The sequence below is a fragment of the Acidobacteriaceae bacterium genome (assembly GCA_035944135.1).
Taxonomy (GTDB): domain Bacteria; phylum Acidobacteriota; class Terriglobia; order Terriglobales; family Acidobacteriaceae; genus Granulicella.
This window is the reverse complement of sequence record DASZBM010000003.1, coordinates 1-56866: the sequence shown is the minus strand read 5'-3', so window position 1 is coordinate 56866 and position 56866 is coordinate 1. Positions and strand designations below refer to the sequence as shown.

Genomic DNA, 56866 nt, shown 5'->3' with positions numbered 1-56866 from the left:
AGTCCATAATGGCCGATCTCCTGGGTGATACGTCTGTCAAACAATTTGCTGCCGATGGGCCTCTGCTGCCAAACCCCGCACTGCCCAAAGTGCAACCACTACCCTACAGTCTTCGGCGACCTCCCGCAACAAGCCGTCCCGCTGCCCTGCGCCGGGAGAACCACAGGCGGCAGCGTAGGATTAAAGCAATGTCAGAGACGACCTCGAAAGGCACCCGCCAAACCGTTCAGATGCTTGATTTCCGGCGCGAGTTCTCCGCGATCCGGAATGAAGTGCTTTCGGCCATCGAAGACGTCTGCGATTCGCAGCGATTCATCCTAGGCCCCCAGGTCGAGCGGTTCGAACGGGCGGCCGCGGAGGCGTGCGGTGTGGGGTATGCGGCAGGGTGCGCCAGCGGCACCGATGCCCTCTGGCTGGCGTTGGCGGCCCTGAAACTGGGCCCCGGTGATGCCGTAGTTACGACCCCCTTCAGCTTCTTCGCGACGGTCAGCTCGATCCTCCGGGCCGGGGCGGTCCCGGTGCTGGCAGATATCGACCCCGCGACGTTCAACCTGTCCCCTGCGGCCGTCGAGGAGGGGCTGAAGAGGGCCGCTCCGGTGGGAGCAACACGGATCTCGGCCATCATGCCCGTACATTTATACGGCCAGTGTGCCGAGATGGACGGCCTAGCGGAGCTGGCGAAGAGGTACGACCTGAGGATCGCGGAAGACGCCGCGCAGGCATTTGGGGCATCGTGGAACGGGGTCCGCGCGGGCGGACTGGGGGATGCGGCCGCGTTCAGCTTCTACCCGACCAAGAACCTGAGTGCGATGGGCGACGCCGGCATGGTCACGACGCGGTCCGCCGACACGGACGAGCGCGTGCGCATGCTGCGGACACATGGCATGCGGAGGCGGTACTTCCATGACGAGATTGGCTGGAACGCGCGCATGGATACCATCCAGGCGGCGGTTCTGGAAGTGAAGTTGACGCGGCTGGACGCCGGAAACGCTCGGCGGCGGGAGTTGGCTTCGCTATACGACGCAGAATTCCGCGACGCGGGGCTGGTGGGTTCGAGCGTTGCCGACGGTGTCGTGCTGCCGTGGACCGATCCACGGGCCGAGCACGTGTTCCACCAGTACGTGATTCGCGCGCCGCGACGGGACGCGCTGCGAGCCTTTCTCACCAGCGAGGGCATCGGGTCGGAAATCTACTATCCGCTACCGCTGCACCTGCAGGAGAGTTTGGCATTTCTCGGCTACCGCAAAGGCGACTTCCCCGAGAGCGAGCGCGCGGCAGACGAGGTGCTCGCGCTGCCGATCTATCCGGAGCTGCGCGAGGATGAAGTTGAGACCGTAGTGGATGCGATTCGGCGGTTCTACGCTTAGCGCTTCCGTCCCTTCTTCTCCTTCTTGGGTTCCGGTGCCGGATGCGCTTCCGCAGGAGGCGGCGTGTTCGGCGGCAGGATGCGCCGGCAGATATTGCCCTCGAGCCGATAGGTCTTGGTGATTACCTTCGCAGGCTTGATCTCGCCAGTCTTCGGATCTGGCACGGGCTGCGGCGCATCGGCCGAAAGCACGTTATAGCTGAACGTCGGCAGTTGCTGCATAGCGTCCGGGGCTTTGCCGTAGGGATCCTTCGACTTGAAGAGCTTCACTGGCAGATAGCCCTCGATGTTGTGCTCGCGGAAGCTGGTCTCGTAGCGGTGCTTCTTGATGTTCCATATGAAGACGCGGACCTGGTCGAAGTCGTACGGCAGCCCGGCCTGCCACGAGTTGAGCACCGCAACGTACTCAGGAACGCTGGTGACAGTCTGGCCGTTGTCGAGCATGCCCGACTCGGGGTCGTTGACCGTGGTCAGGAGATAGGAGCCGACCACACGCTGACCTTCGGCATACCGCGCGAGCGTGTCCGGCACGCTCACGTCGATCAGGTGCGAGTAGACCCAGCCGGTCTGGCCGTTGGCTCCGCGGACGAGCCACCAGTCTTCCATGGCAGGAGGAGGTGGCGTGGTTGGCGCGGGCTTCCCTTTCGTCGTAGTCGCCGGTTTCTGCGCGTCCGCGACGAGGCCGCCGGGAGGCAGCGGCTTGGCTACGGTGGCGCGCTCGAGCAGGCTTACAGGATCGTTCTCGGAGAGACGGAAGAAACGGTCAGTCTCGCGTCCCGGGCTGATGTGCAGGTAAACGTCGTCGCGTGCGGTGGCGGAGGCAATTACGGGATCTTTCTGATGCTGCCGCCGTAGAGCATCGAACTGATCCGCAAGAGCCTGGTCCGCCGTCAGGCGGGTCTCGAGCCATCCAACGTTGCCCTCCGGCGTCTTCACCTTGACGAACCGCCGATCGCGTTCGAGCACCTCGAGCTTCTCGCCGTTCGTAACCTCGCCGGTGCGGTTGGAGACGGCAGCAACGCGGTCACGCAGAATGCTGTTTTTGGCGATGACGTAAACATACTGAGTCTCACTGTGCGCACGAAAGCGGCTGCAGCCCGACGGGACGATGAGCCCGCAGATCGCGGCGATGGCCAGCAGCCAGCGTGCCTGCCGAAATTGCCTGCGGCGGACGGAGGTCGAGTGCGAATCAGGAGACATGTATGTGCAAATTCCTCGGCGGTTGAAGTCGGGTGGGCTGGCGGATATGAAAGATGCTAGTGAGTCATGGCAAGTATGGCGGGATAGGCAGTAGACGTTCCGGTGCCCGCGCTGGTAACAAGCGTCAGGCCCCCGGTGCTCCCAATCGTAAAGAGTTGAACCCCGGAACTGCCGTTATAGCCGGCAGCCACCATGTAGGTGCCGGATTTGTCGACGCCGAGGGCAGAGACGTTTGTGGGCCCGGTGAACGGCGAGCCAGACACCTGCGTGAGCGCGGCGGAGCTGTTAATCGAGTAGCTCGAGATGGTCCCCGCGCCTTCGTTCGCGGTGTAGACGTATCCCTGATTCGCGCTGAGCACGATGGAGCGCGGAATAACGCCGGTAGCATAGCTTGCCGTCGACTTGAGGCTCGCATCTCCGGCCGAATCCGTAATCTGATAAACGGCGAGCGCGCTCGTCCGGGCGATATAGACGTAGTTGTTACTGTCGAGCGTAACGGAGTAATCCCCGCTTGGCGATGCCTGCGTCGACCCTGAAGGAATGACCAGTGGACTGGTAGTCGTGATGCCGGAGCTGCTCGAATACGGGTAGATGGCCGTCCCGGCACTGCCAAGCGAAGCAAGTACAAACTCTCCGCTCGGAGCGACCTTGACCGTGCACGTCTGGCTGATCACCGCGCCGCCCAGAGTGCAGTCGGTACCCGGCAGACCGAAGGTTCCCGCCCGCGCAAGGTTTCCGCTGCTGTCGATTGTGTACTCGGTCAGAAGGGTTCCTGTCGTGTCGACGGAGAACAGAAACTTGCCGTCAGGCGAGATGTCCATAGACGAGATAGCGCCACTGATCTGCACCTGTCCGCCGTTGGGACCGGACAGCTGGCCGGTGCTTGAATTGATCGAATAGACGTAAATGCCGGGATTCGCTGCACCCGGCAAGCTGGCCACATAAAGGATGGCGTCATTCGGTGAAACGGTCATCGCCACCGGGATGTAGGTCAGATTGAACGGCGAGCCCGTGATCGCCGCGAGCGAGCCGTTGCCGATGTTATAGCCGGACACATACGTCGAGCCCGCCGTCGCGTTTGAAACATAGACGTAGTCGGTGCTGGTCGACCCGCCGCCGCTCCCGCTCGAAGGACAGCTCGCCTTCTGGCAGACGAAGAAGTTGTGGCAGCCGGCCAACAGAACCGTCGCCGCAAGCGCGAGAGCCGCGCCGCCACGAGCCACAATCCGCCCGGCGGCTTTCCGCGATGGATACACCGTTGTCTCCTCAACACCATTGTCGCAGGTCGGCCCGCAGCTCCCCATCCTTCTTGCTGTCATGCCAGTGGGACGTATCAGGCCCGGAACTGTCTGCGGATCGAACCCGCAAATTTTTCTGCCCCCTTCAGTTATGGGCGAGGCTTTGGCTATCCGCATCGCTGCCCGGTATCATCGTTATCGACATGCCTAGCTTTTCCGACAGCATCTTTTTGTTCGTGCTGGCACTCCTGCTCTTCGGGCCCAAGAAGCTGCCTGCACTGGCGCGCGAGCTGGGCAAATGGGTGGGCGAGTTCCGCCGCGCTTCCAACGAGTTCAAGATGCAGATGGAAGAGGAGCTCCGCCAGTCCGAGCAGGAAGAACGGCAGAAGCAGATTGCCGCCATGGAAGCCGCCGCTCCTGTGGCACTACCGGTTGAGGAGTCGTCGCACCCCCACCTGCCGGAGCCGGTAGCAGAGAGCATTGAACCAGCCGTGACCGCCCCGGAGCCAGTGACTGAGCCACCGACCGAGCCCTTGCCGATTGCCACCTCAGGCGAGTTGAAGATGATGCCGCCATCGACCGGCCTGCCGGCGGCGCGAGGAACCAATGGGTCCGAAGATCCTTTCGGAGGCGGCTTACTGGAAGCCATCCCTTCCTCGGCCGAACAAGAGCACGCGGCCGTAGCCGTGTCAGAAGGCGAGTCCAGTGGCCGCTGACCTTCTCGATCGCGCGCGCAATGCCGCGCAGGAACGCGCTGAACTGCCCGGGATGAGCCTCATGGAGCACCTGGAGGAGCTGCGCACGCGCCTCCTCCGCTCCCTGATGTACCTCGGGCTTGGCATGGTGGTTGCCTGGATCTTCCACGTGCGTCTCGTCAACTTCATCCAGAGGCCGTTGCTCGACATTCACCTCTCGATGACGATGACCCACCCGACGGATGCGATCAATCTGTTCATCAAGACGGCGCTTGTCTTTGGCGCAATCTTCGCCAGCCCGTTCATCCTTTATCAGGTGTGGCTGTTCATTTCTCCGGGAATGTACGCGCACGAGAAGAAGTACGTCTTTCCGTTTCTCTTCATCACCGTCGTTCTGTTCCTTGCAGGAGCGTGGTTCGGCTACCGTTACGTGCTGCCCGGCGCGATGGTGATTCTGATCCAGGACTTCGGAAAGAACTTCACCCACATGATCACGATCGAGGACTACACGGGATTCTTCCTCGCCGTCATCCTCGGACTGGGCATCTGCTTTGAAATGCCCGTGCTGATCTTTTTCCTCTCGCTATTCGGCCTGGTGGATGCAAAGTTTCTGCTGAAGCATTTCCGTTACGCGATCCTCGCGATCTTCCTGGTTGCAGCAATCATCTGCCCATCGCCCGAGCCTACCGCCATGTGCCTCTTCGCTGCGCCAATGCTGGCGTTGTACTTCATAGGAGTGGCCGTGGCGTACTTCGTTCACCCAAGCCGGCGAAAGAAGCAGGCAGAACTAAAAGGAGCAGCCTGATGAAGCGCCGTTTGCTCACCCGTGCAGCGATGCACTCAATGCTGCTGTTCGCCTTGGCGTGGACCCAGACACTCTTCGCTTCGCCGAAAACGCACGCTGCCACGCCAGCCGCGTCCCATGCTATTTCCGGAGCTGAAGTCCTGCGGTTGACGCAGCAATACGTCGATGTCGCGCCGAAACGCTACGTCGGCTCACCCGGCCACGCGGCAGCGGAGAACTTCATCCGCCAGCACTTTCAGCCCGAGGCGGCCAAGGGCGACTTCGTCACCGACGAATTCTACGCACGCACGCCGATCGGCACAGTGCCGATGCGGAACTTCATTGTGAAGTACCCGGGCAAGAAGGACGGCATCATCGTCCTCGCCTCGCATTACGAGACGAACTACTGGCTCAAGGACGTGAACTTCATCGGGGCGGATGACGGCGCCTGCACGACCGCGCTGCTGATCGCAATCGGTCAATACCTGCGCGAGCATCCGCCGCAAGGCTACTCCGTGTGGCTGCTGCTCGACGACGGCGAAGAGTCGATCAATCAGCAGTGGACCGACGCCGACTCGCTCTATGGCGTACGGCACATCGCCGCCAAATGGAGCGCCGACGGCACTCTCGGCAAAATCAAAGCCTTCATCGTCGCGGACATGATTGGTGCGAAGAACATGAACATCGATCGGGAGGCAAACTCCACGCCATGGCTGCTCGATCTGCTCGCTAAGGCCGGCAAGGACACAGGCCATTCGAACATGATGTTCCGGAACTCCGGCCCGATCGACGACGATCACATTCCGTTCAAGCAGCGCGGAGTTCCGGTGCTGGATGTCATCGCGTATGAGTATGGGCCTTTCGATCAACAGCGAGGCGACTACGCGTACCATCACACTGCACAGGACACAATGGACAAGCTGAGCGCACAGAGCCTGCAGGTCTCGGCCGATCTCTTCCTGGATCTGATTCGGCTGATCAACGAGCACTAAGCTGGAGCAGCGCTTCAAGCGCCGGAAGGAGTTCCGCGGGTGGTGACGCCAATCTCCTACTGGATTGCATTCCACGCCGCGCTGATTCTCCTGCTCGCAGCCGAGTACTTGATGGCGCACCGTGTGCGCGAGACGCGCCGCAAAGCACTCTACGCAACCTTCATCTGGGTTGCCGCCGCGCTGGCTCTCGCCGGCTTACTGCTCCCACATTTCGGCTCCCGTGGAACCGTGCAGTATCTCGCGGCCTACGCGATCGAAGAGTCTCTCTCGGTCGATAACCTGTTCGTCTTCCTTCTTCTGTTTCGCATCTTCCGGATTCCAGAGCAGCGCCAGCCAAGGGTGCTCTTCTGGGGAGTCGCGGGCGCCATTGTCATGCGCGGCGCGTTCATCGCAGCCGGCGTCGGCCTGCTGAATCGCTTCCATTGGATCAGCTATGTCTTCGGCGCGCTGCTGCTCATCAGCTCCGTTCGTCTCGTACTGCCCAGCCATGAAAAGGAAAAGACTCCCGCGTGGATCACGTGGATCCGCCGCATTCACCCAGTCAGCGAACGGCAGGACACGTTCTTCGCGTACGAAAACGGCCGGCGAATGATCACCGTTCTGATGCTCGCCCTGCTCGCGATTGAACTCAGCGACATTGTCTTTGCAACCGATTCCATTCCCGCGGTGCTGAGTATTACGCGCGAGCCGTTCCTCGCGTACACGTCGAACATCATGGCCGTCATGGGGCTCAGATCGCTGTACGTACTCCTGGCTGCGATGCTCGCGCGGCTCCGCTTCCTGCACTTCGGACTCGCGGCGGTCCTCGCCTTCGCGGCTATCAAGATGCTTATCTCTCCGCGCATCGAAATTGGCCCGATGCTCTCGCTGGTGGTCATCGCTGTCCTGCTCGCGATTACGATCGCGGCATCGCTGGTGTTCGCTAAACCGCAGCCCCAGCTTGAGGCCCCTGAATCAGAGGCCTAGGGAAACCTTGCAGCCGCGACGCGCTATCCTGATGAGGTGTCCTCCGACTCCAGAATCGTTACAGTACGCACGCCGAATCTTTCGTACGACGTCGAGATCGGCACGAATCTGCTCGCCTCTATCGGTGCGCGTGTAGACGCGCTTCTGCAGGGCGGCCTCCGCGCCGGCAAGCAGCGGGTGTTCGTAGTCAGCTCGCCAGAGATTCTGAAGCTGTGGGGCGATGAACTGCTCGGCGGATTCCCCGCAACACCGTCAACACTCACCGTTCCTAGCGGCGAGTCACACAAGCGACTGGCCACAGTCGAGCGCCTGCTCGAAGAACTCGCCGAGGCCGGCGCTGATCGCGATTCCGTGCTGATCGCGTTTGGCGGCGGTGTGATCGGCGACATGACCGGCTTCCTCGCTGCAATCTATATGCGCGGCATCCGCTACGTGCAGGTGCCGTCAACGCTTCTCGCGCAGGTCGACAGTTCAATCGGCGGCAAGACAGGCGTGAATCTCGCCGCTGGAAAAAACCTGGCCGGATCCTTTCATCATCCGCTCGCCGTCTACGCAGATGTTTCCACGCTGAGCACCCTGCCAGCCGACCAGCTCCGCGCGGGTCTGCAGGAGTCCATCAAAGCCGGCATCATTCGCGATCCCGATCTGTTCGCGCTGCTCGAACGCAAACACGACACAGTGCTTTCCGGAGACGCCGGAGTCCTCACAGACGTCGTCGCGGCCAGCGTGCGCGTAAAGGCGGATGTCGTAAACGCCGACGAGCGCGAATCGGGCCTGCGCATGATCCTCAATCTCGGGCACACGCTCGGGCACGCAATCGAAGCGGCCACGGGTTACAAGCAACTGCTGCATGGTGAAGCCGTGGCGTGGGGCATGCTCGCTGCGATTCGCATTGCAGCATCGCGTGGAACAATCACGACACCCGAAGCCGACCGCATGCAAGCCCTCATCCGCGCATACGGTCCGCTCAAGCCATTCCGCGCCGAGCCAGATCATCTCGTCGCGCTCACCGCCAAGGACAAGAAGAACCGCAGCGGCGCACGTTCTTTCATTCTGCCGACGAGTATCGGTAGCGTCACGATAGTGCGCGACGTGACCGAACACGAGCTGCTTGCTGCCGCACGAGAAATCGTCGAAGAGGCCCGCACCGAGCAGCCGCACCTCGACGGAGCCCTGCGGTGAACACGACGATTCACGGCAACGAAACCACGGAAGGCGCACGGCCCGCAGCAGAGAGCTCTGAGCCGGAAGCCGCAGCGCACGTACGCGAGCTCTTCGGCTCCATTGCGCCAACCTACGATCGACTCAACCATCTGCTTTCCTTCGGTTTGGATCGCCGCTGGTGGCGCCGCACCGCGAGCACATTCAGCGATATCCTCGCCCGGCCCGATGCATGCGTGCTCGACATCTGCTGCGGCACCGGCGACTTAACCGGCGCGCTGCTCGCCCGGCGCCCCACAAATATAGAAGCAGAACCTGTCATCGGCCTCGATTTCTCTCCAGAGATGTTGCGTCAAGCCGAGAGCAAATATGCGCGCCAGAATGCCCGCTGGACAGAGGGCGACGCCATGGCGCTTCCCTTCCCGGACAACTCCTTCGACCTCGTAACCTCCGCGTTCGGCTTCCGCAACCTGACGAACTACGCCGCCGCCCTCGCGGAGATTCATCGCGTGCTGCGACCCGGCGGCAGCATCGGCATCCTCGAGTGCAACCAGCCGGGCGGCCTGAGCGGCGCGTTTTACAACCTCTACTTCCATCGCATTCTGCCCGTAGTCGGCGGCTGGATCTCCGGCGAGCGCGCCGCCTACGAATACCTTCCCGCCTCCGTTCGGCGCTTTCCTCGCCCACCGCGAATGCTCCAACTGATGCAGGATGCCGGATTTAGGCACTGCACTTGGGAAGGCTATCTTCTGCGCGCTGCCGGTTTGTACCGAGGCATCAAAGCCTAAGCGAGCGCATGTATCCTCACGGCATGGCCGGAAGCACGCAGAACGTCGCCAGCACCGATCACCACGCGCGCGCTTATGCAAAGCGCACGGCTGCGCTGACGTCATTCCTTGCCGCCTCCGGAATCACTCTCCTGAAGCTCCTCACAGGGCTGCTGACCGGTTCATTGGGGATGCTGAGCGAGGCTGCGCACTCTGGCATCGATCTGATCGCGTCACTGCTGACTTTTTCTTCTGTGCGCGTATCGGATCGGCCCGCAGACGCCGAACATGCCTTCGGTCACGGCAGAGTTGAGGCCCTCTCGGCAGTAGTGGAAATCGCATTGATGGTTGCCTCCTGCATATGGATTGCGACAGAGGCCATCCTGCGCATTCTGCATCCCGAGCGGCTAGCGTTGCGCTTTTCGATCTGGCCGATCGTTGTTCTTCTCCTCTCCATCGTCGTAGACTCCGCCCGTTCCGCAGCGTTGCATCGTGTCGCAAAGGAACACCGCAGTATCGCGCTGGAGGCAGACGCAGTACACTTCGGCACCGATATTTGGTCTTCGGCTGCAGTCATCGCTGGCCTTCTGTTCTCGTTTGCGGGCCAACGATGGAATCGGCCTGTACTGCTTTACGCCGATCCGATCGCCGCGCTCGTCGTCGCCGGAATTATCCTGCACGTCACCTGGAATCTCGCGCACAAGACACTCGACTCCTTGCTCGACGCCACACCCCCCGAGGTCCGCGACAAAATTCAAGGACAAATTCTCCGGGACCTGAAAACGATCCCTGACATCGTTTCCGTGCAGCGGCTGCGTGTCCGGCGCTCGGGCTCGGATTACTTCGTGGATCTCACCCTTGGCCTTCCGCGCGCCCTCAGCTTTCAGCGTTCTGAGCAGGTTACGATGGCGGCAACAGAAACCGTCCAGAAGCGGCTCACCGGCGCAGATGTCGTTGTAAAAACCGTGCCCACCGCAACGATCGACGAGAGTCCCTTCGATCGCGTCCGTGCCGTGGCCGCGCGTCTCAACCTGAACGTTCATGACGTGAGTTTGCAGCAATACGATGGCACGCTGCATCTCGAACAGCACCTCGAAGTACCCGAGTCGATGCCGCTGCGCAATGCCCACGAGATCGCCACGCAGCTCGAGGCTGACATTCGTCGCGAGGTCCCCGGCATCGCGACGTTGCTCACTCACATCGAAGGTGAGCCCGCAACAATTGCGCATGCTGTGCCGCTCGAGACGGCCGCCAATCTCGAGAAGCAGCTTCGCAAGACCGCTGCAAACTTCCCTGAGATCCTCGATGTGCACGAGATCACCGTTACACGCGGTCACGGCGGCGCCGCCAATGCGATCCAGGTCAACTGCCACTGCACTCTGCCGGACGATCTGCCGATGAGCCGCGTGCATGCGATCATCACCGATTTTGAAAACGAGTTCCGGGTCCAGCATCCGCAGGTCACGCGCGTGCTTATCCACCCGGAACCCGCCTCCGACAATCGCAGATAACACGGCGCCGCGTCGAAGCCTGTATGCTGGACACGAATGCGACGATTCTTCCGAATCTTCCTCGGCGCGCTGGTGGTGCTCATAGTCTTCGTGCTATTCGCGGGGCTGGCGTTGCGGCTCGCGCTGCACGGCCGCGAGGTGGCCATTCCTGATCTTTCCGGCCTCACCGTCGCGCAGGCCAGCGAGGCCGCGCTGCACAGCGGCCTTGATCTGAACATTGAGAACAAGTTCTACTCACGCACTGTCCCTGCGGGACGCATCCTCTCCCAGTCACCCGCCGCTGGCTCCCGAGTCCGCCGCGGCTGGCAGTTGCGCGTCACCGAGAGCCTTGGTCCGCAGCAGGTGACGATCCCCGATGTTGTCGGCGAGCCCGTCCGCGAGGCATCACTGGACCTGCGCAAGTCGTCGCTCGACCTTGGCACACTGGCCCATATGGATGCGCCCGGCGACACGGACATGGTTCTCGCGCAGACGCCGCCTCCCGACGCCGGCGTGGATCAGCCGCGCGTGAATCTATTGCTTAGCCAGCAGGGCGCCGGTGCCTCCGATGCATTCGTCATGCCGTCCTTCGTCGGGATGAGCTGGACCGCAGCAAACCGTGCCGCGATTGCGCTTGGCTTGCGTGTCGCCGCGCTTGGCGAAATGGCGCCCCTCGCGCAACCCGCATCCGCGCCTGCAACGGCCTCAACGCCCGCCGCTGCGCCCCAGCAGCCGCAATCGCCCAACGCGGGCATCAACGGCAGTGGAACGCCACCACAGATACCCGCGCCCGCTCCAGTCCAGATGGTCCCGGTTGGTCCTGTCACGGCTCAATCGCCGGAGCCCGGACATCGCGCCAGCAAAGGTTCAACAGTGAAGCTGACCTTCGGGCATTCATCGACCGACAGCTCGGCTCCTTCACCGCAGCCGCCTTCGCCTGCAGCCACTCCGCAGTAGCTTCTTACTCTTCGCGCGCAAACGCGGCGGCAAAAAATCCATCACCCTGAAAATTGGCTCCGGGCAGCGTGCGCATTGTGTCTCCGCGTGCGAGCTGCGTCAGCTGTCCTGCGTCCTCGCGAACTACACCGTTAGATCGCAGCTTCTCCAGCAACTCCGCAATTGAAAACATACGTACCTTTTGCCGAGCGTTTCCCTCCGCGAGAACTGCTCTCACAACGGCTTCGTTCTCCTCCGGCTCAAGCGAGCAGGTCGAGTACAGCAGACGTCCGCCCGGCCTTAGCCGCCTTAGAGCGCCGCTGAGAATCTTCTGCTGCCGCGCTGCCTGGCGTTCGAATTCAGCAGCCTGCAGCCGATGTCGAATCTCGGGGTTCCGTGCAAGCGTTCCGGTCCCGCTGCAGGGCACGTCGCACAAAATCAAATCGAAGTTTCCCTCCGCCGCAGGAAGTTCAGCAGCATCGGCTTCCAGCGTGCGAATCTTCCGCCCCGGCATCTCCTTCTCGAGCCGCCGTTCCATCGATTGCAATCGCCGCGCGCTGATATCCGTCGCCAGTACCTCCGCAGCCTGATGAAGGCGCGCAAGCACCGCAGTCTTCCCTCCTGGAGCGGCGCACGCATCCCATATCCGCTCCGGTGATGGATGACTCGCCGCCACAAGCTCAGCGACCAGCCGCGACCCATCATCCATCAGATTCGTATCCACATCTTCCGCCGCCTCGTCCGGCAGGAACAGATTGCCGCGGGCGGGCTCGCGCTGGTCGTAGTCGCAGATGGCCGTCGCCGCCTCTCGACCATAGAACGCGTCCCATCGCCTCACCATCCACGCCGGATGTCCAAGACGCGTCGCAAGCGCATCGACCGATTCGACAATCGGCTTGCCCGGCGCCTTTGCCACAGAGAGCTTCCGCAAAACCGCGTTCACCAGCCCTGCCGCGTTTGGATGTCCGGCCGCGCGCGCAAGCTCTACGCTCTCGCTCAGCGCAGCATGCGCAGGCACACGATCCATATGCCTCAGTTGAAACGCGCCCATCCGCAACGCAATTCGCAGCTCATCAGGCAGCGGCTGATCGGGACGCATCAGCACTTTCGCTAGCTCTGCATCCAGCGCAATCTGCCAGCGCAGCACTCCCATCACCAGCGCCGTCGCAAGATTGCGATCAGCCTGCGATAGCTCGCGCAGCTCCACACCATGCAGCAAATCATCGCTGTGGGCGTAGGTCGTGCCCACCTGCATCAGCACCCGAAACGCCGCCCACCGCGCCGGACTCACGCTGTTTGTCTGTGCCGGCGCCGCGTTCCTGCTGCCGCCCTGCCTCGGCTTAGGCAAGACGCTCTCCCTGCCGAAGCTGAAAGTCTTTCGCAAACTGTGCTCCAGGCATTCGCGCCTTGCCTTCCATCTGCACTTCATCGAGCACAAGCTGCGCTCGATCCGCGGCGCCCACGATTAGAGCACCATCGACGAACGCAAGCTCGCCCGGCGCAAGCTCGGCATCGCTCATCGTCAGCGGATGCATCCGATGCACCAGGAACCTCTTGCCGCGAAACTCCGCATGCGCACCTGGCCACGGAGAGAACCCGCGCCACCGGTTGTAAGCCTCGCGCGCTGTCCTGCGCTCGAGCTCCATGCGACCATCTTCGCGCGTCAGAATCGGCGCCAGCGTCGCCTGCGAATCATCCTGTTTGCGCGGCCTCAACGTCCCGCGCTCGAGCCCGTCGAGCGTCTCAATCATTAGCTCGGCACCAATCGCAGCAAGCTGCGGATACAACTCAGCCGCGGTCGCATCCGGCCCAACCGGCACCCGCCGCTCCAACAGAACATCGCCTGTATCCAGTCCTGCATCGAGCTGCATCGTAGTCACGCCCGTCTCGGTCTCGCCATTTGCCACCGCCCACTGAATCGGCGCCGCTCCGCGATACTTCGGCAGCAACGACCCATGCAGATTGATATTGCCGAAGCGTGGCAACTTCAGCATCCACTCCGGAACAATCCGCCCGTACGCAACAACGATGATCGCATCCGGCCGAATCGCTTCCAGCTCCCCGCGCAGCTCTTCATTGTTTTTGATCTTCTCCGGCTGCAGCACGCGAAGACCCCGTCCGAGCGCCGCGCGCTTCACCGCCGACTGCTGCAGTTCCATCCTGCGTCCCGCCGGCCGATCTGGCTGCGTCAGCACAAGCGAAACATCGTGCCCATGCTCAAGCAGCGCCTCAAGCGACGGCACAGCAAACTCTGGTGTTCCGCAAAAAACCAGCCGCATCGGCCGTCACCACTGCCCGTTCTTCTGCAGCTTGCGGATCCGTCGCTTTACCAGGTCGCGCTTCAGCGTGCTCAGCCGGTCGATGAACAGCACGCCATCCAGGTGGTCGATCTCGTGCTGCATCGCTCTCGCAAGAAGCTCCTCGCCTTCAACCTCAAAGAACTCGCCGTTCACATCCTGCGCCCGCACCTTCACACGCGCCGCGCGCTGCACCTTCTCGCGGATCTCCGGCAGACTCAGGCAGCCCTCTTCCTCGAACTGCTTTCCCTCGCGCTCCACGATCTCCGGATTAATCAGCACCAGCTTGTCTTCCGGCTGTTCCTTGAAGCTCACATCGATCACCGTGATGCGCTTCGACACGCCGATCTGCGGAGCCGCAAGGCCGATCCCGTGTGCGGCATACATACTCGCAAACATCTCTTCCACAAACTGCGCGAGCTCCCGCCCGAACTCCGTCACCGCCGCGCCCTTTGTCGCCAGCACAGGGTCTGGATACTTCACGATCGGATGGATCTTCGCACCTTCCTGCTCAGTCGCGGCAACGGCAGTTGCGCTCTCGTTTTCCTTCTTTTCGCTCATATTCAAAACGCTCGAATCTGTTCGCAATATCCGTGGAAGTTGCGCTTCAATTCATTCAGGCTGTCGCCGCCGAACTTCTCCAGCACCAACCGCGCAATCGTCAGCGCAACCATGGCCTCGCCCGCAACTCCCGCCGCCGGCACGACGCAAACATCCGACCGCTCATACGATGCCTTCGTCGCCTCGCGCGTCTCAAACGACACCGAGCCAAGCGGCCGACGCAGCGTCGAGATCGGCTTCAGATAGCCGCGCACCACGACATCCTCGCCGTTCGACATGCCGCCCTCAACCCCACCAGCATTATTTCTCTCGCGGCGGAATCGCGTGAAGCCCTCGCCCGAGCCCTCTCCCTCGCTCGCATACGCAATCGCATCGTGCACCGCGGACCCTGGCGATTCGGCTGCCGTGACTCCGCGTCCAAGCTCAACCGCCTTCACCGCCTGCAGACTCATCAGCGCCTGCGCCAGCAAGCCATCCAGCCGCTCATCCCAATTCACGTGCGTGCCGATGCCCGGCGGCAGCCCGTGCACAATCACCTCAAACACTCCGCCGACCGTATCACCCGTGCGCAGCGCCTTGTCGACCTCGCCCTTCATCGCGGCCTCGGACTCCGCATCCGCACACGCGAGCATCACCTCGTCGCGGCCAGCAATCGCTGCGACCTCATCAAACGAAACCTCGCGCGCAAGCTGCGCTGTTCCCACGCGAACAACGTGGCTCACGACCTGCACTCCAAGCTCCCGCAGCAGCAGCTTCGCCAGCGCGCCACACGCCACTCGCGCCGCCGACTCGCGCGCGCTCGCCCGCTCCAGCACGTAACGCGCATCCTTAAAGTCGTACTTCAGCGCACCCGCAAGATCCGCATGCCCCGGCCGCGGGCTCGCCACAGCCTTATGCTGCGACGCATCGCCACCCTCAACCGGCAGAATCTGTTCCCAGTTCTTCCAGTCGCGATTCGCCAGCGTCATCGCAATCGGTGAGCCAATCGTCTTGCCATGCCGCACGCCGGAGAGAATGTGCGCTTCGTCCTTCTCGATCCGCATGCGGCCGCCGCGCCCATATCCCTGCTGACGCCGCCACAACTCGCGGTTCACGAACTCCTGGTCAACCGGAATACCCGCGGGCAATCCGCTGATCAGTGCAACCAGAGCCTCACCATGGCTCTCACCCGCTGTAGAAAATCGAAGCATAAAAGAAAAAAGACGCGCCGAAACCAAATCAATATGCGCTGATTAAGCGATTATAGCGAGCCGCTTCGCTCGTTGCGCTCAGCGTCGCTCAATGACCTGCACGTCCGCCGGATGCCTCCGCGACGTCACGCGATCCAGCACGAGGTCCCGAGTATTACTGAAGCGAAATGGCACGCCGTTCTCCACATTCAGCTCAACGCCGCTCAACTGCAGGTCCGTCGCATAGGACGCAACCAGTCCGCTCTGCCCCGAACCCACAACATCTATCAGCCGCAGTCCATCGATCGGGCTCTCCGGCAGCCCATCGATCACCACCAGTTCCTTCGCTCCATCCACCGTCACGCCATTGATCGCGATATCGCGAAAGCGCGGCGTGCCTGCATTCACCGGCTCGGCCTCATCCAGATTCGGCTTCTCGCCTTCCATACGATAGAAGTTCGTCACCTCTATCGCGCGCCCCACATTCCGCATCGTCCAGTTACTGAACCGCACATCCGACACCTCGCCTCCGCGCCCGCGCCGGCTCTTGATGCGTATGCCGGCCTCTGTCTCCACCGCCGTGATATTCGCCGCGACAATATTCCGCACAGATCCAGAGGTCTCCGAGCCAATCGTCACCGCTCCATGCGCATGATGCACCGTGCATCCCGTGATCGTGACATCCTCCGCCGGTCGGTTCACGCGCAAGCCGTCCGCGTCCTTGCCGGACTTGATCACAATCCCGTCATCACCTGTATCGATGTAGTCGTCCGTCAAATGCACAAACCGCGAGCTGTCCACAACGATTCCGTCCGTGTGCACGCCCGGATAGGTCTCGATCACCACATTCCTCACCGTCGCCCACTCGGTGTACAGCAGGTGCACCGTCCACATCGGCGAGCCCTCAAAGTGCACATCTTCGATCAGCACACGTTTCGAGTTCATCAGCCGCACAAACGATGGCCGCAGCTCCTCACCCGCAGCCTCATACTCCGCGCGAGGAATCGTCTTGTGCGCCTCCAGATCGCTCAGCAGCCGCTCCCAGTTCGGCCCGTTCGCCGAGCCGACGTCATCCATCTGCTTGCCTGTCGCGTACTCATTACTCACCGCATGATTCGCTTCGCCCAGCTTGCGCGGATGCAGCTTCATCCAATCCGCATTCGAGCTCACCAGCGTTCCCGTGCCCGTGATCGTCACGTCCTCGAGATCATGTCCGCCAATCAGCGGCACCGGCGTCAACGTCTCCACGCCCTGCTGCCGCCCCCACGTCAGCGGCAGTTTCTGCGCCGGAAACTCCACCACTGATCCCGGTCCAAACTCCAGTTTCAAATGCGAGATCAACTCGATCGGCCCGGAGATGTAGTGCCCTGCCGGCACAAAGACCGTCCCTCCGCCCGCCGCTTTCGCCGCAGCAATAGCGCTCGCAAACGCACCCGTTGCCGGCTCGCTTGAGTTCGGCTTCGCTCCGAAGTGAGTGATGTCAAAGACCTGCGCAGAAGCTGCGGCAACCCACAAAAACACGGCGGATATCGAGAAAAGAATCCGCGCCCGCCGCCCCTGCGCCCACTTCATCAGATCTCTCGAAACTCGAAGGGCTGATCCTCAATGGATTTCGGAGTGGAGGCGTGCTCTGCTTGTTGCGGTTCTTCCTCCTGCACCGGCGGGCTGATCACATCCTTCGATGGCGCCTGCGACTCCAGAAATCTGCGCGAATCGAACAGGTTCCGGTCCATCGACCGCACCCACTCCGTCGGCTCATCAGGCCGCCGACCCGCGTCCCGAGCCGCCGCAAACTCCGCGCGCATCGTCTGGAACTTAGCCTCGAGATCGTCCAGCGCACTCAGCAGCATCGCCTCCGGCGTCATAGGCAGCTTCGGCGAACCGAACTCCAGCTTGCCATGATGCGCCAGGATCATGTGCTCCACCAGCACACGCAGCGGCTCCGGAAACACCACAGGCTCTTCGCCATTCACCTGCGCGCGCTCACGCGCCTCCGCATCCATCGCAGAGATTGCCTCTGCCAGCATCCGCTGCGCGATCGTGATGTGCCCGACGAGCTGCCCTTCCAGCGTGTAGTTGAAATTTGACCGCCAGCTCAGCTCCCGCACCTTGCCGATGTCGTGCAGAATCGCTCCGGTCACCAGCAGGTCCGGATCGACCTCCGGATAAAACGGCGCAGTCGCCCGACACACCCGCACCAGCGCCAGCACATGCTCCAGCAACCCGCCCAGCCACGCATGATGCAGCCGCTTCGCCGCCGGCGCCTCCTGAAACGCCGCGCCAATCCCCGGATCATCGAAGAACCTCAGCACCAGCGCGCGCAGATGCGGATTCGCAAACCTCTCCACATACCCGCGCAGCTCCGCCATCATCGCGGGAACCTCGTACTGCGTGGTCGGCACGAAGTCCGCCGATTCGATCTCGCCCTCGGCCGCCGGACGCATCCGCGTCAGCGTGATCTGAAACTTGCCGTTGTACTTCGAAATCTGTCCCTGCACTTTGACGTAGCAGCCCTCCGCGCACGTCTCCACAACGTTCGCGAACTCCTCCCACATCCTTGCCTCGAACTGCCCGGTCTTATCCGACAGCGTCAGCGCAAGATACTGCCCGCCACCGCCCTTGCGGTCCCTCAAACTAATCGACGCCAAACAGAAGAAGGTCGTGACCACCTGGTTCTCAAAGCGCGCCGCATCGGCAACAAAGAAGTCTTTCATCGGTTCGTCTCAGAATATGGCAAGAGCCCCGAATACCGGGGCTCTTCCGTGAGAAAGCAGGTTCACAACCGCTCTACTGGGGCGTAGCCGTTCCCGGAGCCGGAGCCTGCGTTCCTGCCGCCGGAGCCTGGTTTGCCGGCGCATCCTGTGCCGCCGGCGCCGTGCCGCCCAGCGCCGGGTTCACCGTCGGAGCGACGGTCGGGGTTGTATCCACCGGCTTCGGCTTCTCCTGCATCCGCTCCTTCGGCTCGCCCTTCACCCGCTTTACCTTCGCCTTTTTCTTCTTTCCTGTATTCCCGTTCAGGCCCAGCGGAGCCGCGCGCGTCTTCTCGTCAGCTGTCTGCTGGGACGTCGCCGCAACTGGCCGCTTCGACGCTTTCACCTCTGCCTTGCTGACCTTCTGCTCCGCACGTGCCGCTTCCGTCTCTTTTTCCCGATCCGTGAAGCGCGTCTTGCGCTCCGCCACCGGCTTCGGCGCCAACGCGTCGGTGCTGTTCTCGTCGGCACCCGTACCCGTCGTCAGCGTCGTCACCGACTCGGAAGGCGCCATCGCCGCTCCCGCCGTCTGCCCCAGCGGCTGAGCGTCATTCCCCGCCTCCGCCGTCTGCGTCGTGCCGCCCGGCAGCGCCTTCTCCGGCGCCTGCCCGTAGCGAATCTTCTCGCGATGGATCTTCTGTTTCTTCGGCGCTTTTCCACCCGAAGCAACCGCAGCTTTGGCTGCCTGCTTCTGAGCTTCCTTCTCACGCGCTGCCGCCAGATCCGCCTGCGCCCTCGCAGCCTTCTCCTGCTCCACGCGCTGCTTCTTCACCGTCTTCTTCTTCGGCGGAGGAGGAGCATACGCGGTGAACTCAGGCTTGGTCTGCTGCTTGGCCGCGCCCGAATCCACAAACCCCGGCTTGATGTCGATGTACGCATCCTCGCGCGCCTTCGTCAGGTAAGCGCGCAGCGCCGGCTGCAGCTGCTGGAAGTAAATCGCCTCCTCCACCTGCCGCTCCACAGTCTCCAGCGGCGGAATCCCCGCCTGCTGATGGCTGTCCACCTTCAAAATCACGAATCCCTGTCGCGTCCGGATGGGCTGCGTATAGCTCCCTGCCGGCAGCGAGAACGTCGCCTTCTCCAGCACATCGCCCAGCATTCCGCGCTTGAAGTCGCCCAGGTCGCCACCCGCCGCGGCCGTCGGTCCGCCCGAGTCAGCCTTCGCCGTATCCGCGAAGTTCGCGCCGCCCTTCAGCTTCGCCTCTACCGCATCCGCCTTCTGCTGCGCTGCCGCCACCTGCGCATCGGTCGCATTGTCCGGAGTGGGAATCAGGATCTCGCTCAGGTGCACCTGCTCCGGCACCTCAAAATCCTTCCCATGCTCCTTGTAGTACTTCTCTTCCTCCGCTCGCGTCAGGTTCAGATGGCGTCCCACCTCCTGCTGCACCACGTCATTGCTGATTACCTGGTTGCGGATCTGCTGCTTGAAATCCTCAAACGACACACCCTGCTGCTCCGCCGCCTTCTGCAGCGCTTCCATCGAGTCCAGATGATTCTGCTTGCGGATGTCGTCCAGCCGCCGCATCGTCTCCGCATCGCCCGTAACGCCCAGTTCCTTGCCCTTCGACAGCAACAACTGCTGGTCGATCATGTCGCGCAGCAGGTCATGCAGCTTTGCCTGAACATCGGCTTCCGGCACATTCTCCTGCCGCGCCTGCTCCATCAACTGCTGCTCGGCCCGCGCGTATTCGCTCCGCGTGATGATCTGATCATTCACGCGCGCGACCACATCCTCCACGACCGTTCCGTTCGGCGTGATGGGCGTCGCTGCCGGCAGTGGAGGAAGCTGAAGCTGGGGCTGCGGAGCAGGCGTCACGCCGCCGCCCGGAACCGGGTAGTTCGGCTGCTGAGCGCTTACCTGCGCCAGCAAACTCGGGGTGGCAGCCAGCGACGCTGCCAGAACCACGCCGGCAAACCGGCTCATACGCTGAAACTGAAACCGGCTAAAAGCCTGGGAATAATTGCGCTTCCTGATCATCCGTTCCTTCGGGGACCTCTCCTCGCAGCAGACTCTCCGGCCCGCCCGACCCAGGTCATCCCGACCCGGGCTGCCAGCCGCTCTGCAGCGCTGTTAGTTCGACCGCATCGCCTGCCTGAGGTCATCCAGTGCGACCATTCTACCTGCGCGCAAGCCCCTCTGCTTGCCATCGACTCGCCCTATCGTCACCGCCCGATGCTCACCGCCCGAATGCTATACTCGTCCAACGTGCAGCGGCCCGATTTCCGCACTTTCCGGGCCTTGTCTGCTCTCGTTCGAGGTTCCTTCCCCGCCATGACTTCGCGTACCCGCCGCGCCCTCTTTTCCGCAGCCATCTTCCTTACTGCCTGCGGCGTCACCGGCTCCATCATCGGCGGTCGCGTCGCCGCTCAATCCGCCTCCGACGAGTCCACCCTCCGCGACTCCATGAAGCAGTTCACCGACGTCTACGCCCTCGTCGAGCAGAACTACGCGGACAAGCTCAACACCGACCAGGTCGACAAATCCATCTACGACGGCGCCATCCCGGGCATGCTCCACGTGCTCGACCCCCACTCGAACTTCTACGATCCCAAAGCCTTCGCCCAGATGCGCGAAGACCAGCACGGCAAGTACTACGGCGTCGGCATGCAGATCCAGCCGCAGGAAAACAAGATCGTCGTGCTCGCCCCGTTTGAGGGCACCCCCGCCTACAAGGCCGGAATCCGCCCCGGCGACGTCATCCTCGCCGTCGACGGCAAGTCCACGGAGAACATGGACTCCGCCGCCGTCGCCTCCATGCTCAAAGGGCCCCGCGGCACTCACGTCAGCGTCACCATGGCGCGTGAGGGCTCGGCCAAGCCCCTCGTCTTCGACCTGGTTCGCGACGAGATTCCCCGCTACTCCGTCGACATCGCCTTCATGATCAAGCCGAACGTCGGCTATATCCACGTCACCCAGTTCATGGAGACCACCTCCCACGAGGTCCAGGAAGCGCTGGACAAGTTCGGCCCCAATTGCCAGGGTCTGGTCATCGACCTCCGCGAAAACCCCGGCGGCCTGCTCAACGAGGCCGTCAATACCGCCGACAAGTTCCTCCAGAAGGGTCAGATCGTCGTCTCCCAGCGCGGCCGCGCCTTCCCGGATCAGGTCTACCGCGCGCCGACCGGCTCTAACCTCAAGTACCCCGTCGTCGTTCTCGTGAACCGCGACACCGCCTCCGCCGCCGAGATCGTCTCCGGCGCTCTGCAGGATCACGACCGTGCCCTCATCGTCGGCGAAACCACCTTCGGCAAAGGGCTCGTCCAGACCGTCTTCCCGATCTCCGAGAACACCGGTCTCGCCCTGACGACCTTCCATTACTACACGCCGTCCGGCCGCCTCATCCAGCGCAACTACAACAACGTTTCGCTGTATGACTACTACTATGTTCGCAATGACGCGCTGCCCGCCGACAAAACCAATCGCGAAGTCAAACTGACCGACGCCGGCCGTCCGGTCTACGGCGGCGGCGGCATCACCCCCGACGAGAAGATTCCGGAGATCAAGACCACTCACTTCCAGGAGCTGCTTCTCACCCCTCCGCACCGCGCCTTCTTCGACTTCTCGACGCACTATCTGGCCAACCACACCATCTCGCGCGACTTCACCGTCGATGATGCCGTGCTCAGCGAGTTCCAGAACTTCCTGCACTCGCAGAAGATCGACTACACCGAGAAGGACTTCGCCGACAATCTCGACTGGACCAAGGCCATGATCAAAGCCGAGCTCTTCACCTCCCAGTTCGGCCAGGCCGAAGGCCTGAAGGTCCGCGCCGAGTGGGATCCGCAGATCAAGCAGGCCCTCACCTTCATGCCCGAGGCCCTTGCTCTCGAAGAGCACAAGCTTCCCTCCGAGCAGAAGACCACCGAAACCGCCAGCACCGCCCCCGACACCACCACCGCCCACCAATAGCCCGAACCAATCAGCGAACAATCGGGTGCCCCATCTTCGCGACGGCTTCATCGTCGCTAAGGTGGGCATCGCGCGTTAAGACGCGCGAGTGTTTTGCTCTTGCTTTGCTTTTGCCCTTCTTTCTGTCATCCTGACCCTGAGCTTGCCGAAGCGGAAGGACCTGCTTTTGCCGGGTGGCCCATCTTTTCATCGCTCCATCGTGAGGAAAGGAACCGGGTGGCCTACCCTTTCACGGTTTCATCGTGAAAGGGTGGGTTATCGCGCATGGTAGCGCGCGAGTGCTTTTGCCCTTCTTTCTGTCATCCCCCGAAGGGGATCTGCGTTGTTTTTGCCCGTTTGCCGGTCCCGTCCAGATCCGACCAGTGCTGTATGCTGGTGCGCGGATCAACTTAAAGCAGTTTCGTTCACCATTTCTCGCATAACTGTCCAGAGGTTCAGACCGTGGCATGCGTGCGCCCTCTCGTCTCGTTCATCACCGTCTCTGCGGTGGGGCTCTCATGCCGTCCGGGGTTGGCGCAGCAGCCGACGGCCATCCTGCCAACAGATAACTCCGGTATCACTGTTCGCCTGGAGCCACACGAGAATCAGACCCAGTTCAAGCTTGGCGATCCAATCACGCTCGACCTTGTGTTCACCGCCCAGTCCCCCGGATACGCCGTCGCCACGGACACCAACAGGTTCAATGCACCCCAGGACCTCGTGAATGTCACACCGTCTGACGGTTGGTTTTATTCTGTGGGGGCCCAGCCGGGCGGCTCGCCACAGGATCTTGGTCGGGACCCGGTTCGGATTCCGGTCATGTTGAACCGGAGCGTCGTCTTCCAGCAGCCCGGCCATTACGAGATAACGATACAAACCAGCCGCGTGATTCCATCCAGAACAGGCATTCCGCCCGGAACTCAGTGTTGCGTCCCAAGATGGAGCGAGACGACAAATCCTGTCGGAATAGACATCTTGCCGCGCGACGAGCATGAGGAGAGCCTACTGGTCGCTCAGCTTTCGAGTCAGATTGAGAAAAAACCGCAGGCCCCGCCCTCCGATGACCTCAAGAAACAGCAGCAGCCTCTCGCGACTGAACTTGAGCAGATGCAGAAGAACCCACCCGCCGATCCGCAACGCATCATGGAATTAATGCGCGAGTTCGGCGCCGCCCTTGCCGCCGACGAAGCGCGCTTCGACAAACAGACGGAGGCACGTCGCGAGGCGGCGATTCGGCTCTCTTACCTTCAGGGAGATGATGCAGTCCGCGCAAAAGTCCGCTGGATTCTCGCGGATAAGGAAGACGGCAGTGACGACGATACCGGTCTGGTAATGCTCAACGGTCTGGCCCACTCGCGAAATCTTCAGTTGCAATTGGAGCTTCTCCAGGCGGCTTGGCTCGATACGCAACGGATCCCAACGGGCGTGCTTCAGTCCGCGCTGCAACAGACCAAAGCGTTCCTTCAGAACGAGACCTTCGAGCTGTACTACAGTCACGGAGTACCCGGAAGAATGCTTCCGCACAAAGAAGTGGTTGAGGAATATGACCGCGAACTTGGAGAGATCGTTGCTACGCTTCCGCAGCGAACCGGCTCGAATCGTGAGCAGACGGCCTACTACCTAATAATGAGCGGTCACAGCCTAAACCCGATGGACGCAGCAAGCGTCCGTGCGGTCATAGCGGAGCAGTTCGCTGCGATGAGTCCAGGCTTGCAGAGTACGCTGCTACGAATGCGCTGGAAAGAGCTGTGCGATCCTTCGCTGCGTGTCGCGCCGGAACCGCTCAAATCCGCCTGCGCCTCGACTCAACCTCCGCCTGAAACCGAAGTCTTCGCCAAATAGTCCTTCTGGCCGCCCGCAGCGACGGTAGCCGCTTTTGCCTTATTCAATATTCACTACTCACTATTCACTCATCCCTAACTCCTCACTCCCTACGCCTAACTCCCCTTACAATCACCCCCATGCCATCCCCTCTCATCGCCATCGTCGAGGACGAGGAGCACCTCGCTCAGGGACTCCTCTTCAACCTCCAGGCCGAGGGCTACCGCACCCACCACGAGGCTGATGGCAACTCCGCACTGCATTGGCTCCTGAACACTCCCGAGCCGCCTGCCGCCGTCCTTCTCGACGTCATGCTCCCCGGCCAGGACGGCTTCTCCATCCTCCGCGCGCTCCGCGAGTCAGGCCGCTTCATCCCCGTCCTCATGCTCACCGCGCGTGGCCGCACCGAGGACATCGTCGAAGGCTTCTCCGCCGGCGCCGACGATTACCTCCCCAAGCCCTTCGACCTCACCATCCTCCTCGCACGCCTCTCCAGCCTGCTCCGCCGCGTCCACTGGGCGTCGACCCCCAACGCCACACCAGCCCAACCCTCCGCCGCTCAACCCGCCGAACCGCAGCAGCCCGTCTTCACCCTCGGCGACCGCACCATCGACCTCGACACCCTCGAAATCCGCGGCCCTGCCGAAACGATCCACCTCACCGTCATGGAAGCCGATCTCCTCCGCTACCTTCTCGAGCGCCCCAACAAGATCATCGCCCGCAAAGAGCTGCTCGAAAACGTCTGGCGCGTCCACGAAGACACAGATACCCGCGCCATCGACAACTTCCTCGTCCGCCTCCGTCGCTACCTCGAGCCCGACCCCGCCCACCCCAGCCACTTCCTCACGGTCCGCGGCGTCGGCTACCGCTTCGTCCCCGAACCCTGACCGAAGCGAAGCTACCCCGCCTTTGCTCTTGCCTTTGCCTTTGCCTTTGCCTTTCTTTCTGTCATCCACACAGGGGATCTGCTTTAACTGAGAACTGAAAACTGGCAACTGAAAACTGAACCCGACCCGCTCTTGCCTTTGCCCTCGCCCACTCCACTTGACAAACCCCGGGCCCCGGCCACCCCCCGCCTAATAACCGTGCCGTAGCCGCGCACCATTAGGTCCAAGCCTAAATTCTCTCGTTTGAAGATTTTGCGCAAAAACAGGGGGGAGGGGGGGTACCCACCTCCGCCGCTACTTTCAGTCGCCTCTCGCATCGAATCCGCATGCCAACTCTGAATCTGACCATCGAAAACATGCACTGCGGATCCTGCGTCCGCCGCGTGACCCAGACGCTCAACGCGCTGCCCAACACGCACGCCGAAGAGGTCCGCATCGGCGCCGCCCGCGTCCAGACAGAGTCCGACCCAGAGCAGCTCCAGGAGGCCCTCCGCGTCGCAGGCTATCCTGCACACATCCAGAACTGACGTCCCAGAGATGACTCAGCAGACCCTCCAGATCGCCGGGATGAGCTGCGCCGCCTGCCAGCATCACGTCGAGCGCGCCCTGTGCTCCGTCCCCGGTGTCGAGTCCGCCACCGTCAACCTCCTCGCCAACTCCGCCCAGATCACCTCCACCCACCCCCTCCAGCCGCAACCCCTCATCGAAGCCGTACGCCACGCCGGCTACGACGCCTCCCTCCCCTCTGAAAACCAAACAATCGATGCCTCCCAGGCATCCGCAGAGCCACGCGAGCGAGCGCTTGGCCTACGCGTTACCGTGAGCCTCATCGCCGGCGCCGTCGCGATGATCCTCTCGATGCCGTTGATGATGGCGAATCCCAGCGCCGATCCGCTGCTGAACTTCCTCGCGCGCCTGCTCGCGCCCCTTACGCCCGCAGCTCTGATGTCCCTCCCCGCACAACCGCTGCGCTGGTTCCTCTGCCTGCTGTCCGTCGCGGTGATGCTCTTCGCCGCCCCGGAGATATATCTCGCGGCCTGGCGTGCCGCCCGCCATCGCGCGACCAACATGAACACCCTCGTCGCGATCGGCACCCTCAGCGCCTTTGCCGCCTCACTCCTCGCGACAATCCGCGCCCGCACATCCACCGCCGACGTCTACTTCGAGTCCGTCATCCTGATCCTCGGGTTCCTCCTCGCCGGTCGCTGGCTCGAAGCTCGCGCCCGCCGCCAGGCCACTCGCTCCATCCGCGGCTTTGCCCAACTCACCGCTGCAACTGCACGCCTGCTCGACATCGATCCCGCAGCCGAGCACCCCGACTTCGCCTCCGCACCCGAAACGATCCTCCCCACCGACGCCCTCGCGACCGGCGACATCCTCCGCATCCTTCCCGGCGACCGAATCCCCGTCGACGGCGTCATCCTCCTCGGCCGCAGCTCCGTCGACGAATCCATGCTCACCGGCGAACCGCTGCCCGCCACACGCTCCCCCGGCGATCGCCTCATCAGCGGCACACTCAACCTCGACGGCGTTCTCGTCCTCCGCGCCACCGCGGTGGGCAGCGCGTCCACACTCGCGCAGATGCAGCGGATGCTTGCGCAGGCGCAGTCCTCCCGCGCCCCCATGCAGCGCCTCGCCGACCGCGTCAGCGCCATCTTCGTCCCGGCGATCCTCGCGCTCGGCGCGCTCTCGTTCACTGCCTGGGCCATCGCGCTCAACACTGCCGGCCGTCACGACGGCCTCGCACAACCTTCCGCCATAGCCATCGCCGTGCTCATCATTGCCTGCCCTTGCGCGATGGGCCTCGCCGTCCCTGCCGCAATCACCGTCGCCATCGGCCGCGCCGCCCGCACCGGCCTCCTCATTAAAGGCGGCGAAGCCATCGAGCGAATCGCCGTCATCGACACACTCGCGCTCGACAAGACGGGAACCCTCACCGAAGGCAAGCCGCACATCGCGCACTTCGCAACGGTTCCGAATCCGCTGCTGCCGCGCAAAGATCTTCTCGCCCTGGCAGCCGCGGTTGAGCGCTCCTCCACGCACCCGGTCGCCGAAGCCGTCGTCACCTTCGCTTCCTCACACTCACAACTGCTCCCTGCGATCACGGATGTCGAAATCCTCCCCGGCATCGGCATCCGCGCAATTGCCGTCGGCCGCGAGATCCTCCTCGGTAACGCCTCGCTCCTACCCACGCGCATCCTCGATCCCGCGCTTGCCTCACCCGCCGAACTCACCCACGCCACGCCGATCTATCTGCTGATTGACAGCCAGCCACAAGCCGTCTTCTTCGCCACCGACCAGCTCCGCCCCGAAGCCGCAGCCGCCATCAGAAGTCTTACTCAGCTAAAGATCGAAACCCTGATGCTCACCGGCGACACGCAGCTCTCCGCCGAAGCCATCGCCCGCGAAGTCGGCATCGCCGACGTTCGCGCTTCACTCCTCCCCAGCGGCAAGCTCGATACCATCCGGGAGCTCCAATCGCAGCACCGGGGCCCCCAGCGAACTCGTTCGCTGGGGTGGAAGCACCGCCGCGTCGGCATGGCCGGCGACGGCATCAACGACGCCGCCTCCCTCGCTCAATCCGACGCCGGCTTCGCCATGGCCGCCGGCACCGACCTCGCCCGCGAAGCCGGCGACGTGCTCCTTCTCCACTCCGATCTCGCGCTGATCCCCGCCGCGATCCGCCTCAGCCGACGGGCCGTGCGCATCATGCGCCAAAACCTCGGCTGGGCACTCATCTATAACGTCATCGGAATCCCCATTGCCGCCGGCGTCCTCTACCCGCACTTGCACATCCTGCTCAGCCCGGTTCTCGCCAGCATTGCGATGGCGCTCAGCTCTGTCAGCGTTCTCGCCAACTCCCTCCGCCTGCGCCGCTGAAACGTCACAGAATCGCCGCGATACACTTGAATCCAGCAGGCAAATCGTACGTGCGCATCTTCACCCGCTACATTCTTCGTGAGGTCGTCGGCTACGCCCTCCTTGGCGGCGTGCTCTTCACCTTCATGCTGTTCATGCGCTACCTGCTGCCGCTGCTCGAGCTCGCAGTCCGCGGCATCGCCACTCCCCTCGATCTCCTCAAGCTGATTGGCTATCTGCTACCGAACTTTCTCACCCTCACTATCCCGATGGCAGTCCTCATCGGCATTCTGCTCGGCCTCAGCCGCCTGGCGTCAGACAGCGAAGTCACCGCCATGCGCGCCAGCGGACTCGGCGTCGTCTCCTTCATTCGCATCGTCAGCATCGTCGCCGTATTCTCCTGGTTAGCTGGCCTGGCCATTTCGCTCTACGTCGCTCCACGTGCGGCGCGAGCCCTGCTCAACTACGAAGAGCAGAGCAAGACCTCGCAGGCGACGGTCGAAGTCCAGCCGCGCGTCTTCTACGAAGACTTCAAGAATTACGTCCTCTACACGCAGGAAGTCGTGCCCGGCGCCAACGGCACAGCCATCTGGAAGCACGTCTTCCTCGCCGACCTCACGCAGCCCGCGACGCCCCACATCATCTCCGCGCAGGACGCCATTGTGCAGGCCGGCAATGAGCGCCAGACCCTTCGGCTCGACCTCCTCAACGGCAGCCGTCACGACATCGCCGCCAACGATCCCAACCAGTACGACATCGCCACATTCAACTCCACGGTCCTGCCTATCGAAACCACCTCGCAGGAGGACACGCACCTCAGCCGCCGCGATACACCCATGCAGGCGCTCGACACAAGCGAAGTCTGGCGTCGCGCGCATGGTGCTGACAAAACCACCGACACGCGGCCCTACTCGATCGAGTTCCATCGCCGCTTGTCGTTCCCCACCGCCTGCCTCGTGCTCATGCTCGTCGGCGTTCCGGTTGGGCTCTCCTCCAAGCGCGGCGGCAAAGGAACCGGCTTCGCAGTTACGCTTCTGCTCGTCTTCGTCTACTACTTCCTCTCAGAGATCGGAGTTGCGCTCGCGCGGCAACAGAAGTTGCCAGCCTTTGCAGGTGTGTGGGGCGCAAACGTACTCTTCACGATCGCCGGAGTTCTACTCATCCAGCAATTGAGGCGCGGCGGACTTGCGCTCAACCTGCTCTCCAGTTTTGGCAACGCGATTTCAAAGAGGTTTCAACGGCTCTCTCGCGCGCGCCCTTCTGAGCCCGGAGGCGTCGGCGCCGGGGACCGTCTTCGCCGGCTGAGGCGTGTGGTGCGTGCGCGCTTCCCGCTCATCCTTGACGAGTATGCGATGGGCAGTTTCCTGCGCAACTTCGTCCTCGTGCTCTCCGCGCTCACCGTGCTCTTCCTCATCTTCACGTTCTTCGAGCTCATCGGCGACATCATCAAGTACCGCACGCCGCTGGTCACCGTCGGCGACTATCTCATCAATCTCATTCCGTTCATCCTGTACCACGTCACACCGGTATGCTCGCTGGTCGCCGTGCTCGTCACCTTTGGCGCGCTCAGCCGCTCCAGCGAGATCACCGCGATGAAGGCCACAGGCGTCAGCCTGTATCGCATCGTCACGCCGGTTCTGCTGGTCGCCGCAATTCTCTCCGCGCTGCTCTTCGCCTTCGATGAAAGTTATTTGCCCGCGGCGAACCGGCGCCAGGAATCTCTGCTCTCCAGCATCAAGGGCAAACCCGCGCAAACCTTCCTTCGCCCCGATCGCAAGTGGATGTCCGGAGAAGCCTCAGGCTCCGGCGAGCCCACACGCATCTTCTATTACCAGGCCTTCGACCCCGCCCGCGACATGTTCGCCAACATCACGGTCTTCGAGTTTCAGCCCGGTACCTTTACCCTCTCGCGCCGCATCTACGCCGAGAGCGCGCACTGGGATGCGGCCGCAAGCCACTGGGAGTTCGAGAACGGATGGGAGCGCGTCTTCTCTGCCAACGGCGACAGCGTCACCAACTACCAGTCGTTCAAAGAGTCGAGCTTCGGCGAGATCTACGAGACGCCGAGTTACTTCAAGAAGGAAGAGCGACCTTCGCAGGAGATGTCCTACAGCGAGCTCTCGCGGTACATTCGCGACCTGCAGCAGAGCGGCTTCGATACGACGCCGTTACGCGTACAACTGAATGGCAAACTGTCTTATCCGCTGTTGACACTGGTCATGGCCATCCTCGCCGTCCCGTTTTCGCTTTCGGCCGGAAAACGCGGAAGTCTCTCCGGCATCGGCGCAGCGGTTGCACTGGTTATCGTGTACTACGTGCTGGCCGGGATCTCGGAGAACCTCGGCAATGTCAATTCGCTGCCGGCGGTGCTCGCGGCGTGGTCGCCCGACCTGCTCTTCGCGATGGCCGGTTCTTACCTGCTCCTGCGGACACCCACCTAGCTTCCAGGGTCCAGATTCAGTTGCGGGTCTCTCTATGGGCTCGCTACTGGAACCCCCGCGCTAGTACCTGGTACCTGGAACCTCGTACCCCGTACACTGTTGAGAGTATGCGAATTTTACCCATCCTGATCGCCATCACCGCCGCGCCGCTGCTCGCCCAGACGACACCGACCCGGACCACCACAGCACACCCGGCAACCGCGGCACACCACGCAGCAACGGAGTCCGGAGGCTGTGCGAGACTTCCCGAGCTTTCGCCGAAAATTCCGGCGCTCCCCGCCGGCACTTCCTGCGCAAAGCCGCTCTACACCATCACGCATCACCCGCAGATCACGCTCGACTACGCGTCACCGATGCTTAGCCCGGCCCTTCACGACATGCTCGATCAAAAGTCTGAGACCTTCTCGCTGGACTTCATCGATACAAAGGTCGGCACAGGCCCGCTCGCCGAGCCGCACAAGTGGTACACCGTCCACTACACCGGCTATCTGCTGAACGGCACGAAATTTGACTCCTCCGTCGATCGCGGCGAACCGATCAGCTTCCCCTATGGCGCGCATCGCGTGATCGAAGGCTGGGATACTGGCTTTGACGGCATGCGCGTTGGCGGCAAGCGCCGCCTGTTCGTGCCGTACCAGCTCGGCTATGGCGAAACGGCGCACGGTCCGATTCCGCCGCGCTCCTGGCTCGTCTTCGACCTCGAACTGATCGCGCAGAGCGATGCGCAGCCGGCACCCCCGAAGCCGCCCACACCGCCGGCCAGCCCGAACGGCGCGGCTGCACCCACTCCCGGGGCTGCGGCTGCGCCTCCGCCGGTGAACTCGACGACGCCGTCAACCTCCACGCAGCCATCCAGCACGAGCGAGCCAAAGAACTAACCAGGTTGCGGAGTCGATCGGCTCCGCAGCCTCATCCAACATCCGCATGCTTCAGCGACTCAGTCCGCTCTTCCCGTACCTGCGCCGATACTGGCGGAGCTATGTGTGGGGCGGACTGTCGCTGCTGATTTACAACGCGGCCAAATCGGTTATTGCTCTTGTGATCGGGCGATCGATCGACGATATGCGGCTCGGCCTGAGCGCCGCCAAGATCGAGCACTATGGTTTTCTTCTGCTCGGCATCGCTGCGGTGTCTGCGGTCTTTCTCTACCTTATGCGCCAGATTCTCATCGGCGCGTCGAGAGAGATTGAGTTTGACATCCGCAACGATCTGTTCCAGCGCCTCGAAGCGCAGCCGCCCAGCTTCTTTCAGCGCCATCGCACCGGCGACATCATGGCGCGTTCAACCAATGATCTGAACGCGGTTCGCCAATTGCTCGGTCCGGCGATCATGTACTCGGCCAACACGGTCGTGTTCATCGCGTTCGCGCTGCCGTTCATGATCCGCATTAGCCCGCAGCTGACGCTGCTGGCGTTTCTTCCGCTGCCGTTCGTGTCCATCCTGGTTCAGTACTTCGGCGCGCGGATCCATACGCGCTTTGAACGCATCCAGGCTATGTTCTCGGACATCTCGGCGATGGCCGAGGAGAACTTTTCCGGGGCGCGGCTCATTCGCGCCTTCGCGCAGGAGCAGGCGCAGATCGAGAGCTTTGAAGAGGCGAATCGGGAGTACATTCGCCGCAGCCTTCTGCTCGTCCGCCTGATGGCGATGTTGTGGCCGACGCTCGAACTCGTACTGGGCCTCTCGCTGATGATCACGCTGCTGGTCGGCGGCCGCGAAGCCATCCAGCATCGCATTTCGGTCGGCAATTTCACCACGTACTTCGTATACATGGTGCAACTGACCTGGCCAATGATTGCGATTGGCTGGGTAACAAATCTTGTGCAGCGCGGCGCAGCGTCAGTTGTGCGCATTCACGAGCTTATGACAGAGAAGCCTGCAATCGATGACGCCGCCGCATTGCCGGAGCTTGTGGATGCGCCGATTGCCGGGAGCATCGAGTTCCGCAATCTGAGCTTCTCGTATCCAACTGGACCCGAAGTTCTCCACGATCTCTCCCTCGACATTCCTGCGGGCTCGAGCCTTGCGATTACAGGACCTACAGGCTCGGGCAAGTCGACGCTGGTGGCGCTGATTCCGCGGCTGCAGGATGCCTCCCCGGGAACGGTGCTCATCGATGGGCGACCGATTCGCGAGTATCCGCTGGAGACGCTTCGGCGTGCGATCGGCTTCGTGCCGCAGGAGACATTCCTGTTCTCGGAGACGATCCGCGAGAATGTGGCGTTCGGAGTTGATCACTCGACCGATGAGCAGGTTGTGCAAGCTGCGACGACAGCGCACATCGCTGCGGAGATTGAGGAGTTCCCGCGCGGCTTCCAGACCGTTGTCGGCGAGCGCGGAATGACGCTTTCCGGCGGACAGAAGCAGCGTACTGCAATTGCACGCGCGCTGCTGCGCGATCCGCGCATCCTGATCCTCGATGATGCGCTCGCGTCCGTCGACACGCACACCGAGGATCAGATTCTGTCCGGCCTACGCGAAGCGATGCAGGGACGAACAACAATCCTCATCGCGCATCGCGTCTCCACCGCACGCAACGCGGATCGGATCGCGGTGATTGTCGATGGCCGCATCGCCGAGATGGGGACGCACGATGAACTCATCGCGCGTGGCGGATACTATGCCGAACTCGCGGAGAAGCAGAGCCTCGAAGAAGAGATCGTCAACGCCTAGAGGGTTTCTGGTGGAGCGGCAACGATTTACCTTGCGCAGTTGATGTTTCGGACTATACTCGCGCGTTAGGCCATCAAATCAGAGTTTGCCAATCAAGCATCAGGAGGAATTCCTATGCGTGCACTTTTGCGCGTTTTGTGTGTCCTTGCGTTGATCGGAACTGGCAGCGCAACGTTCTCTCAGCAGTACTTCAGCAATGGCGGGGTCAGGCGGGTCATAAAATATCGGATTCTTCCGGGAAAAACGGCAGATTTCTATAAGTGGCTGAGTTTCGCGCCAAAGGTTCTTGGAGCGGAGAAAGATGCGGGACTCATCCAGGACTTCTACTTCCTGCACTCGACCGAATACATCGGGCCGGACAAGTACGACGTGGTTCTCGTGATCAGCTATAAGGACCTGGCGGCCGTCGATGCTGCGGCGCAGGGAGCGGCGGCGGTGACGGACAAGGTGTATGGGAGTCCGGAAAAACGTGCCGAGTGGTCGAAGCTGGGCTCGGAGAGCTCTGAGGTAGTCTCGGCGGAGCTCGTCCGCGAGATTCACCTGAAGTAGTTACTCGTCTCTGCCTTTGCCGAGAACTTTGACGATCACGCGCTTTGAGCGCTGACCGTCGAACTCCGCGTAAAAAATGCGCTGCCAGGTGCCCAGGTCGAGCCGGCCGTTGGTGACTGGCAGCGTTGTCTCGTGGTGGAGCAGAAGGGCTTTGAGGTGGGCGTCGGCGTTGTCTTCGCCGGTCTGGTGGTGCTTGTAATCGGGCTTGCGGGGAGCCAGCTTCTCGAGCCACTTGCCGATGTCCTCGATGAGGCCGGACTCGTTGTCGTTGACGTAGATGGCGGCGGTAATGTGCATGGGCGAGACGAAGCAGAGGCCGTCGTCGACGCCGGATTTGCGGACGATCGCGTCGACCTGCGGAGTAATGTGAACCATCTCGTATCGCTCGCGGGTGTTGAACGTCAGGTACTCGGTGTGGACCTTCATGTTTTCATGCTACGCGGGGTACCGCCTCCCCCTGATATTTGCGCAAAGTCTTCAAAGCAAGGCAGTTAGGCTTGGACTTTAAGGCGAACATCTCGGTAAAGTCTCTGGAATGTGTAGTTTACCGGTAAAGTCTTCAAAGTAGGGTAGTTAACGGGTGGGGGGTCACTTTTTTCGGCGGACATGGGAGGGTGCGTGAGTACGCTCATGAACGCCGCAATCGGCTGGGACGTTGACCATCTGTTTGCGAAAGACGCGGTAGCCGGCGGTGCCGGGCTGGAGGGTGGCCCAGTAGCTGTCGCGGGTGACGAGTGGATGGTCGTGGGCAATGATTTGGTCCTGCATGATGAGGAAGCCGCAGGATAGGTTGCGGTCGGGCTGGAGGATGGTGCGGTTGGGGTCTTTTTCGGGCAAGCGGCGGTCCGCTTCGTAGTCGAAGGGGCAGTTGTAGCGCTTGGCGTCGTCGTACTTGACCTGGAGGAGGCCTTCCTGACGCGAGAGCCGATGGGTTTCGGGGTCGACTTTGTTGACGGGCGCGGCGGTGTGGTGGACGTCGGCGGTGGGGTTGAGGCCGGCTTCGGCGGCAGCGATGGCCTGGAAGGTATAGGCCCAGAAGGCGCGCTTGTCAGTGTCAGAAAGCTCGGCGAAACGCGGGCAGTAGGGGCGGACAGCGTGGGCGGCCTGCGCGGAGAGGAGATCGGCCGGGAGCGACTTTTCGATGAAGGCGGTCCAGGCGGGATCCCAGGTTTTGGAGCTGCCGAGTTCTTCTTTTTTCTCTTGAATGGGAGTCGGTGGCGTGGGTTTGACGGTGGGTGTTGGCTGCTGTGATGTCTGCGGAGCCGAGGGTTGCGAGGAGCGCGTGCAGGCAGTGAGGGCTAGGAGTGTAAAGAGGGCGATGATTCGAGGCATGCGTGAGGCCTTTCGTTTCGTCGAGGGCCCGAGGAGTTCGATGCAAAGAGATGCTCCGGAAGAGGCCGGAGGAATGGGAGGAGCGACTAGTTGCTCCTCGTTTGCTACCGCAAACGACACCACCACCCTGCCGCGGTGAAACCGCGTCGAGGGTGGGGCACCCGGTTCAGTGGTCGCGCAGCAGGTTTAGGGTGGAGGGATGACGATCTATGCGGCGACGACCAATGAGGGGAAGCTGAGGGAGTTCCGGGAGTGTGCGGGGGAGCAGGGTGTGGAGGTGCTGGTGCTGCCGGGGATTGAAGGCAAGCCGGAACCGGTGGAGGATGCGGCGACGTTCGAGGGGAATGCGGAGTTGAAGGCGGTGGCTTATTCAAAGCTGGCGCCGGGGTTAATGGTGTTCGCGGATGACTCGGGGCTGGAGGTGGATGCGCTGGGTGGGCAGCCGGGGGTGAGGTCGGCGCGGTTTGCGGATGATCTGGGGTTTGAGATGGGGCAGGGATCGAAGGATGAGCGGAACAATCGCGCGTTGTTGTCGTTATTGCGCGATTTGGAGCGGGAGTTGGAGCCTGACGGTGGAGTGATCGCGAGCGAGCGCGGGGCGCGGTTTGTGTGTGCGCTGGTGCTGGCGCGGGATGGCGCGGCGGTGCTGCGGGCGCGGGGTGAGGTCGAGGGCGTGGTGTTGGAGGAGCCCAGGGGAACGGATGGGTTTGGGTATGATCCGCTGTTTCTGGTGCCGGAGATGGGGAAGACGCTGGCGGAGTTGTCGAAAGAGGAGAAGTGGCGGGTGAGTCATCGGGGGAATGCGTTCAGGGAGTTGTTGAGTCAGTTGAAGAGTGTTCGAGCCCACTCATGACGACGAAGAGGCTGCCACCCCAGCGAGCAAGCTCGCCGGGGACCCCGGCCCGTCGTCATGAATGGGGCACCCGGCACCCTGCGAAGCCAAGAGCAAAATACAGAGGTCCTTCGCCTACGGCTCAGGATGACGGCTGATGAAGAATCGCAGGTGCGAACACCCTGGAGAGGAACTGCACAATTTCGCACAAAGTGGGCGGTAATCGGTTGATGGAGTGTTGGATTGCTTGACCCTGTGTTTTTGGGGGTGGAAGAATCGATTTGCTTCGATAGGCGAGGTTTAGTCTTCGCTGAGATTGCCGAGGAGAAAAGAATGGCCGCAGCTGCTCCGACAGCACCGCCCGACCTGAGTGAGAAGAGTGGAAAGCGGCGTGGCGTCCAGCCGTTGCGCGCGGGCGAGGGCCATAGCTTCTTCTGGAGGCGGCTGCACTCGCTGACCGGGATTGTGCCGATTGGCGCGTTTCTCGTCGAGCACATCGTTTCGAACTTCGAGACTTGGAACGGGCCGCTGGCCTACGCGCAGCAGGTGAAGTTTCTGAATGGGCTGCCGCTGGTGCGGGTGCTGGAGTGGACGTTCATCTTCATTCCGCTGCTGTATCACGCGCTGTATGGCGTCTATATCTGGCTGCGCGGGCGCAGCAATGTGAATGTGTATCCGTGGGCGGGTAACTGGGGGTACTTTACGCAGCGGATCACGGGGCTGATTGCGCTGGTGTACATCGGCTACCACGTGTGGACGCAGCGGTTTGCGGGGGTGCATCTGCCGACGCATCCGGGCGCGGCATTTGCGAAGGTGCAGCATGAGCTGTCGAACCCCTGGATCCTGGCGTTCTATGTGATCGCGATGGTGGCGACGTGCTGGCACTTTGCGTATGGCGTGTGGCTGTTCGCGGCGAAGTGGGGCATTACGCCGGGCAATAGCGCGCGGAAGAAGTTCGGGTATGTGTGCGCCGCGGGCGGGGCTGCACTCTGCTTTATGGGGTTGATCGCGATCTACGCTGTTGTTTGGAAGTATCCGAATGCGCCGGAGGATGTGATGCCGGAGCAGCCTGCGGGTGTGGTGATGCCGACTCCGACGGCGCCGCCGCCGGGGAGTGTGAATCCGCAGCAGCCGGGCGGGGTGCAGTGATCATGCATGCGCTGATCTATTCCGCGCTGGCGATCGCGCTTGTTTGCGTGTGCGTCGGCAAATGGTCGGTCGTCAAGATGGTGCGGGAGATCAATCGGCTGGCTCTGCCGGGTGGAGAACGCCTGATGCCCAGTATGTCGCTGTGGTGGTGGCCGAACTATAAGGATCGGCGGATATGGAGCGCATACAGGTTGCTTCAGCCGTATAGCAGTTTGCGGTGGGTGTATCCGGGATCGCTTATGACGGCATGCCTGCTTATTGTGGCGGCGGTGTTGGTTTCGGCGCATGCGCCGGGCGGGGTGCAGTGAATGGCGCCACTGCGACTTGCTAACGATACCGTCGCAAAGAAGGTTAGCGACGTCTGTCTCAAAGTCTTCAAGGAATTAGAGAATACGGTCGGAGTTGTTGAAGCAGAAGGTCCCGCAGAAGATTTGAAGAGGTATCGAAACGCTGTCGGGACGGTACTAGGCGCTTTGGTATTGGATGTGATGGGGCCGCTCTATGAGGGGCACCCGGATATCAAACCTGAAAGCTGGAAAGATATACCGCTGTAACTGCGAACGAGAGCGGCACGAATTTGCTTCAATGAGGAACTGAAGAATGGCAGCAGAAACACCAAGGATCGAGGTTGTGAATCCGCAGCAGCCGGGCGGGGTGCAGTGAGATGGCCGACGCAGCGTCCCTGCACAAGCTCACTTCATTTCTTGAGCGGCTTAGAGACGCGAAGATTCACTATCGGCTATCGGACCACCGGCCGGAGACGGTGATGGTGGAAATTGCAGCACCGGGCGAGCGATGGGAGGTCGAATTCTTCGTTGACGGACATGTAGAAGTGGAGATCTTCAAGGTTGATGGCTTTATGCGAGATGAAGGCGCGCTAGGCGAACTCTTTGCACGCTTCTCCGATTAGATCGAGGTACTGAATGGCAGCAGCAACACCAAGGATCATCGTTGTTGGAGGCGGGCTGGCGGGGCTGGCGGCCGTCATCAAGATCGCCGAGGCGGGTGGTAAGGTCGATTTGTTTTCGATTGTGCCGGTGAAGCGGTCGCACTCGGTGTGCGCGCAGGGCGGCATCAACTCGGCCAAGAACCTGAAGGGCGAGGGCGACAGCACGTGGAAGCACTTTGACGACACGGTGTATGGCGGCGACTTCCTTGCCAACCAGACGCCGGTGAAGCAGATGTGCGAGATGGGACCGGCGATTATCGACCTGCTGGACCGCATGGGCGTGCCGTTCAACCGGACGCCCGAGGGCTTGCTGGATTTTCGGCGGTTCGGCGGGACGCTGTATCACCGGACGGCGTTTGCGGGAGCGACGACGGGGCAGCAGCTGCTGTATGCGCTGGATGAGCAGGTGCGTCGCTACGAGAGCGAAGGCAAGGTGCAGAAGTACGAGGGGTGGGAGTTCCTCTCCGCCGTGCTGGATGAGAAGGGTGCGTGCCGCGGAATTTGTGCGATGGACCTGCGCACGATGGAGGTGCGGACGTTCCCGGCGGACGCGATCATCGTGTGCACGGGTGGCATTGGGGCGATTTTTGGGAAGAGCACCAACTCCGTCGTGTGCACGGGGAGTGCGCAGGCGGCGCTGTATCAGCAGGGCGCGGCGTATGCGAATGGCGAGTTCATCCAGGTGCATCCTACCGCCATCCCCGGTGAGGACAAGCTGCGGCTGATGAGCGAGAGCGCGCGCGGTGAGGGCGGGCGCGTGTGGGTGCCGAAGGATAAGAACGACAAGCGTGAGGCGAAGTCGATTCCTGAGGGCGAGCGCTGGTACTTCCTGGAGGAGTGGTATCCGAAGTACGGGAATCTGGTGCCTCGTGATGTGGCGACGCGAGCGATTCATCGCGTGGTGTACGAGTTTGGGATGGGGATCGATGGGCAGCCGATGGTGTACCTGGACCTGACGCACATCGATCGCGCGACGCTGGACAGGAAGCTGGAAGGGATTCTGGAGATCTACGAGAAGTTTGTCGGCGACGACCCGCGCGAGGTGCCGATGAAGATCTTCCCGGGCATGCACTACACGATGGGCGGCCTGTGGGTGGACTTCAACCAGATGACGAATGTGCCGGGGATTTATGCGGCGGGCGAGGCGGATTATTCGATTCATGGAGCGAACCGGCTGGGCGCGAATTCCCTGCTGAGCTGCATCTACGGCGGGTTTGTGGCCGGGCCGAATGCGATGGCGTATGCCAAGGGGCTGGCTCCGCAGACCGGCGATGGGGGCCATGCGGCGGAGAAGCAGCGGCAGATTGAGATGAACTCGCGGCTGCTGAATAACTCCGGGAATGAGAATCCGTTCAGGATATGGCGCGAGCTGGGCGATACGATGACGCGGCACGCGACGATCATCCGGTACAACAAGGGGCTCGAGGAAGCGGACGCAAAGATTGTGGAGCTGATGGACCGGTTCCGCAATGTGAACCTGGCGGACAAGAGCCAGTGGGCGAATACGAGCTTTGCGTTCGCGCGGCAGCTGTGGAATATGCTCGAGCTGAGCCGCGTGGTGGTGCAGGGAGCGAAGCTGCGCGATGAGAGCCGCGGCGCGCACTATAAGCCGGACTTCCCGGAACGCAATGATGAGAGGTTTTTGAAGACGACCAAGGCTTTCTTCCGCAATGGCGCACCGGCGTTTGAGTGGGAGGAGGTCGACACGCAGTTTATTCCGCCGAGACCGCGGAGGTACGACGCTACAGCTTAGGTGCGGCGCGTAGACCTCTGAGGATTCGACCCAGCCCTGGCGGTGGAGACCGCCATCTAAGGCAATCATGTTCGGACCTGAAGCGCTTACTCGAGTGGTTTACGTCCTTTTGGTCATCGTTTTTGTTGCGGTGGTCAGCTACATGATCTGGTACAACCTGCGCATCAAGCACCGGACACAGGAGCTTGAGGGCAGCACGCATCAGCACTACGGGACCGAGGAAGGGATTGCGGCAGGGACAGAGGCGGAGCATCAGGCTCGTCTGCACCACCGGCATTGATGTAGCCGGAGCCGCGAAGGAGGGCGCATGACACACACCGAAGAGGTCGTCGTGGTGGTGTTGGTTGTTGCGGCTACGGTGGGACGGTTGTTTTATCAGGCGCGTGGAGGCAGGCGGCAGCGGTGGAGGAAATGAAGCGATGGCGCATCCACACTTGAGCACGACGGTCGTGGGGATCGTGCTGGCGGTTGTGGCGGTAGGGTTTTATGGGTTGATTGTGCTGTACGGCGCGTGGATTGACGGAAAGCGCCAGAAGGTTCGGGATAAGGGCAAGCACCCGGTGACCGAAGGGTCGGGTGAGGTTCATGCAAGAGAGGATCACAGAAATGGCAGCAGGCGCGACGGCTGAAGTAACGACGGCGACTCCAACGGCTACGGGACGCACGTTCACGGTGAAGGTGAAGCGGCAGGCGACGCCCGACGCGCCCGCGAAAGATGAGACGTTCGCGATTCCCTATCGGCCGGGGATGAATATCACGTCGGTGCTGGGTGAGATTGCGCTGAATCCCACGACGGCGGATGGCAAGCCAACGACGCCGGTGAGCTATGACTCGAACTGCCTCGAGGAGATCTGCGGAAGTTGTGCGATGCGGATCAATGGCAAGGCGATGATGGCGTGCTCGGCGCTGGTGGACAAGCTGCTGGGCGCCGATGGCCGCGGCACGATCACGCTGGAGCCGCTGTCGAAGTTTCCAGTGGTGCGGGATCTTGCGGTCGATCGCAGTGTGCTGTTCGAGAATTTGAAGGCCGTAAAGGCTTGGGTGCCGATCGATGGCACGTATGACCTGGGCCCGGCGCCGCGGCAGTTCCCGCAGATCCAGGAGCAACGGTATCCGCTGTCGAACTGCATCTCGTGCACGATCTGCATGGAGGTTTGTCCGCAGTTCAACGACGTGACGAACTTTGTGGGCGCGGCAACGATTGCGCAGGCGAAGCTGTTCAACATGGATCCGGCAGGCGCGGTGTTGAAGGAAGAGCGGCTGCGGGCGCTGGCCGGTGACGGCGGCGTGCAGGAGTGCGGATTTGCGCAAAACTGCGTGCAGGCGTGTCCAAAGCAGTTGCCGCTGACCGAGGCGATCAGCGATATCGGAAGAGATGCGTTCGTGCAGCAGGTAAAGGATCTGTTCCGGCGGTAAGACTAGCTCACGAATCAGGCTTGAATCGAGGTTGCCGGATCAGTAGTCTGTTCGCATGAGTGAGCTCCTCTTCAACGTGACGCAGGAATCGGACGGCGGCTACGTGGCGGTCGCGGTCGGTGAAAGCATTGTGACCCAAGGCGATTCGTGGGATGAGCTCTGCTACATGGTGCTGGATGCGGTGAAGGGTTACTTTCATGACTCTGAGCCGCCGGCGCGTATACGGCTTTTTCTCCACGTTGAGCAGGTGCTGGCAGTCGCGTGAAGGTTCCTCGTGATTTGTACGGTCGCGATTTGGCCGACCACTTGATCCGTCGGTGGAGTTATGCGGAAGAGCGGCAAACGGGAAGTCACATCATTTTGCGAACAGAGACTCCCTTGGGGCAAACGCTGCCGATTCCAGCGCATAAACCTCTCCGCGCAGGCACGCTGAGTGCGATCATTCGCATGGTCGCCGAACACAAGAACGTCTCGCGTGAAGAGATTCTTCGCGGCATCTGATTCTGGAGGAACAAAGAAAAAAGCCCCGCGCCAAGCGGGGCTTTGTACTGCTGGCGGAATAGTACTCCCGGGCGGACGAGCTCGTAAAGAGGCGGCCGCGGTTGAAAGGCTGAGGAAAAGAAACCCCGCGCGGGCGGGGTTTCTTCTGCGTTCGGATCTATCTACTTCGTAAATTCTGAGCTGCCGGGATTCTTGGTTTCGTTGTCGTGGATGCGGTTCTGGGAGCGCTTTGCGGATTCCATCGCCTCGTGGTCCATGTGCTTGCGTTTTGAAGTGTCTACGTCGGTCGCCTGGCCGCCGCTGGACTCAATCGCTTCATGCGAGGGTCTTGCTCCGGTTTTGGTGGAATCTAAGCCACTTGCCATGTGTTCACCTCTCACCGGTTAAGATGGAGGGCCGCGGGACGGGGTTGCCGCGGCGGTCGCTATGGTACGGTGAGGAGGATGAAGGCGCTATGTAACGCGATAACTGCATTTATGCGGCGGAGTGGCCAGAGACGATGACCACAGAGCGGCTACGCAGCCGGTTGGCTGGTTGGTACTCGTGCATCATCGTATTTTTTGTGGCTGGCTTTGTTGCACAGCTTTATACCATTGAGCCGTCACCATATTTGGACCTGCGGAAGTATGCGCTGGGGCAGGAGCGGATGCCCTTCCAAGCGCGTGAGCTGATGCGCTATCCCCTGCTGTGGGCGGGAAATTCCGGCTTTGTGCAGAGGCATACGATCGGGCGCGCTGGAATCAACTCGCCGGAGCGGCTGGTAATTCTGCTGGTTACGTTTTGTTCGATCCTGCTGAGCGTATGGGCGGCGCGCAAGATTGAGCGCATGTACTGGCCGAAGGCGCGGGTGCCGCTTCTGTCTTTCGCGGTGTTGATTGTTGTGTTCATCTTCGACTTCTACCTGGGCGTTCCGTTTACGTTTCCGTACGATCCAGTGTCGATGATGTTCCTGGGCTGGGGACTGTACCTGGTGCTGGCGGACAAATTCTGGTGGCTGCTGCTGTTGTTTGCGGTGGCGACGTGGAACCGCGAGACGACGGTGTTCCTGATCCTGGCGCGCGCGGCGGTGGCAGTGTGGAGCGAGGGACGCTGGCGGATGCGTGCCGTGAAGATGCGCGATGTGGCGCAGGTTGCTGCGCTTTGTGTTGTGTGGGTCGCGATTACGGCGGCGCTGCACCACAAGTACGCCGGGAATCCGACGGAGGCGGGAGCACGCATCATCGGCAATCTGCATAAGCTTGCGAAGCCGGTGCTGTGGCCGGGGATTTTGAGCGGGTCGGCGTTTCTGATGCCGTGGATTTATTGGCGGAGGGATTTGATCTCGGCGCCGCGGCTGAGGGCGTGTGTGCTCCTGCTGCCGATTTGGGTGCTGATGCTGCTGTGCGTAGGGCAGATACTAGAGGTGAGAATTTATGGCGACATCGCGGTGTTCATAGCGGTGTGTGCTGCTGCGATTCTGCGCGCGGAGTTGAGCGGTAGCGCGGACGGTGAAGTGCGAGAGGAGAACGTTGCTGCTGCCTGAAGAGTTGAAGGACGCGATCGTGATCGATGGACATGCGGACACGCCGCAACGGTTCGTCGATGAAAGATGGGAGTTTGATGGGCCGCTGAGCGACGGGCACCTGAACCTTGAGACTGCGCGGGCGGGAGGGCTGTCGGCGGAGTTTTTTGCGATCTGGGTGCAGCCGGATGAGTGGCGCGGAAGATATGCGCGTCGCACACTCGAGTTGATCGACGGCGTGTACGAGCAGTTGCGGAGGCATCCGCAGGAACTGGCGCTGGGATTGTGCGCGGAGGATGTGCGGCGGGCGCATGCGGACGGGAAGTTTTGCGTGCTGCTGGGGATCGAAGGAGGGCACTCGATTGAAAACAGCCTGGCGCTGCTGCGGATCTATCACCGGCTCGGCGTGCGGTACATGACGCTGACGTGGGCGAACTCGAATGAGTGGGCGGATAGTTCGGGCGATATCGACAATGCGAGTGTGGCGCATCACAACGGGCTGACCCAGTTTGGGCGCGTTGTAGTACGCGAGATGAATCGGCTGGGGATGATGGTGGATGTGAGCCACGTTTCGGACAAGACGTTCTGGGATGTGTTGGAGACGACACATGCGCCGGTGATTGCGTCGCACTCGAGTGCGCGGGCGCTGGCGAGCGCACCACGGAATCTGACGGATGAGCAGTTGCGGGCCGTGGCAACGAGCGATGGGATCGTGATGGTGAACTTCTACGCGTCGTTTGTGGATGATGCGTGGCGCGAGGCGTGGAGTGCGACGTCGCCGGAACGTGAAGCGCTGACGGAGAAGGCTGCGGCTAAGTATCGCGAGCGCGGTGAGCCAGTTCCCTACTCTGTTGCGCTGAAGGCGGATCGCGAGTTTTTTGCAGCGCGTGCGGGGACGCTGAAGCGCCCGTCGTTTGAGCGGGTGGTGGACCACATCGATCATGTGGCGAAGGTTGCGGGCATCGACCATGTAGGGATCGGGACGGACTTTGATGGATTTGGAATTTTGCCGGAAGGGCTGGAGAGCGCGGCGGATTTGCCGAAGATTTATGAGTCGCTGATGCAGCGCGGGTATACGAGCGCGCAGATGCGGAAGATTCTCGGAGAGAATCTGCTGCGTGTGATGGATGCGGTGCAGGACGCGGCGGAGTAAGCGTTTTGCGCACCCGAGTGAAGACGGAGTAGCCTGTAACTGAATGAGTTTGACTGGATTTTCGTTACGGACGCTGGGAGTTGCCGGTCTGACGATGTGCAGCATCGGAGGACTGGCGCAGACACAATCGAGCACACCGACACAGTTGCCGGATGCTCCATCGACGGTAGCCCAGGAGGCTCCGCCGGCGGTTCCCACGGGGCCGACTGTGATCTTCGATACGACGATGGGACGGCTGACGTGCAAGCTGTTTGCGAAGGAAGCGCCGAAGACGGTAGATAACTTTGTCGGGCTGGCGACGGGAACGAAGGCGTGGACGGACCCGGTGACGCAGCAAAAGGTGACGGGCAAACCGTTCTACGACGGCACGACGTTTCATCGCGTGATTCCGGAGTTCATGATTCAAGGCGGCGACAGGCTGGGAACCGGGGCCGGCGACGCTGGCTATTTCTTCGAGGATGAGTTTTCGCCGTCGCTGCGGTTTGATGTGCCGGGAAGGTTGGCGATGGCGAATGCAGGACCGAACACGAATGGCTCGCAGTTTTTCATCACAGAAAAGGCGGTACCGGAGTTGAATGGGAAACACACGATCTTCGGGCAGTGCGACACGCACTCGGTGCTGATCGTGGCAACGATTGCACGTGTGGAGCGAGACTCGGAGGACAAGCCGGTGACGCCAGTGGTGGTCAACAAGGTGACGATTGTGCCGGACGGGCAACCGATTCCGCCGGATCCTGCGGCAGCGCAGGCTGCGCCACCAGCGGGCGCGACACAGCATTAGGGCATGCGGGCATCTCATGAAAGCAGGTTCCTCCCCCTCGACTCCGCTCAGGGTCGGAATGACAACAAGAAAAACAAAACAACAAAGTTCGATAAGGAGACGTGATGGCTACAACTGCTGTGTTCAAGACCTCAGAGGGAACGATCAAGTGCAAGCTGTTTGAGCAGGAGGCGCCGGAGACGGTGAAGAATTTCACCGAACTCGCAGAGGGAACGAAAGAATGGAACTCGCGCTCGAAGAAGGGCCCGAAGCTGTACGATGGCACGATCTTTCATCGTGTGATTCCTGAGTTCATGATCCAGGGCGGCGACCCGGAAGGCAATGGAATGGGCGGGCCGGGCTATAAGTTCGCCGATGAGACAAAGCGCTCGCCGCACAACTTCAAGCAGCCCGGCAAGCTGGCGATGGCGAATGCGGGACCGAATACAAATGGCTCGCAGTTCTTCATCACCGTGACCGATACGAGCTGGTTGACCGGCAAGCACACGATCTTCGGCGAAGTGACGGAAGGCTATGACGTGGTGGAGAAGATCAGCAAGGTGCCGCGCGACTCGATGGACCGGCCGAAGAAGCCGGTGGTATTGGAGAGCGTGACGATCGAACGCTCTTAGTTCCAGATGATCTGCACGAAAGACCCGCTCGGCTGAGCGGGTCTTTTTGTCTTCAAAAGAGCTCGATGATGGGTGGAAAGGTGAGAAGCAGAGACAGCGCGAGCAGGACGAATGCGCCTACGAGGATGGGACGGAGCGCGACCTCGCGAGTGCGCCAGCGGGACCAGAGCAGAATCCACGCAAGAAGCCAGATTGCGATCGCGGCTGTGGTGACTCCGGAGAGCGGGCCGGTGCGCGTGTAGAGGATCAGATGGCGTGCGAAGGACTTTGATGCGTCGCCGGCAACGGTGAGCACACCGAGCGAAAAGCAGCCAATGCCCGCAGCGAGAATTGCGGCGGCGCCGAAGCCGTTGGGAAGCGTGGGGTCGAGTTCGTTCGTGGACGAGGGATGGTGCAAGGTCATGCTCCGCGGAGGAGATGGAAGAGGTGTCCGCCCTGGACGGGCGCGTATTTGTTGATCATGGCGCCGGAGAAGCCGGCGATGGCCGCCGCGAAAAATGCAACGGCCACGAAGACAAGGACGGCACGCCGGAGAGGGAGATGGTTGCGAAGCTGACGTCCATAGTGAAAGAAAACGGCCGTGACCATGGTGATCGCGATGGGGGCGATCCAGGCAACGTGTTCCTTCCACTCCATGCCGAGCGAGTGCCAGCCGATGGTGGTGGGCTGGGACTTGAGAAAAGCCTGCGGATAACTCGCGAGATCGGCACCGGGAGGAGCAACGGCGCGATACCAGGGATAGATGATGTACGCGCCAGTGAGCACGGTCAGCCAGGCAAGGATGGTCATCGCCAGCAGGTAGAGGCGCACGGCTCGTTCGTTCGCCGGGGACCCGCTTCCCTGCCCGATGCGCACGAGCTCAAAAAAGGCGCCGGAGAAGGCGAGCAGAAAGAGCGCGCCGAATCCCATGCCGTGAATAATCGTGAGTACGCTGCGGAGAGTGATTTCCATGTTTTGAGTGGCTAAGGCATCATGCTGCGGAAGAGTTGTTGGTTAGTGTCGGACTTCGTGTCTTTGTCTTTGTCTTCGGGGCCTTTGCCCCAGGTCCAGTACATACCAAGGTACGCATAGTTCTCCGTCTGCCCGGCAATGGAATGCCCATAACAAAACAGGAATTGTTCTCCCGGGTGTTTCTTGAAGTGGTAGTAACCGCCGACATCGATCAGGGTGGAACCCTCCGTCTGCGCCGTTGCAAATCCCTCCTTCTGATGCCCGAAGACTTCAGCACCGAGTTCCAATCGTTCGCTGAGTTTGCGTTTAATAAGCCAGCCTGTATACCAGTAGTTTCTGTAATCGGTCTGGGGAACGACTACGTATCCGACTCCGCCGTCGAACAGCCAGTCGCCTTTGTTCTTTTGCAGCCAGATGGGAATCTTGAACCACGCCTTGCCTACACCAAGGCCACGGTCATAGCTGCCGGTCGGAAGCTCATACATCGGAAAGGTTCCAATCTGCGGGACATGAGGAGACTCTTTGATGAAGGCTACCTTCGTTCCCAGCTCCGTATCGATCAGGCCAAATGCGCTAGGGCCCGTGCCTGCCGGTGCGTAGACAGTCTTGTTGGACGGATTAATAGAACCCCAAGAGAGTATTCCGTGGATCTGAAGTCGAGGGAGCGCACCCCAATTGAACTCGAACGCCGGACCGGTCGAGTCCATCTCCACCGGCGTGCCGTCGGCCGCACCGAAAATATAGAACTCATAGTGCTGAAAGTCGACGGGAACCGGATCATCGGTTTGATACGGCGGCCCCTGTGCCTGCAGACGAGTCGGCGCCAGCGCGAGAACAATCAGGGCTGTCAGGAAAAAGCACATCCAGCGGCCCATGCGCGCCACAGGCGAATTCATGCTCACTATGGTGCCACAGAGCGATGAACAGCGGTTCATAGAACCGCGACACCAAGTACATTGGTCAGCATGGAAGCGCAGCATAGCAGGGCATCCGTTGTGAGTATGGCGGCGATTGCCGTGTGCCTCGCGACCACGCTGCACGAGGGCGTCGGGCATGGCGTGACGGCGTGGTTGCGTGGCGACGTAGTGACGGAGTTGACGAGCAATCATCTCTCGAGTGTGAGGCCCGATAGGCTGGTGGATGCTGGCGGAACGATTGCGAATCTGGTTGTCGGAGTTGTTTCGATGATGATCTCGATCGCATCGGGAAGGCGCGCCAACCAGAGGTACTTTTTCTGGATCTTCGGGGCGCTGAATCTGCTCTCGGGCGCGGGGTACTTCCTGTTTTCAGGCGCGCTGGGAGTGGGCGATTGGGAGCAAGTGATTGCGGGCTTGCCGCACTATGTCGGATTTCGGATCCTCATGGCAATCTTCGGAGTCTTGCTGTACGTCAGCTTTCTGCGGCTGATTGCGATGGAGATACACCCATTCCTGACGAGGCGCCGCGATTACAACACGCTGGCGCGGCTGGCATATTGCGCCGCGTGTGCGACGGACTGCATCGCAGGAGCGCTCGACCCGATGGGAGTGAAGCTGCTGCTGATCTCGACAATTCCGGCTGTGTTTGGGGGCTTCTCGGGACTGCTGTGGGCGGACGTGTTTCTGCCGAAGTTCAATGTAGAGCAGCCGCTGATTGTGAAGCCCTCGCGCGTGCTGTGGGTAACAGCGATGGTGATCGTGGCGCTGTTTGTGGTGGTGCTGGGGCGCGGCGTGGAATTCCGTCACTAGAGGAGCACCGACGGACGGTTCCAGGATGATGCCTGAGTAAGCGATAGCTGTAGGCTATGCGGCGCCTACCTTTTCAGGAATATTGCCGTGGGATAGATGTTGCGGTTCATGACGCCGCGGTCTACGACGTCGCAGAAGCCCCAGCGATCGGCATAGTAGACGTGAGCGAATTCCCGGATATGCGGCTGCAAACCGCTTTGTAAACCGCCTTGGGGCGGATGGTTTGCGACCAGCGCGATCAGCGAAACGTTTGCGGCGAGAAGGAGGGCGGCGCAAAAGAGGATCGCAGAGGACGCCCATCGGCTGCGCGTGGTGAGGAGCAGGATGCCTGGCCACACGGCGATCTGCATCATGCGCGCTCCTGGATCGGATATGCCGGCCGCCGCGCCGGGCATCAACAGTGCGCAGCCGAAGAAAATAATGATGGCGTGCCAGAGGAAGCGCTGCTGATCGTGTGTCTTGAGAGAATTCGTACCGCGATTTGAGAGCAGAAGAAACATCGCTAACGCAACGACTGCATTGGCAGCAAACAACAATATAAAGATCTTGCTGCCCGCGAGCTTCAGAAGGACGGAGTCGCTCGGCCCCAGCGCAGGATTGATAAAGCCCCAACCCTTGAGGAACGTGTTGATCTTGAATGCAACAAACGCCGGCGACCTCGCCGAGACGGACGCAACCATTCCAGCGTGCGCGTCGACATTGCCGTGCAGGAGCTTCCCAACGAAGTAGCCTGCAGTGAGTAGCAAGACCGGCCAAATCTGCCAAAGCAGCCGCAAGCGCCGGCGATCGACCGCATAGAGGAACAAGGCGAGGGTGGCAAAGGCGCACGGGATGAGATGACTGAAGAAAGCCAATGTCAGCAGCAACCCGTATTTCCAGCGACTCTCTGATTCCTTGAGGAGCAGAGAGCAAAGGAGCATGGCGAAGTACAAACCGAACATGAAGTTTGTGAAGCCTGCCCAGAAGTTGAGACCGAGAACCACGGCGGAGATAAAGACAGGAAGGTGCCAACTGGCTTCACTCCGGGCTGCTCTCTGCAGGGCAAACGCGCTGAGGATGCCGAGAACAATCTCGCAGACGAGCCACACTTTGGCGGCGAGCTTCCAGGGCAATACGAGCATGAGAATCCCAAGCCCAACGGTGGTCAGGCTGTTGGGCACGGGATAGTGCTTGAGTAAGTAGGCGGGCTGGGGATGTCCGCTCAGCAGATCGCGCAGGAGAACGCCGTGATAAGTCCATTCGACATAGTCTCCGAAGGACGGCAGCGGACGGGCGTGGAAGATAAAGAAGAGAGACAACAGCGGCGCAATGACTGTCAGCGAGAGTCCGAGAGTGGCGGCGAACCGTGTCTTCATGCTGGCGCTACAGGGACGGGCTGTTGGACACCGACGCGCTGGCGAAGAGCCGTGGTGATCGGCCTTTCAATCAACCGATAGATCAGGACTCCGGCGATGGAGGTGGCGATGATGGAAAGGATCATCATGAGCACGCCAGCTTCAACAGGTTGCTGCTGTACAAATGCGGGGCGTACTCGCCCGATAATGATGTGAATTACAGGAAAGATGAACGTTTGAACGAGGTAGATAGAATACGAGGCGTCACCAAGCAGGAGCAGCCACGGCGGAAGTTTTTTCGCAAGCACCGGCTCAAGAGACACGACAGCGGACACTATGAGCAAGGCTGAGATGCCCCACGTTGCCGGGCGAAAAATTGGACCTGCGCCAGGTACGAGAAGGAAGAGACCCGCGAACCCTGCTACGAGACCTGCAACGGCCGCCACTTTGGAGAGCGGCATTTTGGAGTGCTTCAGGGAACGCATCGTCAGGACTGCGAGACCAACACCGGCAAGAAATTCCAAGACGATTGGATCGGCAAGCGCAGTCCACGCAGGCCACGCTTCCATGCGGAAGACGCCGACGATGGACACCACCAGCATGGCGGGAACAAGTACGCGCATCATGCGACGTCCATAGGCCAAACTGACGGCGAATACGAGATAGAAAAACATCTCGAAGTTTAGTGTCCAGCCGACGGAGATGACTGGGCGGATTTCTCCGTAGCTGGCGCGCGAGGGAATGAAGAGGAACGAGGACACAATGTTCCATGGTCCGGAGTGCGCGTGCAGACTTAGGCTTGGCTTAATGGAGACAATGACCACGCGGGCGAGGGTCAGCAGCCAATAGAGCGGAACGATGCGGATGATCCTTCGCCATAGAAAGAGACGGCTGGGATGAGCGCGTGTGATAAGGCGCTGTGAAGAAATCATCATCACAAAACCGCTAATCACGAAGAAGATGTCAACACCAGCCGGGCCGTGAAGCCACGAGAGCGAGCCTGGCACCCAGCCATTCTGACTTAGCAGGAAATCAGTGGAATGGCCCGCCACAACCAGAAGCGCGGCGACGGCTCGCAACGACTGCACACCAAAGAACTCCTGCTTTCCCTGCGCCTTGTCTCTCGTGTTCAAGCCGTCCCCATAGTCGATGCGGGCCGGAGCGCGATTGTGAAGCACTCCGGCCGCCATCGAGTGCTTCGTGGGTTACGCGACGCCAATGACGGTGCAGAGTTCTTTGACGGCGTCGGCGGATTTATTGAGGGCTGCCTGCTCTTCCGGCGTGAGCTTGATCTGGATGATCTGCTCGAGGCCCTTGGCGCCGAGCTTGCACGGAACGCCGACGTAGAGGCCGTTGATGCCATATTCACCCTGCAGGTATGCGGCGCAAGGAAGGATCTTTTTCTTGTCCTTGAGGATGGCTTCGACCATCTCGACTGCAGCGGCAGAGGGAGCGTAGTAGGCGGAGCCGGTCTTGAGGTGCTTGACGATCTCGGCGCCACCGTTGGCGGTGCGGGTCTCGAGCTCTTTGAGGCGCGCGGGCTCGATGAGTTCGGTGATGGGGATGCCCGCGACCGTGGAGTAGCGCGAGAGCGGCACCATGGTGTCGCCGTGGCCGCCGAGGACGAAGGCGGTGACGTTTTCGACGGAGACGTTCAACTCTTCGGCGATGAAGGTGCGGAAGCGCGCGGAGTCGAGTACGCCGGCCATGCCGATGACGCGCTCGCGCGGGAGCTTGGCCTGCTTGAACGCGGTCTGCGCCATGGCGTCGAGCGGATTAGAGACGATGATCAGTATGGCGTTGGGCGAGGCGGCGACGGCCTTCGAGACCACGTCGGACATGATCTTGAAGTTGGTGTTGAGCAGGTCGTCGCGGCTCATGCCGGGTTTGCGGGCGATGCCGGCGGTGATGACGATGATGTCCGAGTTCGCGGTGTCGGCGTAGTCGTTGGTGCCGGTGATGCGGCAGTCGCGCTTTTCGATGGGCATGGCTTCGAGGAGGTCGAGCCCCTTGCCCTGCGGCACGCCTTCGACGACGTCGATGAGGACTACGTCAGCGAGCTCCTTCGCGGCGATCCAGTGTGCGGCGGTCGCGCCTACGTTTCCGGCGCCTACGATGGTCACTTTTTTACGCATGAATGAGGTCCTTCGGAGTGGTGTTTCGAGACTCTTCCAATGATAGCCGCGGAAGGCGGTGAGCGTCGCGCTTGTGCGATGAACGGACGCGAGATCGAGTTTGCTGGCATGCTGGATGTATGTGTGGGAGATATCTGCGGCGAAGTGACAAGCAGCGGATCGCGGAGGCGTTTCACCTGGGACAGCTGCCGGAGAACTTTGTGCTGCCGCCGGATTACAACGTCGCGCCGACGACCTTTCAGCCGGTGGTTCGGCTGAATCGCGATACTGGCGAGCGCGAGGTGGTGATGATGCGGTGGGGACTGATTCCCTGGTTTGCGAAGTCGGCGGATGAGTTCAAGGGGTTTTCGACGATCAATGCGCGTGCGGAGAACGTGCAGGAGCGGGCGCTGTGGCGGCGGCCGTTTGAGAAGCGGCGTTGCTTAGTGCCTGCGGATGGGTTTTACGAGTGGCAGAAGATCGATAAAAAGACGAAGCGGCCGTTTGTCTACACGCTCACCAAAGGCCAGCCGTTCGCGTTTGCGGGGCTGTGGGATGCGTGGAAGGACCCGAGCAACGGCGAGTGGCTGCAGACCTTTGCGATCATCACGACGACGGCGAATGAGCTTGCAGCAGAGGTTCACGATCGCATGCCGGTGATTCTGCACCCGCGGGATTACGATCGCTGGCTGCAGCGCGGCGAGGTGTCGCATCTGCCCGTGGATCTGCTGCGGCCGTATGAGTCGGACGAGATGCAGGCGGCGCCGTGCAATCCAGCGGTGGGCAATGCAAAGAACAACGGGCCCGAGCTGTTGGTATGCCCGAACCCGCCTGAACCGCCTGATTTATTGAACAGCCGCTGACTTGCGACCTCGTCAAGCCGAATCTTTATTGAACATAGCTATCGCTTCATCTCTAGAGTTCACTAAGCCTAATCGCACCAGTCGAGACAAAATGCCACCGTCGGATCGGCCGTGGGCGCTCTGAAGATCCATGAGCGAGGCCCCAGCGGCAAAAGCCGACTGAAGCTGTTGGTCTTCGCTCTGTGTCCACGGCTTGCCAGCCCTTGGAAGCTCCTCGACGGCTTGAGCCGGACGCCTTCGAACTCCACCGATAGCTTCCTTCGCGAGAACCAGTGAGCGAATGACCTCTCGATCTGCGAGAAAGTTTTGCGGAGATACGGGAACCCCAGTCTTGGGATCTCTTCCTAGAAATGAGGGAAAGCAAATGTCGGTGCGCTAATTCGTTACGATCCATGCGCGACAGGGTCACCCGCTTTAGGAAATCAAGCGAATCCTAACTGACACCCAACTGACGATCTATTCCACAAAGGTGCGTTCCCTATCCTCGCTCAATCCCACTTCACGGTTTCCCAGAGGTACAACGGGTTGCCATCCGGGTCGTGGAAGGAGACGAAGTTGCCGTTGGGTGTGCGCTTCACTTCGCCGTCGAAGCGGACGCCAGCGGCGGTGAGGCGCTGGACGGCGTTGCCGATTGGCTCGTCGATTTCGAGGCCAATCTCGATGGTGCCCTTTGCGCCTGGCGGGCCATTGTTGCCGCGAGGGTCCAGGCCAAGGGTCAGGGTTTCACCGGCACGGACAGTCGCCCAGTGTTCGTCGTAGTGCGCAATAAGTTTGAGCGCAAGCACCTCGGTGTAGAACTTCACCGAGGCGCTCACGCTCGAGACATAGAGAGTTGCGTTGCCGCCAGTAATCATCGCTGCCTCGCTTTCTTCCTCGCATGGTCCGATAGCGTCAGCCCATGTTTTCGATCATGCGGGTGGCGAACTCGCTGGTCTTGACCTTGGTCGCTCCCTGCATCTGGCGCTCGAAATCATACGTGACGAACTTCTGCTGGATGGTTTTCTCCATCGAGTTCTCGATGAGGCGCGCGGCTTCGTGCCAGCCGAGGAAGTCGAACATCATGACGCCGGAGAGCATGACAGACCCGGGGTTGATGACGTCCTTGTCGGCGTACTTGGGTGCGGTGCCGTGGGTGGCTTCGAAGACAGCGTAACCGTCGCCGATGTTGGCGCCGGGTGCGATGCCAAGGCCGCCGACCTGCGCGGCTGCGGCGTCGGAGATGTAGTCGCCGTTGAGGTTGGTGGTGGCGAGGACGGAGTAGTCGCTGGGGCGGATGATGATTTGCTGGAAGATGGAGTCGGCGATGCGATCGTTGACGAGAATCTTCTTCTTCCACTGGCCGTTGCCATGCGACTTGCCGATGGCCGCGATGACGTCTTTTACTTCCTTGACGATGGAATCGCCGAACTCCTTGGGCGCGAACTCGATGCCGGGCTCGACGAGGGCGGCGTTCTCTTCGGGCGTGAGGTTGGGGTTCTGCTCCAGGTTGCCAAGGATCCAGCTCTCGCGCTCGGTGATGGTCTGGTCGCGGAACTCCTGCGTGGCGACCTCGTATCCCCACTCGCGGAACGCGCCCTCGGTGAACTTCTGGATGTTGCCCTTGTGGACGAGCGTAACGACCTTGCGGTTGGTGTCGATGGCGCTCTGGATGGCGGCGCGGACGAGGCGCTTGGAGCCGGTGATGGAGATGGGCTTGACGCCAACGCCGGAGTCGGCGCGGATTTTCTTCTTGGTGCCCTGGAGCATCTCGTTGTTGACGAAGAAGATGAATTTTTCGGCTTCGGGGGTCCCCTCGCGGAACTCGATGCCGGCGTAGATGTCCTCGGTGTTCTCGCGGAAGATAACGACGTCGAGTTTTTCGGGCGCTTTCACGGGGCTGGGCACGCCAGCGTAGTACTTGACCGGGCGAATGCACTGGTAGAGGTCCATGAGCTGGCGCAGGGCGACGTTGAGCGAGCGGATCCCTCCGCCTACCGGCGTGGTCAGCGGACCCTTGATGGAGACGCGGAAGTCGACCGTCGCCTTGACGGTGTCATCTGGCAGCCAGTTCTTTGTCTGGCGGAAGGCCTTTTCGCCGGCGAGGACCTCATACCACGCGACCTTGCGCTTGCCGCCGTAGGCCTTTTCAACGGCGGCGTCGAAGACGCGCTGCGATGCCTTCCAGATGTCGCGGCCGGTGCCGTCGCCCTCGATGAACGGGATGATGGGGTTGTCGGGGACAGTGTACTTGCCGTCGGCGTACTGGATTGCCTTGCCGTCGCTGGGGACGGCGATGCCGTTGTAGCTGGTCTGCATGAGCTGGCTCCTCGGGGAATTTCGGGGATTTGGTCAAGCTAACAAAGCGGCGGAACGAATGGCAACGCGGGTGCGCGATAACCGTGCGGGCTTGATAAGTCGGCGGACGGCGTCAGTTCACGAGGTAGTAATCGATCGTCGAAACGACACGAACCTTTTTCATGATGCTGGAGTCTGCCTGCTGATCGAAGCCGCCGTCATCTCCCGTGCTCGAGCCGGCATTGGCGGCTGAGATTGAGAAGACCCCCTGTTCCGCGCTGCGGATGGCTCCGACCTGCGAGCCCGAGTCGGCAGCGAAGCGGTCGGCTGAGGCGCGGGCGTTGCGCGTCGCCTCCGTGATCATGTCCGGCTTGAGGGCGTTCAGGCCGTTGAATTTGTAAATGACGCCGCCACCGCCGCCGCCGATGCCGTTACCGCCGGACTGGATGACGATTCCAGCTCGAATGAGATCCGCGGTATGGCTGTTTGCGGCGGCGACTTTATCGACATCGTTGCTCTGGACCGTGATGGTTTGGTCGACCACAAAACGCGGACCATGGTTGTTGTTATTGAACTGCTGGGTGGAGCGGTCCGTGACCGAGATGCTGCCGAGGGTCACGTCGGCGGGCGAGAAGCCCTGCGCCTGCAGGAACGCGATAACGGCTGCCTTGTCCTTCTCGCTGGCAGCGAAGACCGTTGGCAGGCTGTCTCCGGCCTCGCTGAAACTGATAGGCCAAGTGGCGCTGTCGGACTTGACCGTGCGCTCGACGAGGCCTTTGACTTCGACGTAGCGGTCGGCACGCTTGAAGTCGCGAATGCGAGTGCCAAGCAGAAGACCGCCGACAACAAGGCCGATCGCTAGAAGAACGCCAAGAGCTGTAAAGGGAATGAGGAGGGGAGAGCTTTCGTACTGCGCCACAGAAGGACGACCTCAGTCTTACCGCTCCATCAAGCAGGAGGGAGACCTGTGATGTGGAGCATGAGGCAGAGTCGTTTTGGCGTCAATAGACTTCTGGTAACCAGGAATCCGGCACGGAAGAAGTTGATACGCGGCGCGATGGGGCTGCGCCGCGCGAAATCTTTAAGCTGCCTGCAGAGTTTCCACGGCGCGGAGCCAATCGACTTCCGGCGAACCGAACGGACGGCCGCGCTCGACCCAGTACTGCTCGGCGAGACGGGCGATCTCCTCATAGCTTGGGATGTGCTTGTCTATATGATTTTCGATGTGATGGTTTTCGATGTGCTTTTCGACGACAGGGGCCGCCTCGACCTTTGCGGTCGTTTTGCGTGCCGGAGCCTTGCGGGTGCTGGGCTTCTTCTCTGTCGAGGTGGGGGACTTGGGTATAGCCATGCTGCCTCCAGTGGGTTTGGGTAACTCTATGGTAACGTCCTGAACCGTGAAAACCAAGAATTTTCGGCATAAATCACCGAAATCCGGGCATAAAAACGGAGAGACCGAACGATCCGGTCTCTCCGTTGAGATGCGGTTTTCAGGGGTTTAGAACTGGCCCCAGAGGAGCTGGTTGTAGACGTCGTGATGGAACTGGACTTCGCAGCCCTTGACGATGGTTCCAAGCAGGCGCGGGCAGCGGTCCGCTGAGCCCTGCTTGAGGTCGGCGTAACGCGCCTTCACGTCGGCGCCGAGCAGAGCGGTCGTCCACTCGGAGTTGCGGAAGTCGTCGAGCGCGGTGTAGATGTTGTCCGGCAGATAGCGCTTGGCCTGGCGCAGGTTGGGGATCTGCGCGATCTTGCCGGTGAGGCCCGTCTTGAAGACCGAGAGCATCACCAGGTATGGATTGGCGTCCGGGCCGACGGAACGAACCTCGACGCGCGCCGACTTCTCGTTGCCGATGGGGATGCGAACCATGGAGCCACGGTCGACCGGCGAAGCCATGATCTGGTTCGGTGCCTCGAAGTGCGGGTCGAGACGGCGATAGGCGTTGACCGAAGCGTTCAGCAGCAGGCAGATGTCGTTGCCGGCCGAGAGGATGCGGTCGACGAAGTCCCAAGCGAAGCCGGAGACCTTCTCGAGACCGTTGGGATCCCAGAAGATGTTCTTGCCGTCCTTGGTGACCGACACGTTGGTGTGCATGCCCGAGCCATTCACGCCGGTGACGGGCTTGGGCAGGAAGCT

The 56866-nt window shown here is 61.3% G+C and carries 59 protein-coding genes (1 of these 59 cut by a window edge); 35 read left to right on the top strand and 24 right to left on the bottom strand.

The features are described from left to right. Positions 1–7: the 5' end (the start) of an RNA chaperone Hfq gene (gene hfq, locus VGU25_09935; GenBank protein HEV2577518.1), read on the bottom strand. 317 nt of this gene lie to the left of the window's left edge; 7 of the gene's 324 nt are visible here — the first part of the coding sequence; it begins with the start codon at positions 5–7; its stop codon lies off the left edge, out of view. A gap of 181 nt (positions 8–188) precedes the next feature. Between hfq and VGU25_09930 the strand changes: the two genes are divergently transcribed. Next, positions 189–1367, top strand: a complete 1179-nt coding sequence (locus VGU25_09930) for a DegT/DnrJ/EryC1/StrS family aminotransferase (GenBank protein HEV2577517.1) — start codon at positions 189–191, stop codon at positions 1365–1367. Here VGU25_09930 and VGU25_09925 read toward each other — a convergent pair. Further along, positions 1364–2566: an SH3 domain-containing protein gene (locus VGU25_09925; GenBank protein ID HEV2577516.1), complete on the bottom strand. Its 1203-nt coding sequence runs from the start codon at positions 2564–2566 to the stop codon at positions 1364–1366. The genes VGU25_09930 and VGU25_09925 overlap by 4 nt on opposite strands. 56 nt (positions 2567–2622) lie before the next feature. Beyond that, entirely contained in the window at positions 2623–3822 is a 1200-nt protein-coding gene (locus VGU25_09920; protein ID HEV2577515.1) for a beta-propeller fold lactonase family protein, read from the bottom strand. A gap of 185 nt (positions 3823–4007) precedes the next feature. Between VGU25_09920 and VGU25_09915 the strand changes: the two genes are divergently transcribed. Genes VGU25_09915 through VGU25_09880 form a run of 8 tightly spaced genes read left to right on the top strand, consistent with a single transcriptional unit; the run spans position 4008 to position 11616 of the window. After that, complete coding sequence (locus VGU25_09915; protein ID HEV2577514.1) at positions 4008–4520, top strand: twin-arginine translocase TatA/TatE family subunit; 513 nt, start codon at positions 4008–4010, stop codon at positions 4518–4520. Further along, positions 4510–5304, top strand: a complete 795-nt coding sequence (gene tatC / locus VGU25_09910) for a twin-arginine translocase subunit TatC (protein ID HEV2577513.1) — start codon at positions 4510–4512, stop codon at positions 5302–5304. Before VGU25_09915 ends, tatC begins: the two co-directional genes overlap by 11 nt. After that, complete coding sequence (locus VGU25_09905; protein HEV2577512.1) at positions 5304–6275, top strand: M28 family peptidase; 972 nt, start codon at positions 5304–5306, stop codon at positions 6273–6275. Before tatC ends, VGU25_09905 begins: the two co-directional genes overlap by 1 nt. Before the next feature lie 42 nt (positions 6276–6317). After that, entirely contained in the window at positions 6318–7241 is a 924-nt protein-coding gene (locus VGU25_09900) for a TerC/Alx family metal homeostasis membrane protein (GenBank protein ID HEV2577511.1), read from the top strand. A 36-nt stretch (positions 7242–7277) separates the two neighbouring features. Further along, positions 7278–8423, top strand: a complete 1146-nt coding sequence (gene aroB, locus VGU25_09895) for a 3-dehydroquinate synthase (GenBank protein HEV2577510.1) — start codon at positions 7278–7280, stop codon at positions 8421–8423. After that, entirely contained in the window at positions 8420–9190 is a 771-nt protein-coding gene (ubiE, locus tag VGU25_09890; protein HEV2577509.1) for a bifunctional demethylmenaquinone methyltransferase/2-methoxy-6-polyprenyl-1,4-benzoquinol methylase UbiE, read from the top strand. Before aroB ends, ubiE begins: the two co-directional genes overlap by 4 nt. An 8-nt stretch (positions 9191–9198) precedes the next feature. After that, positions 9199–10680, top strand: a complete 1482-nt coding sequence (locus VGU25_09885; GenBank protein HEV2577508.1) for a cation-efflux pump — start codon at positions 9199–9201, stop codon at positions 10678–10680. Between the two features lie 36 nt (positions 10681–10716). Next, entirely contained in the window at positions 10717–11616 is a 900-nt protein-coding gene (locus VGU25_09880) for a PASTA domain-containing protein (protein HEV2577507.1), read from the top strand. Between the two features lie 4 nt (positions 11617–11620). Here the strand turns inward: VGU25_09880 and VGU25_09875 are convergent, their stop codons facing one another. From VGU25_09875 to VGU25_09845, 7 genes are all read right to left on the bottom strand, one after another. Further along, on the bottom strand, positions 11621–12943 hold the full coding sequence (locus VGU25_09875) for a transcription antitermination factor NusB (protein ID HEV2577506.1): 1323 nt from the start codon (positions 12941–12943) through the stop codon (positions 11621–11623). Further along, entirely contained in the window at positions 12936–13874 is a 939-nt protein-coding gene (fmt, locus tag VGU25_09870) for a methionyl-tRNA formyltransferase (protein HEV2577505.1), read from the bottom strand. Before fmt ends, VGU25_09875 begins: the two co-directional genes overlap by 8 nt. Positions 13875–13880: 6 nt before the next feature. Then, complete coding sequence (gene def, locus VGU25_09865) at positions 13881–14453, bottom strand: peptide deformylase (GenBank protein ID HEV2577504.1); 573 nt, start codon at positions 14451–14453, stop codon at positions 13881–13883. Positions 14454–14455: 2 nt separating this feature from the next. Next, on the bottom strand, positions 14456–15643 hold the full coding sequence (gene aroC / locus VGU25_09860; GenBank protein ID HEV2577503.1) for a chorismate synthase: 1188 nt from the start codon (positions 15641–15643) through the stop codon (positions 14456–14458). Between the two features lie 78 nt (positions 15644–15721). Beyond that, a complete protein-coding gene (locus VGU25_09855) occupies positions 15722–17194 on the bottom strand; it encodes a glycosyl hydrolase family 28 protein (protein ID HEV2577502.1) in 1473 nt (490 codons plus the stop codon). Continuing rightward, positions 17194–18336 carry an HD domain-containing protein gene (locus VGU25_09850; protein HEV2577501.1) on the bottom strand — a complete coding sequence of 381 codons (1143 nt, stop codon included), beginning with the start codon at positions 18334–18336 and terminating at the stop codon, positions 17194–17196. The genes VGU25_09855 and VGU25_09850 overlap by 1 nt, the downstream gene beginning before the upstream one ends. 73 nt (positions 18337–18409) lie before the next feature. Continuing rightward, positions 18410–20350, bottom strand: a complete 1941-nt coding sequence (locus tag VGU25_09845; protein HEV2577500.1) for a peptidylprolyl isomerase — start codon at positions 20348–20350, stop codon at positions 18410–18412. Positions 20351–20644: 294 nt separating this feature from the next. Here VGU25_09845 and VGU25_09840 point away from each other — a divergent pair, with 294 nt between their 5' ends. From VGU25_09840 to VGU25_09800, 9 genes are all read left to right on the top strand, one after another. Further along, a complete protein-coding gene (locus tag VGU25_09840; protein HEV2577499.1) occupies positions 20645–22282 on the top strand; it encodes a S41 family peptidase in 1638 nt (545 codons plus the stop codon). Positions 22283–22723: 441 nt separating this feature from the next. Continuing rightward, complete coding sequence (locus tag VGU25_09835) at positions 22724–24103, top strand: hypothetical protein (protein ID HEV2577498.1); 1380 nt, start codon at positions 22724–22726, stop codon at positions 24101–24103. Between the two features lie 119 nt (positions 24104–24222). Then, positions 24223–24969 (top strand): response regulator transcription factor, encoded by a 747-nt coding sequence (locus VGU25_09830; protein ID HEV2577497.1) that lies wholly within the window; start codon positions 24223–24225, stop codon positions 24967–24969. Positions 24970–25295: 326 nt separating this feature from the next. Continuing rightward, complete coding sequence (locus VGU25_09825; protein ID HEV2577496.1) at positions 25296–25496, top strand: heavy-metal-associated domain-containing protein; 201 nt, start codon at positions 25296–25298, stop codon at positions 25494–25496. A 10-nt stretch (positions 25497–25506) separates the two neighbouring features. Next, positions 25507–27849 carry a heavy metal translocating P-type ATPase gene (locus VGU25_09820; protein HEV2577495.1) on the top strand — a complete coding sequence of 781 codons (2343 nt, stop codon included), beginning with the start codon at positions 25507–25509 and terminating at the stop codon, positions 27847–27849. Between the two features lie 50 nt (positions 27850–27899). Continuing rightward, positions 27900–30269: an LptF/LptG family permease gene (locus tag VGU25_09815; GenBank protein HEV2577494.1), complete on the top strand. Its 2370-nt coding sequence runs from the start codon at positions 27900–27902 to the stop codon at positions 30267–30269. Positions 30270–30376: 107 nt separating this feature from the next. Further along, positions 30377–31147, top strand: coding sequence for an FKBP-type peptidyl-prolyl cis-trans isomerase (locus tag VGU25_09810; protein ID HEV2577493.1), 771 nt, complete (start codon positions 30377–30379; stop codon positions 31145–31147). Between the two features lie 46 nt (positions 31148–31193). After that, positions 31194–32942: an ABC transporter ATP-binding protein gene (locus VGU25_09805; GenBank protein ID HEV2577492.1), complete on the top strand. Its 1749-nt coding sequence runs from the start codon at positions 31194–31196 to the stop codon at positions 32940–32942. Positions 32943–33056: 114 nt separating this feature from the next. Continuing rightward, the gene (locus VGU25_09800; protein HEV2577491.1) at positions 33057–33491 is read left to right on the top strand and encodes a hypothetical protein; all 435 of its coding nucleotides are present in this window, start codon (positions 33057–33059) and stop codon (positions 33489–33491) included. Here VGU25_09800 and VGU25_09795 read toward each other — a convergent pair whose 3' ends face one another. Continuing rightward, positions 33492–33917 (bottom strand): secondary thiamine-phosphate synthase enzyme YjbQ, encoded by a 426-nt coding sequence (locus tag VGU25_09795; protein HEV2577490.1) that lies wholly within the window; start codon positions 33915–33917, stop codon positions 33492–33494. Positions 33918–34079: 162 nt separating this feature from the next. Then, positions 34080–34823 (bottom strand): hypothetical protein, encoded by a 744-nt coding sequence (locus tag VGU25_09790; protein ID HEV2577489.1) that lies wholly within the window; start codon positions 34821–34823, stop codon positions 34080–34082. 199 nt (positions 34824–35022) lie between these two features. Here VGU25_09790 and rdgB point away from each other — a divergent pair, with 199 nt between their 5' ends. The 11 genes from rdgB (at position 35023) to VGU25_09735 (ending at position 41423) form a co-directional block, all read left to right on the top strand. After that, on the top strand, positions 35023–35676 hold the full coding sequence (rdgB, locus tag VGU25_09785; protein HEV2577488.1) for an RdgB/HAM1 family non-canonical purine NTP pyrophosphatase: 654 nt from the start codon (positions 35023–35025) through the stop codon (positions 35674–35676). A gap of 312 nt (positions 35677–35988) precedes the next feature. Further along, entirely contained in the window at positions 35989–36804 is an 816-nt protein-coding gene (locus tag VGU25_09780; protein HEV2577487.1) for a succinate dehydrogenase, read from the top strand. Between the two features lie 2 nt (positions 36805–36806). Next, a complete protein-coding gene (locus tag VGU25_09775) occupies positions 36807–37112 on the top strand; it encodes a hypothetical protein (protein HEV2577486.1) in 306 nt (101 codons plus the stop codon). Further along, the gene (locus VGU25_09770; protein HEV2577485.1) at positions 37113–37358 is read left to right on the top strand and encodes a hypothetical protein; all 246 of its coding nucleotides are present in this window, start codon (positions 37113–37115) and stop codon (positions 37356–37358) included. Positions 37359–37468: 110 nt separating this feature from the next. Then, entirely contained in the window at positions 37469–37714 is a 246-nt protein-coding gene (locus VGU25_09765; protein ID HEV2577484.1) for a hypothetical protein, read from the top strand. 13 nt (positions 37715–37727) lie between these two features. Next, positions 37728–39506 carry a succinate dehydrogenase flavoprotein subunit gene (gene sdhA / locus VGU25_09760; GenBank protein ID HEV2577483.1) on the top strand — a complete coding sequence of 593 codons (1779 nt, stop codon included), beginning with the start codon at positions 37728–37730 and terminating at the stop codon, positions 39504–39506. A 67-nt stretch (positions 39507–39573) separates the two neighbouring features. Further along, positions 39574–39786 carry a hypothetical protein gene (locus VGU25_09755; protein HEV2577482.1) on the top strand — a complete coding sequence of 71 codons (213 nt, stop codon included), beginning with the start codon at positions 39574–39576 and terminating at the stop codon, positions 39784–39786. 139 nt (positions 39787–39925) lie between these two features. Then, on the top strand, positions 39926–40135 hold the full coding sequence (locus VGU25_09750; protein ID HEV2577481.1) for a hypothetical protein: 210 nt from the start codon (positions 39926–39928) through the stop codon (positions 40133–40135). Beyond that, positions 40113–40922 carry a succinate dehydrogenase iron-sulfur subunit gene (gene sdhB / locus VGU25_09745; protein ID HEV2577480.1) on the top strand — a complete coding sequence of 270 codons (810 nt, stop codon included), beginning with the start codon at positions 40113–40115 and terminating at the stop codon, positions 40920–40922. Before VGU25_09750 ends, sdhB begins: the two co-directional genes overlap by 23 nt. A 55-nt stretch (positions 40923–40977) precedes the next feature. Further along, the gene (locus VGU25_09740) at positions 40978–41187 is read left to right on the top strand and encodes a 2-phospho-L-lactate guanylyltransferase (protein HEV2577479.1); all 210 of its coding nucleotides are present in this window, start codon (positions 40978–40980) and stop codon (positions 41185–41187) included. Then, positions 41184–41423: a type II toxin-antitoxin system HicA family toxin gene (locus tag VGU25_09735; protein HEV2577478.1), complete on the top strand. Its 240-nt coding sequence runs from the start codon at positions 41184–41186 to the stop codon at positions 41421–41423. Before VGU25_09740 ends, VGU25_09735 begins: the two co-directional genes overlap by 4 nt. Positions 41424–41584: 161 nt before the next feature. Here the strand turns inward: VGU25_09735 and VGU25_09730 are convergent, their stop codons facing one another. Continuing rightward, the gene (locus VGU25_09730) at positions 41585–41788 is read right to left on the bottom strand and encodes a hypothetical protein (protein HEV2577477.1); all 204 of its coding nucleotides are present in this window, start codon (positions 41786–41788) and stop codon (positions 41585–41587) included. A gap of 134 nt (positions 41789–41922) precedes the next feature. Here VGU25_09730 and VGU25_09725 point away from each other — a divergent pair, with 134 nt between their 5' ends. From VGU25_09725 to VGU25_09710, 4 genes are all read left to right on the top strand, one after another. Then, a complete protein-coding gene (locus VGU25_09725) occupies positions 41923–42945 on the top strand; it encodes a hypothetical protein (GenBank protein ID HEV2577476.1) in 1023 nt (340 codons plus the stop codon). After that, positions 42932–44077: a dipeptidase gene (locus VGU25_09720; protein ID HEV2577475.1), complete on the top strand. Its 1146-nt coding sequence runs from the start codon at positions 42932–42934 to the stop codon at positions 44075–44077. Before VGU25_09725 ends, VGU25_09720 begins: the two co-directional genes overlap by 14 nt. A 43-nt stretch (positions 44078–44120) precedes the next feature. Further along, on the top strand, positions 44121–44858 hold the full coding sequence (locus VGU25_09715) for a peptidylprolyl isomerase (GenBank protein HEV2577474.1): 738 nt from the start codon (positions 44121–44123) through the stop codon (positions 44856–44858). A gap of 104 nt (positions 44859–44962) precedes the next feature. Further along, positions 44963–45469, top strand: coding sequence for a peptidylprolyl isomerase (locus tag VGU25_09710; GenBank protein ID HEV2577473.1), 507 nt, complete (start codon positions 44963–44965; stop codon positions 45467–45469). A gap of 52 nt (positions 45470–45521) precedes the next feature. Here the strand turns inward: VGU25_09710 and VGU25_09705 are convergent, their stop codons facing one another. The 3 genes from VGU25_09705 to VGU25_09695 are packed head-to-tail and all read right to left on the bottom strand — an operon-like array spanning position 45522 to position 47316. After that, the gene (locus VGU25_09705; protein HEV2577472.1) at positions 45522–45866 is read right to left on the bottom strand and encodes a hypothetical protein; all 345 of its coding nucleotides are present in this window, start codon (positions 45864–45866) and stop codon (positions 45522–45524) included. Between the two features lie 2 nt (positions 45867–45868). Beyond that, entirely contained in the window at positions 45869–46420 is a 552-nt protein-coding gene (locus tag VGU25_09700) for a hypothetical protein (GenBank protein ID HEV2577471.1), read from the bottom strand. Between the two features lie 11 nt (positions 46421–46431). Further along, positions 46432–47316, bottom strand: a complete 885-nt coding sequence (locus tag VGU25_09695) for a transporter (protein HEV2577470.1) — start codon at positions 47314–47316, stop codon at positions 46432–46434. Positions 47317–47385: 69 nt separating this feature from the next. On the opposite strand from VGU25_09695, the gene VGU25_09690 reads away from it, so the two are divergent. After that, positions 47386–48147 (top strand): hypothetical protein, encoded by a 762-nt coding sequence (locus VGU25_09690; protein ID HEV2577469.1) that lies wholly within the window; start codon positions 47386–47388, stop codon positions 48145–48147. Between the two features lie 65 nt (positions 48148–48212). Here VGU25_09690 and VGU25_09685 read toward each other — a convergent pair whose 3' ends face one another. From VGU25_09685 to mdh, 3 genes are read right to left on the bottom strand one after another with little or no spacing between them, the layout of a single operon-like run. Next, positions 48213–49502: a hypothetical protein gene (locus tag VGU25_09685; GenBank protein HEV2577468.1), complete on the bottom strand. Its 1290-nt coding sequence runs from the start codon at positions 49500–49502 to the stop codon at positions 48213–48215. After that, positions 49499–50671 (bottom strand): acyltransferase, encoded by a 1173-nt coding sequence (locus VGU25_09680; GenBank protein HEV2577467.1) that lies wholly within the window; start codon positions 50669–50671, stop codon positions 49499–49501. Before VGU25_09680 ends, VGU25_09685 begins: the two co-directional genes overlap by 4 nt. Positions 50672–50686: 15 nt before the next feature. Further along, entirely contained in the window at positions 50687–51616 is a 930-nt protein-coding gene (mdh, locus tag VGU25_09675; protein HEV2577466.1) for a malate dehydrogenase, read from the bottom strand. Positions 51617–51735: 119 nt separating this feature from the next. Here mdh and VGU25_09670 point away from each other — a divergent pair, with 119 nt between their 5' ends. Further along, on the top strand, positions 51736–52458 hold the full coding sequence (locus tag VGU25_09670) for an SOS response-associated peptidase (protein ID HEV2577465.1): 723 nt from the start codon (positions 51736–51738) through the stop codon (positions 52456–52458). Positions 52459–52946: 488 nt separating this feature from the next. Here the strand turns inward: VGU25_09670 and VGU25_09665 are convergent, their stop codons facing one another. From VGU25_09665 to VGU25_09645, 5 genes are all read right to left on the bottom strand, one after another. Then, positions 52947–53312, bottom strand: a complete 366-nt coding sequence (locus VGU25_09665) for a VOC family protein (protein HEV2577464.1) — start codon at positions 53310–53312, stop codon at positions 52947–52949. Between the two features lie 37 nt (positions 53313–53349). Further along, the gene (locus tag VGU25_09660; GenBank protein HEV2577463.1) at positions 53350–54753 is read right to left on the bottom strand and encodes an NADP-dependent isocitrate dehydrogenase; all 1404 of its coding nucleotides are present in this window, start codon (positions 54751–54753) and stop codon (positions 53350–53352) included. A gap of 112 nt (positions 54754–54865) precedes the next feature. After that, positions 54866–55651 (bottom strand): SIMPL domain-containing protein, encoded by a 786-nt coding sequence (locus tag VGU25_09655; GenBank protein HEV2577462.1) that lies wholly within the window; start codon positions 55649–55651, stop codon positions 54866–54868. A 162-nt stretch (positions 55652–55813) separates the two neighbouring features. Next, positions 55814–56083 carry a DUF2934 domain-containing protein gene (locus VGU25_09650; GenBank protein ID HEV2577461.1) on the bottom strand — a complete coding sequence of 90 codons (270 nt, stop codon included), beginning with the start codon at positions 56081–56083 and terminating at the stop codon, positions 55814–55816. Between the two features lie 147 nt (positions 56084–56230). Then, positions 56231–56866, bottom strand: a 636-nt coding sequence (locus VGU25_09645; GenBank protein HEV2577460.1) for a glutamine synthetase, incomplete at its 5' end; no start/stop codon positions are given.

Bases quoted from the DNA above. Each gene is read 5' to 3' on its own strand.
- VGU25_09930 (HEV2577517.1), top strand. From the start codon at position 189: ATGTCAGAGACGACCTCGAAAGGCACCCGCCAAACCGTTCAGATGCTT.
- VGU25_09925 (HEV2577516.1), bottom strand. From the start codon at position 2,566: ATGTCTCCTGATTCGCACTCGACCTCCGTCCGCCGCAGGCAATTTCGG.
- VGU25_09915 (HEV2577514.1), top strand. From the start codon at position 4,008: ATGCCTAGCTTTTCCGACAGCATCTTTTTGTTCGTGCTGGCACTCCTG.
- VGU25_09905 (HEV2577512.1), top strand. From the start codon at position 5,304: ATGAAGCGCCGTTTGCTCACCCGTGCAGCGATGCACTCAATGCTGCTG.
- VGU25_09885 (HEV2577508.1), top strand. From the start codon at position 9,199: ATGTATCCTCACGGCATGGCCGGAAGCACGCAGAACGTCGCCAGCACC.
- VGU25_09880 (HEV2577507.1), top strand. From the start codon at position 10,717: ATGCGACGATTCTTCCGAATCTTCCTCGGCGCGCTGGTGGTGCTCATA.
- fmt (HEV2577505.1), bottom strand. From the start codon at position 13,874: ATGCGGCTGGTTTTTTGCGGAACACCAGAGTTTGCTGTGCCGTCGCTT.
- def (HEV2577504.1), bottom strand. From the start codon at position 14,453: ATGAGCGAAAAGAAGGAAAACGAGAGCGCAACTGCCGTTGCCGCGACT.
- aroC (HEV2577503.1), bottom strand. From the start codon at position 15,643: ATGCTTCGATTTTCTACAGCGGGTGAGAGCCATGGTGAGGCTCTGGTT.
- VGU25_09855 (HEV2577502.1), bottom strand. From the start codon at position 17,194: ATGAAGTGGGCGCAGGGGCGGCGGGCGCGGATTCTTTTCTCGATATCC.
- VGU25_09850 (HEV2577501.1), bottom strand. From the start codon at position 18,336: ATGAAAGACTTCTTTGTTGCCGATGCGGCGCGCTTTGAGAACCAGGTG.
- VGU25_09845 (HEV2577500.1), bottom strand. From the start codon at position 20,350: ATGATCAGGAAGCGCAATTATTCCCAGGCTTTTAGCCGGTTTCAGTTT.
- VGU25_09840 (HEV2577499.1), top strand. From the start codon at position 20,645: ATGACTTCGCGTACCCGCCGCGCCCTCTTTTCCGCAGCCATCTTCCTT.
- VGU25_09830 (HEV2577497.1), top strand. From the start codon at position 24,223: ATGCCATCCCCTCTCATCGCCATCGTCGAGGACGAGGAGCACCTCGCT.
- VGU25_09825 (HEV2577496.1), top strand. From the start codon at position 25,296: ATGCCAACTCTGAATCTGACCATCGAAAACATGCACTGCGGATCCTGC.
- VGU25_09820 (HEV2577495.1), top strand. From the start codon at position 25,507: ATGACTCAGCAGACCCTCCAGATCGCCGGGATGAGCTGCGCCGCCTGC.
- VGU25_09810 (HEV2577493.1), top strand. From the start codon at position 30,377: ATGCGAATTTTACCCATCCTGATCGCCATCACCGCCGCGCCGCTGCTC.
- VGU25_09805 (HEV2577492.1), top strand. From the start codon at position 31,194: ATGCTTCAGCGACTCAGTCCGCTCTTCCCGTACCTGCGCCGATACTGG.
- VGU25_09800 (HEV2577491.1), top strand. From the start codon at position 33,057: ATGCGTGCACTTTTGCGCGTTTTGTGTGTCCTTGCGTTGATCGGAACT.
- VGU25_09795 (HEV2577490.1), bottom strand. From the start codon at position 33,917: ATGAAGGTCCACACCGAGTACCTGACGTTCAACACCCGCGAGCGATAC.
- VGU25_09790 (HEV2577489.1), bottom strand. From the start codon at position 34,823: ATGCCTCGAATCATCGCCCTCTTTACACTCCTAGCCCTCACTGCCTGC.
- rdgB (HEV2577488.1), top strand. From the start codon at position 35,023: ATGACGATCTATGCGGCGACGACCAATGAGGGGAAGCTGAGGGAGTTC.
- VGU25_09780 (HEV2577487.1), top strand. From the start codon at position 35,989: ATGGCCGCAGCTGCTCCGACAGCACCGCCCGACCTGAGTGAGAAGAGT.
- VGU25_09775 (HEV2577486.1), top strand. From the start codon at position 36,807: ATGCATGCGCTGATCTATTCCGCGCTGGCGATCGCGCTTGTTTGCGTG.
- VGU25_09770 (HEV2577485.1), top strand. From the start codon at position 37,113: ATGGCGCCACTGCGACTTGCTAACGATACCGTCGCAAAGAAGGTTAGC.
- VGU25_09765 (HEV2577484.1), top strand. From the start codon at position 37,469: ATGGCCGACGCAGCGTCCCTGCACAAGCTCACTTCATTTCTTGAGCGG.
- sdhA (HEV2577483.1), top strand. From the start codon at position 37,728: ATGGCAGCAGCAACACCAAGGATCATCGTTGTTGGAGGCGGGCTGGCG.
- VGU25_09755 (HEV2577482.1), top strand. From the start codon at position 39,574: ATGTTCGGACCTGAAGCGCTTACTCGAGTGGTTTACGTCCTTTTGGTC.
- VGU25_09750 (HEV2577481.1), top strand. From the start codon at position 39,926: ATGGCGCATCCACACTTGAGCACGACGGTCGTGGGGATCGTGCTGGCG.
- sdhB (HEV2577480.1), top strand. From the start codon at position 40,113: ATGGCAGCAGGCGCGACGGCTGAAGTAACGACGGCGACTCCAACGGCT.
- VGU25_09740 (HEV2577479.1), top strand. From the start codon at position 40,978: ATGAGTGAGCTCCTCTTCAACGTGACGCAGGAATCGGACGGCGGCTAC.
- VGU25_09730 (HEV2577477.1), bottom strand. From the start codon at position 41,788: ATGGCAAGTGGCTTAGATTCCACCAAAACCGGAGCAAGACCCTCGCAT.
- VGU25_09725 (HEV2577476.1), top strand. From the start codon at position 41,923: ATGACCACAGAGCGGCTACGCAGCCGGTTGGCTGGTTGGTACTCGTGC.
- VGU25_09715 (HEV2577474.1), top strand. From the start codon at position 44,121: ATGAGTTTGACTGGATTTTCGTTACGGACGCTGGGAGTTGCCGGTCTG.
- VGU25_09710 (HEV2577473.1), top strand. From the start codon at position 44,963: ATGGCTACAACTGCTGTGTTCAAGACCTCAGAGGGAACGATCAAGTGC.
- VGU25_09700 (HEV2577471.1), bottom strand. From the start codon at position 46,420: ATGGAAATCACTCTCCGCAGCGTACTCACGATTATTCACGGCATGGGA.
- VGU25_09695 (HEV2577470.1), bottom strand. From the start codon at position 47,316: ATGAATTCGCCTGTGGCGCGCATGGGCCGCTGGATGTGCTTTTTCCTG.
- VGU25_09690 (HEV2577469.1), top strand. From the start codon at position 47,386: ATGGAAGCGCAGCATAGCAGGGCATCCGTTGTGAGTATGGCGGCGATT.
- VGU25_09685 (HEV2577468.1), bottom strand. From the start codon at position 49,502: ATGAAGACACGGTTCGCCGCCACTCTCGGACTCTCGCTGACAGTCATT.
- VGU25_09680 (HEV2577467.1), bottom strand. From the start codon at position 50,671: ATGGCGGCCGGAGTGCTTCACAATCGCGCTCCGGCCCGCATCGACTAT.
- mdh (HEV2577466.1), bottom strand. From the start codon at position 51,616: ATGCGTAAAAAAGTGACCATCGTAGGCGCCGGAAACGTAGGCGCGACC.
- VGU25_09670 (HEV2577465.1), top strand. From the start codon at position 51,736: ATGTGTGGGAGATATCTGCGGCGAAGTGACAAGCAGCGGATCGCGGAG.
- VGU25_09665 (HEV2577464.1), bottom strand. From the start codon at position 53,312: ATGATTACTGGCGGCAACGCAACTCTCTATGTCTCGAGCGTGAGCGCC.
- VGU25_09660 (HEV2577463.1), bottom strand. From the start codon at position 54,753: ATGCAGACCAGCTACAACGGCATCGCCGTCCCCAGCGACGGCAAGGCA.
- VGU25_09650 (HEV2577461.1), bottom strand. From the start codon at position 56,083: ATGGCTATACCCAAGTCCCCCACCTCGACAGAGAAGAAGCCCAGCACC.